The sequence below is a fragment of the Koromonas soli genome, from assembly GCF_059726265.1.
The window spans coordinates 3,620,998-3,678,668 of record NZ_AP040872.1; the positions used below are offsets into that span (position 1 = coordinate 3,620,998).

General features: G+C 58.9%; 46 protein-coding genes (1 of these 46 running past the window's edge). 24 read left to right on the top strand and 22 right to left on the bottom strand.

Annotation, left to right across the window (positions count from 1 at the left end; all coding sequences use genetic code 11):
• Positions 1 to 1,268: the 3' portion of a chromosomal replication initiator protein DnaA gene (dnaA, locus tag AC6IY8_RS15745; protein WP_497775472.1), read on the top strand. The gene continues 118 nt to the left of window position 1, outside the view; only the last 1,268 of its 1,386 coding nucleotides appear in the window; the start codon falls outside the window, past its left edge; its stop codon occupies positions 1,266 to 1,268.
• A gap of 540 nt (positions 1,269 to 1,808) precedes the next feature.
• Complete coding sequence (dnaN, locus tag AC6IY8_RS15750; RefSeq protein ID WP_497775473.1) at positions 1,809 to 2,954, top strand: DNA polymerase III subunit beta; 1,146 nt, start codon at positions 1,809 to 1,811, stop codon at positions 2,952 to 2,954.
• Positions 2,955 to 3,022: 68 nt separating this feature from the next.
• Here dnaN and AC6IY8_RS15755 read toward each other — a convergent pair whose 3' ends face one another.
• The gene (locus tag AC6IY8_RS15755) at positions 3,023 to 4,576 is read right to left on the bottom strand and encodes a phytoene desaturase family protein (RefSeq protein WP_497775474.1); all 1,554 of its coding nucleotides are present in this window, start codon (positions 4,574 to 4,576) and stop codon (positions 3,023 to 3,025) included.
• 474 nt (positions 4,577 to 5,050) lie between these two features.
• Between AC6IY8_RS15755 and gyrB the strand changes: the two genes are divergently transcribed.
• Positions 5,051 to 7,714, top strand: a complete 2,664-nt coding sequence (gene gyrB / locus AC6IY8_RS15760; RefSeq protein WP_497775475.1) for a DNA topoisomerase (ATP-hydrolyzing) subunit B — start codon at positions 5,051 to 5,053, stop codon at positions 7,712 to 7,714.
• A 282-nt stretch (positions 7,715 to 7,996) separates the two neighbouring features.
• Here the strand turns inward: gyrB and AC6IY8_RS15765 are convergent, their stop codons facing one another.
• Positions 7,997 to 8,860: a sugar phosphate isomerase/epimerase family protein gene (locus AC6IY8_RS15765; RefSeq protein ID WP_497775476.1), complete on the bottom strand. Its 864-nt coding sequence runs from the start codon at positions 8,858 to 8,860 to the stop codon at positions 7,997 to 7,999.
• Positions 8,861 to 9,074: 214 nt separating this feature from the next.
• On the opposite strand from AC6IY8_RS15765, the gene AC6IY8_RS15770 reads away from it, so the two are divergent.
• Entirely contained in the window at positions 9,075 to 10,577 is a 1,503-nt protein-coding gene (locus AC6IY8_RS15770) for a TolB family protein (protein ID WP_497775477.1), read from the top strand.
• Positions 10,578 to 10,580: 3 nt separating this feature from the next.
• Here the strand turns inward: AC6IY8_RS15770 and AC6IY8_RS15775 are convergent, their stop codons facing one another.
• The 3 genes from AC6IY8_RS15775 to AC6IY8_RS15785 form a co-directional block, all read right to left on the bottom strand.
• Entirely contained in the window at positions 10,581 to 13,121 is a 2,541-nt protein-coding gene (locus AC6IY8_RS15775; RefSeq protein ID WP_497775478.1) for a protein kinase domain-containing protein, read from the bottom strand.
• A 127-nt stretch (positions 13,122 to 13,248) separates the two neighbouring features.
• Positions 13,249 to 13,833, bottom strand: a complete 585-nt coding sequence (gene ruvA / locus AC6IY8_RS15780) for a Holliday junction branch migration protein RuvA (RefSeq protein WP_497775479.1) — start codon at positions 13,831 to 13,833, stop codon at positions 13,249 to 13,251.
• A 4-nt stretch (positions 13,834 to 13,837) separates the two neighbouring features.
• Positions 13,838 to 14,584, bottom strand: coding sequence for a hypothetical protein (locus AC6IY8_RS15785; RefSeq protein ID WP_497775480.1), 747 nt, complete (start codon positions 14,582 to 14,584; stop codon positions 13,838 to 13,840).
• A gap of 69 nt (positions 14,585 to 14,653) precedes the next feature.
• Here AC6IY8_RS15785 and AC6IY8_RS15790 point away from each other — a divergent pair, with 69 nt between their 5' ends.
• Positions 14,654 to 15,004 (top strand): hypothetical protein, encoded by a 351-nt coding sequence (locus AC6IY8_RS15790; RefSeq protein ID WP_497775481.1) that lies wholly within the window; start codon positions 14,654 to 14,656, stop codon positions 15,002 to 15,004.
• A gap of 74 nt (positions 15,005 to 15,078) precedes the next feature.
• Entirely contained in the window at positions 15,079 to 15,309 is a 231-nt protein-coding gene (gene rpmE, locus AC6IY8_RS15795) for a 50S ribosomal protein L31 (RefSeq protein ID WP_497775482.1), read from the top strand.
• 137 nt (positions 15,310 to 15,446) lie between these two features.
• On the opposite strand, the gene AC6IY8_RS15800 is transcribed toward rpmE, so the two are convergent.
• Positions 15,447 to 15,986 (bottom strand): hypothetical protein, encoded by a 540-nt coding sequence (locus AC6IY8_RS15800; protein WP_497775483.1) that lies wholly within the window; start codon positions 15,984 to 15,986, stop codon positions 15,447 to 15,449.
• A gap of 151 nt (positions 15,987 to 16,137) precedes the next feature.
• Between AC6IY8_RS15800 and dusB the strand changes: the two genes are divergently transcribed.
• Together dusB and AC6IY8_RS15810 are read left to right on the top strand one after the other, a co-directional pair.
• Entirely contained in the window at positions 16,138 to 17,229 is a 1,092-nt protein-coding gene (dusB, locus tag AC6IY8_RS15805) for a tRNA dihydrouridine synthase DusB (protein ID WP_497775485.1), read from the top strand.
• Positions 17,230 to 17,255: 26 nt separating this feature from the next.
• Positions 17,256 to 17,588 (top strand): PilZ domain-containing protein, encoded by a 333-nt coding sequence (locus AC6IY8_RS15810; RefSeq protein WP_497775487.1) that lies wholly within the window; start codon positions 17,256 to 17,258, stop codon positions 17,586 to 17,588.
• On the opposite strand, the gene AC6IY8_RS15815 is transcribed toward AC6IY8_RS15810, so the two are convergent.
• A complete protein-coding gene (locus tag AC6IY8_RS15815; RefSeq protein WP_497775488.1) occupies positions 17,552 to 18,439 on the bottom strand; it encodes an MBL fold metallo-hydrolase in 888 nt (295 codons plus the stop codon). The genes AC6IY8_RS15810 and AC6IY8_RS15815 overlap by 37 nt on opposite strands.
• A 145-nt stretch (positions 18,440 to 18,584) precedes the next feature.
• Here AC6IY8_RS15815 and AC6IY8_RS15820 point away from each other — a divergent pair, with 145 nt between their 5' ends.
• The gene (locus AC6IY8_RS15820) at positions 18,585 to 18,827 is read left to right on the top strand and encodes a hypothetical protein (protein WP_497775489.1); all 243 of its coding nucleotides are present in this window, start codon (positions 18,585 to 18,587) and stop codon (positions 18,825 to 18,827) included.
• A 324-nt stretch (positions 18,828 to 19,151) separates the two neighbouring features.
• On the opposite strand, the gene AC6IY8_RS15825 is transcribed toward AC6IY8_RS15820, so the two are convergent.
• From AC6IY8_RS15825 to AC6IY8_RS15850, 6 genes are all read right to left on the bottom strand, one after another.
• Complete coding sequence (locus tag AC6IY8_RS15825) at positions 19,152 to 20,060, bottom strand: ParB/RepB/Spo0J family partition protein (RefSeq protein WP_497775490.1); 909 nt, start codon at positions 20,058 to 20,060, stop codon at positions 19,152 to 19,154.
• Positions 20,057 to 20,878 carry a ParA family protein gene (locus AC6IY8_RS15830; RefSeq protein WP_497775491.1) on the bottom strand — a complete coding sequence of 274 codons (822 nt, stop codon included), beginning with the start codon at positions 20,876 to 20,878 and terminating at the stop codon, positions 20,057 to 20,059. The genes AC6IY8_RS15825 and AC6IY8_RS15830 overlap by 4 nt, the downstream gene beginning before the upstream one ends.
• A 376-nt stretch (positions 20,879 to 21,254) precedes the next feature.
• Complete coding sequence (gene rsmG, locus AC6IY8_RS15835) at positions 21,255 to 21,875, bottom strand: 16S rRNA (guanine(527)-N(7))-methyltransferase RsmG (RefSeq protein WP_497775493.1); 621 nt, start codon at positions 21,873 to 21,875, stop codon at positions 21,255 to 21,257.
• Positions 21,876 to 22,289: 414 nt separating this feature from the next.
• Positions 22,290 to 23,375: a 4Fe-4S binding protein gene (locus AC6IY8_RS15840; protein WP_497775494.1), complete on the bottom strand. Its 1,086-nt coding sequence runs from the start codon at positions 23,373 to 23,375 to the stop codon at positions 22,290 to 22,292.
• Between the two features lie 357 nt (positions 23,376 to 23,732).
• Positions 23,733 to 24,746 carry a zinc-binding alcohol dehydrogenase family protein gene (locus AC6IY8_RS15845; RefSeq protein WP_497775495.1) on the bottom strand — a complete coding sequence of 338 codons (1,014 nt, stop codon included), beginning with the start codon at positions 24,744 to 24,746 and terminating at the stop codon, positions 23,733 to 23,735.
• 334 nt (positions 24,747 to 25,080) lie between these two features.
• Positions 25,081 to 28,422 (bottom strand): TonB-dependent receptor, encoded by a 3,342-nt coding sequence (locus tag AC6IY8_RS15850; protein ID WP_497775497.1) that lies wholly within the window; start codon positions 28,420 to 28,422, stop codon positions 25,081 to 25,083.
• A gap of 380 nt (positions 28,423 to 28,802) precedes the next feature.
• Between AC6IY8_RS15850 and AC6IY8_RS15855 the strand changes: the two genes are divergently transcribed.
• Positions 28,803 to 29,918, top strand: a complete 1,116-nt coding sequence (locus AC6IY8_RS15855) for an enolase C-terminal domain-like protein (protein ID WP_497775499.1) — start codon at positions 28,803 to 28,805, stop codon at positions 29,916 to 29,918.
• Positions 29,919 to 29,935: 17 nt separating this feature from the next.
• On the opposite strand, the gene mnmG is transcribed toward AC6IY8_RS15855, so the two are convergent.
• The 5 genes from mnmG to AC6IY8_RS15880 all read right to left on the bottom strand — a co-directional run bounded on the left by mnmG (position 29,936) and on the right by AC6IY8_RS15880 (position 37,150).
• Positions 29,936 to 31,978 carry a tRNA uridine-5-carboxymethylaminomethyl(34) synthesis enzyme MnmG gene (gene mnmG / locus AC6IY8_RS15860; RefSeq protein WP_497775500.1) on the bottom strand — a complete coding sequence of 681 codons (2,043 nt, stop codon included), beginning with the start codon at positions 31,976 to 31,978 and terminating at the stop codon, positions 29,936 to 29,938.
• A gap of 304 nt (positions 31,979 to 32,282) precedes the next feature.
• Entirely contained in the window at positions 32,283 to 34,130 is a 1,848-nt protein-coding gene (locus AC6IY8_RS15865; protein WP_497775503.1) for a DUF1570 domain-containing protein, read from the bottom strand.
• A 339-nt stretch (positions 34,131 to 34,469) separates the two neighbouring features.
• Complete coding sequence (locus AC6IY8_RS15870) at positions 34,470 to 35,288, bottom strand: class I SAM-dependent methyltransferase (RefSeq protein ID WP_497775504.1); 819 nt, start codon at positions 35,286 to 35,288, stop codon at positions 34,470 to 34,472.
• Between the two features lie 54 nt (positions 35,289 to 35,342).
• Complete coding sequence (gene corA / locus AC6IY8_RS15875) at positions 35,343 to 36,218, bottom strand: magnesium/cobalt transporter CorA (protein WP_497775505.1); 876 nt, start codon at positions 36,216 to 36,218, stop codon at positions 35,343 to 35,345.
• A 68-nt stretch (positions 36,219 to 36,286) separates the two neighbouring features.
• Complete coding sequence (locus AC6IY8_RS15880) at positions 36,287 to 37,150, bottom strand: energy transducer TonB (protein ID WP_497775507.1); 864 nt, start codon at positions 37,148 to 37,150, stop codon at positions 36,287 to 36,289.
• A gap of 114 nt (positions 37,151 to 37,264) precedes the next feature.
• On the opposite strand from AC6IY8_RS15880, the gene AC6IY8_RS15885 reads away from it, so the two are divergent.
• The 8 genes from AC6IY8_RS15885 to AC6IY8_RS15920 all read left to right on the top strand — a co-directional run bounded on the left by AC6IY8_RS15885 (position 37,265) and on the right by AC6IY8_RS15920 (position 45,330).
• The gene (locus tag AC6IY8_RS15885; RefSeq protein WP_497775509.1) at positions 37,265 to 38,026 is read left to right on the top strand and encodes a gamma-glutamyl-gamma-aminobutyrate hydrolase family protein; all 762 of its coding nucleotides are present in this window, start codon (positions 37,265 to 37,267) and stop codon (positions 38,024 to 38,026) included.
• 220 nt (positions 38,027 to 38,246) lie between these two features.
• Positions 38,247 to 39,017 carry an SDR family NAD(P)-dependent oxidoreductase gene (locus AC6IY8_RS15890; protein ID WP_497775511.1) on the top strand — a complete coding sequence of 257 codons (771 nt, stop codon included), beginning with the start codon at positions 38,247 to 38,249 and terminating at the stop codon, positions 39,015 to 39,017.
• 36 nt (positions 39,018 to 39,053) lie between these two features.
• A complete protein-coding gene (locus tag AC6IY8_RS15895; protein WP_497775513.1) occupies positions 39,054 to 39,917 on the top strand; it encodes a hypothetical protein in 864 nt (287 codons plus the stop codon).
• A 126-nt stretch (positions 39,918 to 40,043) separates the two neighbouring features.
• Positions 40,044 to 40,928 (top strand): UDP-3-O-acyl-N-acetylglucosamine deacetylase, encoded by an 885-nt coding sequence (lpxC, locus tag AC6IY8_RS15900; protein WP_497775515.1) that lies wholly within the window; start codon positions 40,044 to 40,046, stop codon positions 40,926 to 40,928.
• 253 nt (positions 40,929 to 41,181) lie between these two features.
• A complete protein-coding gene (gene tldD, locus AC6IY8_RS15905; RefSeq protein ID WP_497775516.1) occupies positions 41,182 to 42,612 on the top strand; it encodes a metalloprotease TldD in 1,431 nt (476 codons plus the stop codon).
• Positions 42,612 to 43,985 carry a TldD/PmbA family protein gene (locus AC6IY8_RS15910; RefSeq protein WP_497775517.1) on the top strand — a complete coding sequence of 458 codons (1,374 nt, stop codon included), beginning with the start codon at positions 42,612 to 42,614 and terminating at the stop codon, positions 43,983 to 43,985. Before tldD ends, AC6IY8_RS15910 begins: the two co-directional genes overlap by 1 nt.
• 135 nt (positions 43,986 to 44,120) lie before the next feature.
• On the top strand, positions 44,121 to 44,531 hold the full coding sequence (locus tag AC6IY8_RS15915) for a cupin domain-containing protein (RefSeq protein ID WP_497775518.1): 411 nt from the start codon (positions 44,121 to 44,123) through the stop codon (positions 44,529 to 44,531).
• 250 nt (positions 44,532 to 44,781) lie between these two features.
• Positions 44,782 to 45,330: a hypothetical protein gene (locus AC6IY8_RS15920; protein WP_497775520.1), complete on the top strand. Its 549-nt coding sequence runs from the start codon at positions 44,782 to 44,784 to the stop codon at positions 45,328 to 45,330.
• A 30-nt stretch (positions 45,331 to 45,360) separates the two neighbouring features.
• Here AC6IY8_RS15920 and AC6IY8_RS15925 read toward each other — a convergent pair whose 3' ends face one another.
• Entirely contained in the window at positions 45,361 to 46,659 is a 1,299-nt protein-coding gene (locus tag AC6IY8_RS15925) for a hypothetical protein (protein ID WP_497775521.1), read from the bottom strand.
• 165 nt (positions 46,660 to 46,824) lie between these two features.
• On the opposite strand from AC6IY8_RS15925, the gene AC6IY8_RS15930 reads away from it, so the two are divergent.
• Positions 46,825 to 48,150 carry an Hsp70 family protein gene (locus AC6IY8_RS15930; RefSeq protein WP_497775523.1) on the top strand — a complete coding sequence of 442 codons (1,326 nt, stop codon included), beginning with the start codon at positions 46,825 to 46,827 and terminating at the stop codon, positions 48,148 to 48,150.
• Positions 48,151 to 48,298: 148 nt separating this feature from the next.
• Here AC6IY8_RS15930 and AC6IY8_RS15935 read toward each other — a convergent pair whose 3' ends face one another.
• The 3 genes from AC6IY8_RS15935 to AC6IY8_RS15945 all read right to left on the bottom strand — a co-directional run bounded on the left by AC6IY8_RS15935 (position 48,299) and on the right by AC6IY8_RS15945 (position 50,479).
• On the bottom strand, positions 48,299 to 48,847 hold the full coding sequence (locus AC6IY8_RS15935) for a hypothetical protein (RefSeq protein ID WP_497775524.1): 549 nt from the start codon (positions 48,845 to 48,847) through the stop codon (positions 48,299 to 48,301).
• Between the two features lie 289 nt (positions 48,848 to 49,136).
• Positions 49,137 to 49,487, bottom strand: a complete 351-nt coding sequence (locus AC6IY8_RS15940; protein ID WP_497775525.1) for a DUF6968 family protein — start codon at positions 49,485 to 49,487, stop codon at positions 49,137 to 49,139.
• 17 nt (positions 49,488 to 49,504) lie between these two features.
• A complete protein-coding gene (locus tag AC6IY8_RS15945) occupies positions 49,505 to 50,479 on the bottom strand; it encodes a quinone oxidoreductase family protein (protein ID WP_497775527.1) in 975 nt (324 codons plus the stop codon).
• A gap of 255 nt (positions 50,480 to 50,734) precedes the next feature.
• On the opposite strand from AC6IY8_RS15945, the gene AC6IY8_RS15950 reads away from it, so the two are divergent.
• The 5 genes from AC6IY8_RS15950 to ispF all read left to right on the top strand — a co-directional run bounded on the left by AC6IY8_RS15950 (position 50,735) and on the right by ispF (position 57,534).
• Positions 50,735 to 51,514: a carboxylesterase family protein gene (locus tag AC6IY8_RS15950; protein ID WP_497775528.1), complete on the top strand. Its 780-nt coding sequence runs from the start codon at positions 50,735 to 50,737 to the stop codon at positions 51,512 to 51,514.
• Positions 51,515 to 51,782: 268 nt separating this feature from the next.
• Positions 51,783 to 54,383, top strand: a complete 2,601-nt coding sequence (locus AC6IY8_RS15955) for a protein kinase domain-containing protein (RefSeq protein WP_497775530.1) — start codon at positions 51,783 to 51,785, stop codon at positions 54,381 to 54,383.
• A 591-nt stretch (positions 54,384 to 54,974) separates the two neighbouring features.
• On the top strand, positions 54,975 to 56,102 hold the full coding sequence (locus tag AC6IY8_RS15960) for a PIN/TRAM domain-containing protein (RefSeq protein WP_497775532.1): 1,128 nt from the start codon (positions 54,975 to 54,977) through the stop codon (positions 56,100 to 56,102).
• A gap of 125 nt (positions 56,103 to 56,227) precedes the next feature.
• Positions 56,228 to 56,968: a 2-C-methyl-D-erythritol 4-phosphate cytidylyltransferase gene (ispD, locus tag AC6IY8_RS15965; protein ID WP_497775534.1), complete on the top strand. Its 741-nt coding sequence runs from the start codon at positions 56,228 to 56,230 to the stop codon at positions 56,966 to 56,968.
• Positions 56,965 to 57,534 (top strand): 2-C-methyl-D-erythritol 2,4-cyclodiphosphate synthase, encoded by a 570-nt coding sequence (ispF, locus tag AC6IY8_RS15970; RefSeq protein WP_497775536.1) that lies wholly within the window; start codon positions 56,965 to 56,967, stop codon positions 57,532 to 57,534. Before ispD ends, ispF begins: the two co-directional genes overlap by 4 nt.
• Positions 57,535 to 57,671 lie beyond the last annotated feature (137 nt).

Here is a 57,671-nt window from a genome sequence, read left to right on the forward strand (position 1 = left end):
TCAGCCACGACGCGGATGGCAAGCTTTTCGTCGCCGTTCCCTCTCCCGAGTTCTGCACCATCGGCGAGCGCTATAACGACCTGATCCTGGAAGCAATTGAAAACCTTGGGCTCAACTACGAGGACGTCGAGTTTGTCACCGCTCCTCCCGAGCCTGAGCCGCCTCCCCCGCCGGTTGTTCGTCATAACGGCGGGCTGAATGGAAACGCGTCTCGCCCGGTGGCGCAGGCACGATTCGATTTCGACGGTGCGGCCCAACTGAACCCGCGCTACACCTTCAATGGCTTCGTCATCGGCAGCGGAAACCAGTTTGCTCACGCCGCGGCGCTTGCCGTGGCTACCGCTCCGGGCAAGGCCTACAATCCGCTGTTCCTTTACGGCGGCGTGGGTATGGGTAAGACCCACCTCATGCAGGCTATCGGCCACGAGGTCAAGGTTCGCCAGCCAGACAGCTCGATCGTGTATCTCTCGACCGAAAAGTTCACCAACGAGATGATCAACTCGATCAAACACGACAAGATGGTGAGCTTCCGCGACCGTTTCCGCGGCGTCGATGTACTGCTGATCGACGATATTCAGTTCCTGGCCGGCAAGGAGCGCACACAGGAAGAGTTCTTCCACACGTTCAACGCTCTCCACGACACCAATCGCCAGATCGTGATTGCCAGCGACCGTCCGCCGAAGGAATTGGCAGAGATTGAAGATCGGCTTCGTTCGCGTTTCGAATGGGGATTGATTGCCGACATTCAACCGCCAGATCTCGAAACCAAGATCGCCATTCTGCAAAAGAAGGCCGAGAGCGAACACGTCATGTTGCCCGATGACGTCTGCCAGTTCATCGCCTCAAACATCCGCAGCAACGTTCGCGAACTCGAAGGCGCGCTGATCCGTCTGGTAGCTTATGGTTCGTTGACCGGTGCGGACATCAATCTGTCCACGGCCCAGCAGGTGCTGAAGAACATCATCGACCAGCAGAGCCGCAAGGTGACGATTGAGGCCATTCAAAAGGCCGTCAGCGAGCAGTTCGGTTTGCGGTTGCCGGAGATCAAGGCTAAGAACAACTCGCGCCAGATCGTCTTCCCGCGCCAGATTGCTATGTATCTCTGCAAGAATCTGACCGAGGCCTCGCTGCCTGAAATCGGACGCCAGTTTGGCGGCAAGCACCACACCACCGTGCTGCACTCGATCGAGAAGATCAACGAGCAGCGCAAGGACGACAAAGACCTCAACCGCATGATCAACAAACTGACAGAGCAGTTGAGCAACTAGATTTTTCGCAATACATCCCAGCCCGGGCCGCGAGCCCGGGCTTTCTTACGCCCGCAAAACTGTGGAATTCCTGTGCAGCACTCCTGATGCGCGCTGCATGCGCTTGCACCGGGTGCGACGGCCACGCTCCTCCTGGGACACCGTAACTACATCGTCGGCGTGGGGCAAAAATTCTGAATCTCTCCTTCACATATGGTTTTCCGGGTTTTAGACAATACGATCCACAAGCACACTACGTTGTAAGTTGCTCTGTTGTAGTCAGTTGAGTGACGCTTGGAGCGATACGGTGCAAACGGGCGCGTGTGGAATGCTGTGAAATCTGTGCAGAACCGGGGCAAATCTGGAATCGGCCGAAAATCATGCACCGCTTGGTTTCCTGAAAAAGCACTTTTTCCAAGCTGGTTCTCGCTCTAAGTGTCGAAGAGTGATAGATTTTCCTAAGTTTTGCACTTTTCCGCACAGCCTACGATTACTGCTGGTATCTGTTAGGTTTAGTTTGATATAAGTGCAAGTCATAGTAGCGAAAGGTTTGGGGAATATATGGCAGAGACAGCGATCGCTCAAGGAACCGCAATGGAGATCACGGTCAGCAAATTCGACCTGTTAAAAGAACTCACCGCGACCCAGGGCGTGGTCGAACGCAAGACGACCATCCCCATCCTGTCCAATTTCCTTTTTGAGGCTGCCGACGGTGAGCTGACAATCACGGCTACCGATCTCGACCTGAGCCTGCGCACAAGCTGCGCAGCCACGGTGAAGAAGGAAGGCGCATGCACGATTCCCGCCCGCAAGCTCTATGACTATGTAAAGCTGCTGGGCGATGGCGATGTCAGCATCAAGCTGCTAGAGAATCACTGGGTCAACATCCGCGCCGGCCGCTCGAATACCAAGATGGTTGGCATGGCGCGCTCGAACTTCCCCAGCGTTCCTGTGTTCCCCATCAACAGCGCCATCAAGATCCCGGCCCAGGCATTCCGCACCTTGATCGCGAAGACCGTGTTTGCCATTTCCAATGAAGAGTCGCGCTATACGCTGAACGGCGCATTGCTGGTGCTGAAACCTGAGTCGATCACCATGGTGTCGACCGATGGCCATCGCCTGGCACACATCGTGAAGGATGGTCTCTCCTTCGACATTACGGGCGAGCTGAAGACGCTGATCCCACGCAAGGCAATGCTGGAGCTGTTCTCGCTTCTGAGTGCGCCGGAGATCGAGTTTGTAGAGTTTGCAAAGGACGAGTCCACGCTATTCTTCCGCCTTGGCTCGCGTCTGCTGACTTCGCGCCAGTTGACGGGACAGTTCCCCAACTACGAAGCCGTGCTTCCCAAGGAGCACAACAAGAGCGTCAGCGTGCGTACGGTCGATCTGCAGCAAGCCATCCAGCGCGTCGCACAGTTTGCCGATGAGCGCTCGGGCGCCATAAAGATGCGCTTCGAAAAGAACGAGCTTCGCATCTCGTCATCCTCGACCGAAACCGGCGAGTCGGAAGACTCGATTGAGACCGAGTACGACGGAGAAGCAATCTCAATCGGTTTCAACTCGCAATATCTTGTCGAGTTCCTGAAAGCTACGGACAGCGACACCGTGCGGATTGAGTTCAAGGATTCGCAGTCGGCCGGACAGCTTCGTCCAGAAGGCGTGGAGGACTACAAATACCGCTACGTCGTTATGCCGATGCGCATCTGATCGAAATTCATCGCAGAGTTCAGGCGGCGGACTGCATGGCAGTTCGCCGTTTCTCTTTGCACCGAGAACTATCGCCCGAGATCCTTCAGAACAGCCATCGCTGCGTTGCGTCCGTTGATGCCGATGACCGAACCGCCAGGATGTGTGCAGGCGCCGCAGAGATAAACTCCGGGCATCGTTGTGCGAGAGGAAAGTCTTCGCGACCACATGTAAGGTGGGAGACACTCGCCCTGGAAGATGTGTCCTCCGGTGAGCCCGACTTTCTGCTCGATGTCAGGCGGACCGAGCACCTGGGTATCGATTACAGCCGAATCGATGTTGCTGCAGAAGCGCGACAGGGAAGCGAGCGCAAGTAGGCGAACCTCGTCGCGGCGTTCGTCCCATGTGCCTTGGGAGAAGCGGTAAGGCACATATTGGGCAAACACCGACATCGTGTGCTGGCCCTCGGGAGCGATCGTCGTATCATGCGCGCTCTGGAAGTAGAGTTCGCACCAGAGATGATGGGGCAGCTCGCCTCGCTTGGCGCGGGCAAATCCCTCCTTCCATTCCTGCTTTGTCAAAGGCGTGTTGATCTGGCCCAAGTGATGCGGCTCGCACGTGCCGGGGCGGGCGGTGAAGTTGGGCAGCTCGCGAAGCAGTACGTTGAGCTTCACGGTGCAGCCCTCGATGGGAATCTGTTCCACGCGCTCGCGCCACTGCGAGTCGGCCTCGTCGCCGAGCATGGCCAGCGTGCGCCGCGGGTCGGCATTCGAGATGACCGTGCGTGCCTTGATGCGCTCTCCGCCTTCCAGCACGACGCCCTCGCCGGGCACGATCTGTGCAACCGGCACGCCCGAGGCGATGACCGCTCCAGCCTCGCGTGCGGCATCGCAGAAGTAGAACGACACCATACCCATCCTGCCGCGCACATAGCCCCACATCCCCGGCATTCCGCCCAGGCGTCCTGAAGCGTGGTGAAAGCGGATGGAGGCTGTGCCCGGGTCGAAGGGACTGGCGTTGGTGCCAATGACTCCCTGGCCGAGGTAAGCACAGATGAGCCGCTCATCGTTGAGATAGCGCTCGACAAACTCGGCCATGGACCACTCGAACAGCAAACATCGTGCAGCATTCTTCGATTCGGAATCGGATTGGAACTGAGACGCGAGCCGCTGATCCATCTGCTCTTCGGTGGGCGCATCGCCAATCCAGAGATCGGCCGCTCCTGCTGGACGCAGCGCATTGCGCACGCCAGCGAGCAAATGGTTCATCGCCCGCCAGCCCTCGACGTCCCTTGGAGCAAAACGCCGAATCTCTGCTTCACAGGCCTCATCGTCGTCCCAGAGCTGAACGCTTGAGCCGTCAAGAAACGGGATGAACATTCCATTGACCGCCGGAGTCCAATGGAAGCCGAGCTCCTGCAGCTTCAACTCCGACACAACCAGAGGATGCAGAAGGCCCGCCAGATAGGCGCAGGGCGACATCCTTACGCCGGGGAAGGGTTCCTCGATGGTGCAGGCTCCGCCGACGCGAGTGCGGCTCTCCAGCACCAGCACCTTCAACCCTGATTGCGCCAGGTACGCAGCACAGGCCAGACCGTTGTGTCCGGCGCCCACGACAACTGCGTCCCACTCTCGGGCCGCCAACTCGCGAACGGGTGCGGGTAATCCGATTTCTCCAAGAACGGCTGCGGTAGGTGAGCTCAGAAGGTTCTCCTGTGTTGCTCCCCTGTGTGAGTGAGGAGCCAGGGAATCGGATGCAACAAAACTCCACGGCGGAATACGTGGGCCACGAGGCGGGCTTTGATCATCTAATCTGTCATGCGATTCCACATGAAACGACCAGTTAGGCAAGGCATTGGCGATCGCTGTGGAAACCTCCAAGGAACGCAAATAACTCACGTCACATCAATGATTTAGAACGGTCTCAAAAGCCTTATCTGTGCTAAAATGAATACAGGTTGCAATATCTCCAAGGGGACGGGATTCGAACTGAAGCTCGAAGCGGAATCCGTGTAGTACCACTGTGTGTTCCGCTCTCGTGATTTCGTCCTCCTAACTGCTTCGGGTGAGCTTTGCGGCTGCCCGGGCCCAAACGATTTCTGGAAATAAGAAAACTACATGTCCTCAAAGCCAACCACCGCAGACGCCGAAAAGCAGACAGCTCTCCACGCAGAAGAATTACTGAACAAGAAAGCCTCCGAGAACGGTGAAGAATATACGGCGGACTCCATCAAGGTCCTTGGTGGAATGGAAGCTGTACGCAAGCGCCCCGCCATGTACATTGGCTCGACCGGCGAGATGGGCTTGCATCATCTCGTGTATGAGGTCGTCGACAACTCGGTAGACGAAGCGCTCGCAGGCTTTGCCTCGAAGATCGATGTCACGATTCACGTTGACAACTCCATTTCGGTGGTCGATGACGGCCGTGGTATTCCGGTCGACCCCATGGAGCACGATGGCGAGATGGTTCCTGCCGTGCAGGTTGTTCTCACGGTTCTGCACGCGGGCGGCAAGTTCGACAGCTCGACCTACAAGGTTTCCGGCGGATTGCACGGCGTGGGTGTGAGCTGCGTAAACGCGCTCAGTGACGAGTTCAATATCGAAATCTGGCGTCCTGACGCGAAGGGCGAGGGCCCGTTCGTGTGGCAGCAGGACTACTCGCGCGGAGTGCCGCAGAACACGCTGAAGAAGGCCGGCAACACGAAGAAGCGTGGGACTAAGGTTCACTTCCATCCCGATCCGGACATCTTCACGGTCACCGAATACAACTACGACACGCTGGCTAATCGCTTGCGCGAACTCGCGTTCCTCAACAAGGGCCTGGTCATCACGCTCACCGACGAGCGCACGACAGATCAGAAAACCGGCGAGGCCAAGCACACGGAGTTCAAGTTCAGCGGCGGCATTGCTGAGTTCATCAAGCACCTGAACAAAGGCAAGAACGTGCTGCACGATAAGCCGATCTATATGGAATCGCAGAAGCCTGAGCTGTCCTGCGAAATCGGCCTGCAGTACAACGACTCGTACAGCGAGACGCTATTCAGCTTTGCCAACAACATCAACACCATCGATGGCGGAACGCACCTCCAGGGATTCCGCTCGGCTCTGACGCGCACCATCAATGCTGCGGGACAGTCGCTGGGATTGTTCAAAGACCTGAAAGAAAATCTCTCGGGCGACGACGTTCGCGAAGGTCTGGTGGCGGTGGTCAGCGTAAAGTTGCCGCAACCGCAGTTCGAGGGTCAGACGAAGGGCAAGCTCAACTCGGATATCGCCGGCTCGGTGCAGGCGTTTGTGAATGAGAAGCTGGGCGCGTTCTTCGAGCAGAATCCGCAGGTCGCGAAGAAGATCATCAACAAGGCGATTGATGCGGCACGTGCGCGAGAAGCTGCGCGTAAGGCGCGCGACCTGACTCGCCGCAAAGGTGTACTCGATGGTGGCGGACTGCCGGGCAAGCTGGCAGACTGCTCCGAACGCGATCCTGAGCGCTGCGAAGTGTACCTGGTCGAGGGCGAGTCGGCAGGTGGCACGGCGAAGCAGGGACGCGATCGTCGATTCCAGGCGATCCTGCCGTTAAAGGGAAAGATTCTGAACGTCGAGAAGGCGCGCTACGACAAGATGCTGAGCCACGAAGAAATTCGTGCCATGATCACCGCCTTCGGATGCAGCATTGGCAAGGACGACTTTGACGCTTCAAAACTGCGCTACAGCAAGATCATCCTCATGACCGATGCTGACGTTGACGGTTCGCACATCCGTACGCTGCTGCTGACGTTCTTCTTCCGGCACATGCAGGAGTTGATCAAGCGCGGCAACGTGTACATTGCACAGCCACCGCTCTATCGCATCAAGAAGGGCCGCTTCGAACAGTACATCAAGAACGATGCGGAGTTTGTGCAGGTGATGATCAAGCGCGCATCCGAGGGCCTCGTGGTTCGCTACGGCGATGGTGCGGCACGGCTCGAAGGCAAGCAACTGGCGCAGTTCCTCACGCGGCTCAATGAATACCTCAGCTCTCTGGACAAGGTGGACAAGCGCATTCGCAACGAACGTGTGACGGAGATGCTGCCTGAGTTTGGATTAGCGAAGCGTGAAGACTTTACCGGTACAGCCGACGTTGTTCCTGAGCCGATCGCCAAAGTAGAAACAACGCTGAAGGGCATGGCGAAGGAAGAGCAGTTCATGTCGGTCAACACGCACTTCGACGAAGAGCAGGAACTGTGGGAAGTCGATTTCGTGAACTCGCAAGGCACGCCGCATGCCATCAGCTGGTCGCTCATCTCGAGTCCCGAGTACAAGCAGATGATGTCTCGCTATCGCCAGATCGCCGAGCACATGAAGCCGCCGTTTCATGTCGAATGGGTGAAGAGCGCCGAGCCTGCGAAAGAAGAGATTGACGACACGATTTCCGATGCCGAGAAGGCGGATGCCGAGAAGGTCGAGGGCAAAACGATCAAGGGCGGCGCGCCGGCGCGGGTGTCTCTCAAGGGAGGATCGCGCGAGCCAGTCGAGAAGAGGACAGTGCGCGATCTGTTCAACTTCGTCCTGGAACAGGGACGCAAAGAGTACCAGATCCAACGCTACAAAGGGCTGGGCGAAATGACGGCCGAGCAGCTCTGGCAAACGACGATGGACCCTGACCGCCGCACGTTGCTGTCAGTAAAACTCGAGGACCTGGCCGAGACGGAAGGTATCTTCACCACGCTGATGGGCGAAGACGTCGAGTCGCGCCGCAAGTTCATTGAAGAAAACGCGCTGGACGTCAAGAACCTCGATATCTAAGCCGACTTGTAGCAGCAGTAGTTAGTAGTAGCAGTTAAATGAGGAGCCCGCCGGAGATTTGCCGGTGGGCTCCTCATTTGTTGAACGCTCCTTGGTTGTGGTGCCACAACCTTGCGCTCGTGGTGGTACATCGCACCAACCGCGTGAGGGGTATTTGTTGCTGATTATTGCGAGATGTATGTCGCGGTGAGACGTGCTGAAGAATGGGGATAAGAATCAATCGAGTCAGCTTGCGGCGTCTTCTTCCACATCGCGTACTGCAGACGCGGTAGTGCATGTGTTTCAGATGCTCATCCTTTTCATATAACGCGCGCTGATCGCGATGGCCTCGAGTGGCGGCATGTCGAAATCCTCCTGCTCGATGAAGTAGTGTTTGATGTGCTGGGCGGCAGCGAAGACCGGCGTGTAATCGATGTTGCCTCGTCCCATCTCGGTGGGATGATGATCTTCGGCGGAGCGCAGCACTTCGTCTTTCACGTGCAGCAGAGAGTAGCGCGTGGGATAGCGCTTGAGGTAGTCGGCAGGCTCGTATCCGGCGACGCGGAACCAGCCGCAATCCATCTCCATAGTGACTAGCGCGGGATCGGTGAGGCGCAAAAGTTCGTCGTAGGCGAGCAAGCCATCAACCTTGCGAAGCTCTCCGACGTGGTTGTGATAACCGAACTGGATGCCCGCGGCTTTTGCCTTTTCGCCGATTCGGTTGAACTGCTCGGCGTTCCACTTCCAATCATCGAGCGTGAGTTCGCGATGCGAGAGATCGCGCTGCGCGGGCGACGCGCAGATCATGTACTGCACACTGAGTGCGTGATCGTAAGCGATAAGCTCATCCACTTTGGGCAAAAGCTGGGTTAGCGGATGGTGTGTGCTTGGGCATCGCAGTCCTGCGCCTTGAAGAGCGCGCTTGAACTCGCCAGCCGTGCGACCGTAATAACCTGCGGCCTCTACCTCTTTGTATCCCGCGCTGGCGACCTGGTGCAGAGTGCCGTCGAAGTCCTTTGCCAGAAGATCGCGCACGGTGTAGAGCTGAATTCCCAGTGGAAGGCGCGTGCGGGCCTCAAGAGTGCTGGGCACGAGTTTCATTGCGGCGCCTGCGAGGATGGCTCCAGTCGCGGTCTTCACAAAGCTTCTTCTCGAAATCTCTGACATGGTTCTCCTCTCGCCAGCGAGGCGATCGCAGATGAGTGCGCAAACTGTTTTGAAGGAACGAAGCCAGTATAGAACTGTGATCGTGAATTGTTGAATTGATTTTGAGCTGTTCTGGTATGGTTAACTCGTCAAAATTCTGCCGATAATCTGAGCGCAGCAGTGGCGTGTGTTACGCGTGCGTGCATTTATGGCATGGCCGTTCGAGAGGAGTGCGATGCGAGAAATTCTTCTATTGGGACTCATGTTTGTGTTTGGCGCAGGTTTGGTACTGGCACAATCGGCGCCGGTCGGAATCTTCGACGCGCACTCGGAAGTTGGTTCTGTGCTGCACTCGGGCGGTGTTGAGTATGACGGCGCGAAGCAAGTTTACAGCGTTGCAGGAAGTGGCGAGAACATCTGGGCATCTCCCGATGCCTTTTATTTTGTTTGGAAGAAAGTGAGCGGCGATTACGCGATTACCGCCGAGATTGCGATGCTACCGAGTGGCGGGAATCCTCATCGCAAGGCAGTGCTGATGGTGCGCCAGAGTCTTGACGCCGACTCTGTATATGCTGATGTTGCAATTCACGGTGAGGGCCTCACGTCTTTGCAGTTTCGCGATGAGAAGGGTGGCATGAGTCAGGAGGTTCAGGCCGCAGTGCGTGCTCCGAAGCAGGTGCGTCTGGTGAAGCGCGGCGACTATGTGTACATGCTGGCGGCCCGCGATGGTGAGAAGCTGCAGGTTGCTGCGGGCTCACCGCGCATTCGTTTCACAGGCGAATACTACATCGGCATCGGCGTGTGCTCACACGACAAGGATCGAGTAGAACGGGCTGCTTTCTCGCACGTGGAGCTTGAGGATCGCAATGGAAAGCGCGGCGAAGCGGTGCTGCACAGCGTGCTCGAAACAGTGATGCCCACGGGGCTCAATCGCCAGGTTGCGTACGTCACTCCGCAGCACATCGAGGCGCCAAACTGGACGCGGGACAATCAGTTCATCTTCAACGGCAATGGACGTATCTATCGACTGCCGGTTGGCGGCACCACGCCAACGCTCATCGACACTGGCTTTGCCAAGGATTGCAATAATGATCACGGCATCTCGCCCGATGGCAAGGCGCTGGTGGTCAGCGACAGTACGGAGGAGCACAAATCGGTGGTGTACACGCTGCCCATCACGGGCGGCACGCCGAAGCGCATCACAAAGAATGCGCCATCGTATTGGCACGGCTGGTCGCCTGATGGAAAGACACTGGCGTTTGTCGGCGAACGCGATGGCGAGTTCGACATCTACACGATTCCGGCAGGCGGAGGCGAGGAAACTCGCATGACCACTGCAAAAGGATTAGACGATGGGCCGGAGTACACGCCTGATGGAAGGTACATCTACATCAACTCCGAGCGCACCGGACACATGCAGATCTGGCGGATGAAAGCTGATGGCAGCGCGCAGGAGCAGGTGACGCACGGCGAACAAAACGACTGGTTCCCGCATTTCTCGCCCGATGGGCAGAAGATGGCATTCCTCTCTTTTGAGAAAGATGTTGCGGGGCATCCGCCGAACAAGGATGTGATGTTGCGAATGATGTCGATGGCCGACGGGAAGATCTCGGTTGTAGCGAAGCTGTTTGGCGGGCAGGGGACGATGAACGTTCCATCGTGGTCGCCGGATGGATTGCGTTTTGCATTTGTCAGCTACATCTTCGTGGATCCGGAAGACGCGCAGAAATATCGATGAGCGTCAATGTATGCCGCTGACTACGTAGAGGTCGGAGAGCTGTTGGTAGTAGTTGTAGGCGTAGTATCTGCCATCTGGTGAAATGCTGATGGGAGCGACGGCAACAACACCGGCGGGATCGGCGGGCATCAACTTTCTGTAGAGTTCACGCTTGCCGGTCTTCATGTTCAGGCGATAGACAGTGGCCGGCATTCGAGGTACATCCGCCACGTATGCCAACGTCTCAGAGGCGAGCCCCCAGATCCTTTCCTTCGGTTCGAGTCCGCGAATGGGCAGCGGTTCGCCGCCGTCAATGGGGTAGAGCGCTGCGCCATTGCGATCCTCGGCGATCCCTGCGACGTATTTGTCATCGGGCGTTGTGGCGAAACCGGTGACTCCCTCGGAACTGATGGGCTTCGGCGCGCTACCGTCGGTACTCTGCACATACAGGCGATTCTTGTGCCCTGGTTCCGCGGCGCAGTACACGACACGCTTGCCGTCGCGAAGGAAGCTGGCGCGCTGCCCAGTAACGATATAGTTCGACAGGATCTTGGGCTCTCCTGGTCCGGTCGGCACAAGGTATAACGGTTTGCTTGCAACAGGAGCGATCAGCGCCCACTTCGCATCGGCTGAGATTGCAATCGCGTTTCCCTCCCCAAGCCGCACGGCCGGAGAACCGTCGGCGCCGCGCATGAACACCGAGTAAGCGTCGCCGCCGAATGCGCCTTCTTCGTCGAACAACACGAAGCGGCCATCGGGAGTGATCGTGCCGGCCGAGGACCAGTCGCCGACGCTGAGATCGCGCTCGCTTTCCTGTCCAGCACCGCGAGCCATCAGGTGATTTCTCCAGGTGCCGAATGACAGCAGCGCATTTCCATGTCTGTCCACGTCCTGCAGGCTGGCCACGATGGGAAAGCGAACGAGAGTGCGAGGCTTTCCGGACATTGCGGCCGCCTGCAATCCTTCGTTGCTGCTTACCCACACTTCGCGGTCATCAGGCGACCAGGCTATTCCGGTCACTTGAGAATAGCGTCCGGTCAACTGCTGCTTTCGTCCTGACTTGTACACCACAGTGACAAAGCCGCCGTTATCACCGAGCGCATCGTGATCGACAAGCGCTACGCGAGTTCCGTCGCGCGACACTCGCACGTTGGAGATGTATCCATTGCTGACGTAGAGGGCGTGGCCGATCGGATACTCGAGCTGGTACTTGCCATCGACGCGGTGGGATGCAGCGATGCTTCCCTCCGGAGCCCAATCTGCATCCTGCACATCGTTCAGTATTGGTCGCGGTGTTCCACCACTGATCGGGACGCGGGCAAGCGTGCTGATGGTCGCGAATGCGAACACCGTGCTGGTATTCACCAATACCAGCAGTTCCGCCGAATTCGAAATCGATGTGATCGTGGCCTCGCGCAGCGTGAGCGGGACAGACCCGGCGGAGTCAATTCGGGTGGAATACAGTTGTACGCCGCCAGCGTTCCAGTTAGCCGCGTAAAGAACAGTGTGGCCGTCGGGTGTGAAACGCGCAGAGTCAACGGTTCCGTGTTCAAAGGTGATTTGGTGGAAGTTTGGGATCGGCGGCGATGGCGCGACGCGGCGAGCTGCAAAATATCCGGCGAGCAGTCCGGCAACGACGCTTAGGGCGATGACAAGCGGGAGAGCGATGCGTCTGGAATGCTTAGCAACGACGGCCACCGGCGATTCGCCAGTGGTGAGCGAGAGCGCCTCGAGCGCGAAGATCACGTCGCGTGCCGATTGAAAGCGCTCTTCCGGATTCTTTTCAAGGCAATGAGTGACAATGCGTTCAAGCGCGGGTGAGACGTGTGGGTTCGCCAACATCAGTGGCGGCGGATCTTCGCGCACAATCGCCGTCAGTGCCTCTGCAGCGCTCTCCGCGTGAAACGGACGGCGGCCCGAAAGCATTTCGTAGAGGATCGCGCCGAAACTGAATAGATCTGTTCGACTGTCTACCGGCTTTCCGCGCACCTGCTCGGGTGACATATAGCCCGCGGTTCCTATCACGGCGCCAGCGTCGGTTTTCAAATCGAACGCCATGGTTGGCGAGTCGGCAGAGACCTCGGGCTGCGTGAGTTTGGCGAGGCCGAAGTCGAGAATCTTCACACGCCCGGTGCGGGTGATGAATAGGTTTTCCGGCTTCAGGTCACGATGAATGATGTTCTTCTCGTGTGCAGCGCTGAGCCCGCGCAAGATCTGGATGGCAAAGTCAATTGCTTTTCGCACGGGCAGGGCGGCGTTTCGCAGAAGGCTGCGCAACGTTTCACCTTCCAGCAGTTCGGAGACGATGTACGGGGAGCCATCCTGTGTACCGATGTCATAGATTGCGAGGATGTGCGGATCGCTGAGGCTGGCTGCGGCGCGCGCTTCCTGCTCAAAGCGACGAAGACGCAGCGGATCGAGCGCAAACGACTCGGGCAGCATCTTGATGGCGACATCGCGCCCGAGCCGCGGATCGTGTGCGCGGTACACGACCCCCATTCCTCCGGCCCCGATGGTGGTGGCCAGTTCATAAGTGCCTAATCGGGAGCCTTTGGCCAGTGCCATGCCCACCTCGCGATCGCAACGGACCATTGTATCCACATTGAGAGTTGCGGAGGGCGCGGCAGAATGCGATCAGCACGAAGGCAACTGCGCTGCTGTTTTTGTGATTGGCTCGCGGCCACTCACCGGGTCAGTGCGAGAGCTGTGCGAGTGCGGCGCGGAAAAGCTGTTCGAAACTGCGTCCGTCGGAGGGGCCCAGCTTTTCCATGGCGCGCTCGGCGGCTGCAGCTTGATAGCCGAGATTAACCAACGCTGAGAGCACGTCGTCTTCGAGCGCGTGCTTGGGGCGCGGGGCGGCGGGAGTGATGCCGAACTCCGTTAGCTTGTCCTTGAGTTCGAGCACCATGCGCTCGGCTGTCTTCTTGCCAACGCCCGGCATGCGCGTGAGCCGCGTGGCATCTCCCCCACGGATGGTGGCCACCAGATCGCGCGTGTTCATGCCACCAAGGATGTTGACGGCGAGCTTGGGGCCGATTCCGCTGACGGAAAGAAGCTTCTCGAACAGCGCCTTCTCTTCAGGATGACGGAATCCAAAAAGTGCGATCTGGTCTTCGCGCACGTGAGTGTAGATGAACAGCGATACCTCGCTGCCTGCGTCGGGAAGTTCGGTGAAGGTGTTCATCGAGACCGTTACGTCGTAACCGACACCATGACAATCGACGATGGCGTGGCCGGGCGAGGTAGCAAGGAGAGTGCCGCGAAGATGCGCGATCATGGCTCTATCGCTGCTCGGGACGGCGCTTGTAGTAAATGTTGAAATCGAAGCCACGCGGCGCAGGGAACAACTCATTCACCTTGCGCAAGCGCTCGGCCAGTGCCGCAGGGGAGAGCAGAGGATAATCACGCTCGCGCAGTTCGTAGTAGTCCACATCGAGGTAGAGCGAGAGCAGGTAAATCGCGATGGCATCGGCGAACGTGGTTTCGAAGTATTCCTGCTTGGCTTTCTCTGCGTCGGGAGCGTTGGAGGTGACGATCTTGCGAAGTTCGTTGGCGTCAAGCGAAGTTTCGCCCTTCACCTTGTCCTGAATCTGCTTCCAGACCAGGTCAGCAAAGGCTTGGGAGAATCCGGTCTGGTCGGCAAAGGCGTGAGCGATATTGATATAGAACTCGAACGCAACAGAGAAGCGGTCGTCCATCAACCGCGTGGAGATGAACACACACTGCGCGTCGCCAAGCGTAAGATTGCGGTGGCAGACGGCGCGGTCGCTGAGCAGCACGTCATAGCGGTCAGCAATCAATGTCTGGTCGCCATCGGCAACCGTGAGCGGCACAAAGTAAAATGCCTTGCGCGTAAGCACGGAGGCGATGGCCTGCGGTACGGCATCGACCATGCGCTGCAATTCGCCGGAAGAGACATTGACTTCGCCACTCGAGGCGTAGCAGATTCCATTGCTTGACTGCTGCACGGGAGAGAGTCTTAGTACTTCAGCCGGGGAGTGTGTGGTTGCGTGTTGAGTGTGCGGCATAGGAAACTACAATTCTAGCGCAGGCAGCCGCCCCGGGATATCCGTTGCTGGCTGCGCGATGGAGGAAATGTGAAGGTCGGCGAAATGGAGGCACGCGGAAACAAGACGCTGGTGGGCGGCGAACCCGTGAGGCAGCCGAGTTGGCTGGTGTGGTGCCTGATGAAGGCCTATCGCATCGTGCTGCTGACCATTCTGTGGGCCGGGTTCGGAATGGGCTTTGGCCTGTTCTGCGGGATCATATTCCTGCTGGTGCGAAGCCTGCTGACGCACACTTCGCCCGACATGAGCCTGGCATATCGGCACATATCGATTCCGGTGGCGATCACCACCGGAGGGTGCGCCTTTCTGTGGAATCTGTGGCGCGCGGTACAGGCGGCAGTCGTACGCAGACGGGATCTGAAGCAGGCAAAGGCAGCTTAGCCATGAAAGTTGCCCGTCGCTAAGGTGGCAGGTTACACTAGAAGGGTCTGTTTCAACAGATGAATTGAGGATCCATGAAAGCAGCAACCCACCCGAAGTATGAAGAGGTCCAGGTGAAGTGCGCCTGCGGTGCAAGCTTTACAACCCGCAGCACTCATCATGGCGACATCCACGTTGAAATCTGTTCGAGCTGCCACCCGTATTTCACGGGTAAGCAGAAGGTGCTCGACACCGCCGGTCGTATCGAACGCTTCCGCCGCAAGTATGCGAAGTCGGACGCGGCCAAGGCTGCCGAACAGAAATAATCCCGCGGGTGGTCGGGGTCTCCGGCAAGCGATCCTTGCTGGGGTGAAGACGCCCTCGGCGCAAGTATCAAGAGCCCTCGCTGTTGCAAGCCGCAAAATGGCTCGCAAGGCGAGGGCTTTCTGTTTTGTGCAGGAAATCAGTAGTCCAGCCGCTCGGCTCCGGGAGCAGGCATGCTGTTGAGAGTCTTGATGATTACATCGTCCGAGGAGCGTGCGATGCGGTGGAGCTGGCTCGGGTAGGCATTAGGTACAAACCAAAGCTGCAGAACAGAGACTTCGTCGGAGGTGATTTGCCAATCGACTGCATCGAGGGAGCGAATGCCTGCGGCTTCAAGCACGGCTTGGTCGGCGTCGAGGGATGAGAGCGAGAACGTGTCGCCGCTGGGTGAGAGGAAGACGAGAGTCTCGGTGAAGCGTCCGAAGAATGTGGCATAAACGATGTGAGCGCGATGTCGGCCGTCGGGCGAAACGGGCGAAAGTTTCGCTTCGCGAAGCTCACAACGCTGGAGTGAGGTGCGCATTAACGGCCACAGAGGATTGTCCGAGGCGACATGCCAGGCAAGGCCAGCGAATATGGGCAGGGTAACGGCAAGAACCACAATCAGCAATGATCGCCGCGCAGGAGGAAGTGCTGCGGGTTTGATTGCCGTGCGAGCGGGTTGTGCCGAGGTCGCCATGATGGGCCGCTACTCACGCTGAGGGCACGCGACTGAAGACGTGAGCTGAATAGTTGGATGCGTAATTGGTGGGTGGAGGCTCTTTTCGGGCAATGCATTCGAGGTGAGCGGTCGAGGTGTATCGGCCTTCAGATGCCGATACAATAGAGGCGTGCATAAGTTTTATGAAAACCCGCAGGTTCACGAAGCGCCCGAAGATGTGAGGGTTCCCGCGAACTTGAAGATTGGCTCGGTCGAGATCGCGCCAGCTACAGTGCTCGCTCCGATGGCTGGAATTACAGACACAGTGTTCCGCAGGTTCATTCGCGAGATGACGGGCTGCGGTCTGTTGATGACCGAATTCACCTCTGCCGATGGAGTGATTCGGAAGAAGGACAAGAAGGCGCAGCGCTTTCTGCACTTCTACGAAGATGAGCACCCGATCAGCTCGCAACTGTTTGGCTCGAATCCGGAGTCGCTTGCGGAAGCAGCGCGCATGGTGGAGGGATTCGGTTTCGACTTGGTGGACCTGAACCTGGGCTGTCCCGCGAAGAAGGTTGTGAAATGCAATGGCGGCAGCGGACTGCTGCGTGAGCTGCCGACGATCCAGAAGATATTCGAAGCTGTGCGCGCGGCGGTGACGATTCCGTTCACGGTGAAGTTCCGCGCAGGCTGGAGTGAAAGCGAACTAGTCTTTCATGAGCTGGCGAAGATGGCGGAAGGATGCGGGCTGGACGCAGTCGCCATGCATGCGCGCACACGTCAGCAGGGATACAGCGGACAGGCGCAGTGGGAGTGGATCGCCGAGCTGAAATCGCTGGTGAAATTTCCGGTGATTGGCAATGGCGATATTCGCACGCCGGAAGATGCACGCGCGATGATTGCAGTGACAGGTTGCGATGGTGTGATGATTGGGCGCGCGGCTGCGTCGAATCCGTGGATTTTCAGGCAGATTGCGCAGTACACGGCCTCAGGCACATATGATGTGCCTTCGCGCGAGGACCGCTACGAAATGATCCGTCGCTATTTTGGCATGCTGATCATTGAGGGTCTTCCGGATGCGACGGGGAAGATGAAACAGTTTGCATCGTGGTTCACGCATGGCGTGGAAGGCGGAGCAAAACTGCGCAAGGCGATCTACGATTCGAAATCTCCAGAGGCGATCGTGGCGGCGGTGGATGAGTTTTTCTCGCGCAAGCCAGCGGAGAGTGATGCTGCATGCGACGTCGTTCCGGCGAACGATTTCGACGCGTGCTGCGGTTAATAGAATTGCGTTCAGAGGTGAGTAGTTTGGAAGCTCCAAAGCGGAAATGGAAGCGGTACAAAGTAGATATTCGCGTACGGATTCGACGCTGGGATGATGCGGATGACACGGCGACGGTGGTTCGCACGTACGAGCTGAGCGAAGGCGGCATGAGCGTGTACGCCTCGGAAACATTGGACATGGGCACACTGTTGCAAGTTGAGTTTGCACTGCCGGACTCGACACCGATTCGCGTAAAGGCCGTGGTGCGGAACCGTCGCGGGTTCCGCTGCGGACTGGAGTTCATGGATCCTGCGTTGAATGTGCGAGCCGAGCTTGGCCGCTATCTCAAGGCGTTAGCCGACGTAATTGAAATCTGATCATCCGCGGACTCGACGGCTTCAGCGATGTATCCACCTTTTGCATCGCGACTAATGTAGGCCCAGGGTGTATTGGGATCGTGAGTGAAAACCGTAAGCCAGCGTTCGGGAATCGCATCGTGATAGTAGCGATGACGATTGTCGATGGAGTCTATTGGTGAGAGATCGTATCCCATGACCCATGTGGGCTGGAGATGAGCTGTGCTGGGAATGAGGTCGCCTACGTAGGCGGCCTTTTTGTTGTGGCTCTCGATGATTACAGCCTGGTGATCGAAGGTGTGTCCGGGGAAAACTTCGACGCGAATGCCGGGCACGATCAATTGTTTGCCGCTGAGCAGTACGGCTCGTCCACTGCTGACAAGGGGATCGTAGTTGTCAGTCAAATAGCTGACGCGATCGCGTTCATGTTGTTGATGCGCGTGTGCGAGTTCGCCGCGTTGAAAGTAGTAACGGGCACGAGGGAACGCAGGAACGATGCTGCCATCGGCGCGGCGTACGGTGTTCCATCCACAATGATCAAAGTGCAAATGCGTGTTGATGACGATGTCGAAATCATCAGGAGCAAAGCCTGCGGCAGCGAGGTTGTCGAGCAGCACGGATTGCGTGTCGTAGATCTGGCGCATCTTGTTGGGGAGTTTGCTGCCGGCTCCGGTATCGACAAGAATGGTGTGCTCACCAGTGCGGATGACGAGAGAGTTCATCGCCATGTGCAGGCGGTTCTGCGCGTCCACAGCAATCTTTTTCTGCCACATGGATTTGGGGATGACGCCGAACATGGCGCCGCCATCGAGATAGTAAAGTCCGTCGTTGATGATGGTGAGTTCGAAATCGCCAAGCGTAGTGCGGTGCAAAGTGTGCTCCACGGTCTCAGAAGACAGAGGGTTAGATGAGCAAAGAGGGCAGGAAAGTCGCAAGTAGAAGACGAATGTCGCAGGATAGGCAATGAGGGTGAGTGCAGGATATAATCCCGGGACTAAGTTTCAGAAGGAGAGTGGGATGAAGGTTCGTTCAATGATTGCCGTGCTGCTGCTGAGCGCAGTGTCAATGTGGGCGCAGAATGCTCCGCAGAGTGGGGATGCCGATAAGCACTCGGAGCACGAGCACGCGATGTGCAAGCGCGACAAGAGCAAGATGGATTGCTGCAAGAAAGACAAAGACGGCAAGATGGCCAAAGAGATGGATTGCTGCAAAAAGGGCAAGTGCGACAGGGAAAAGAAGGGCGACGAGAAGAAGAGCTAGCGGGTATCAAGAGAGTAAACATAGGGTTGCAGGTTGGGCACTATGGTGTGCAGAGGGATAAGGATTGCCCTGCTTGATATCTGCGGGTTACGGGCGTTACCGAAGTGGTAAATAGGGCCGTGACCGGGGCTAGGAGGGCGGCGGAGGGTTGGCAGCGGGAAGGGATCCTTCGGCTGCGCTGACACCCTCCTCTCAGCGAAACCTTCGGAAGCGTAAGGCGCTTACAGGATTCGAACTGCGCTTGCGACGGGAAGGACGAAAGACAACCAGAATCTGCAATCAGGGCAGGAAAGAGAAGGGCGGCCAGCAGGCCGCCCTTTTGTGCTATTTGGAGGAGCTGAGCATTTCGAGGACGCGATCGAAGTCTTCGAGGGACTTGTATTCGAGCACGATCTTGCCTTTGCCCTTTTTGTCCTGGATCTGGACTCGGAGACCGAGGGAGCGCTGGAGCTGCTGCTCGGCTTCGCGGACGTTGGGATCGAGCTGACGCTCGGGCTTGGCGACGGCGGGCTCAGGATGGGCGAGATTATATGCGGCTCCCTCGACCTGGCGCACGGACATGGAGAGCTGGACGGCGCGCTGGGCGAGACGAAGCATTGCTTCGGGCGAGTCGAGAGTCATGAGAGCCTTTGCGTGCCCGAATGAGAGCTTGTTTCCCTCGACCATCTTGAGGACTTCGGAGGGGAGTTTGAGGAGGCGCAGGAAGTTGGAGACCGAAGAGCGGTCCTTTCCGGTGCGCTGGGCCATTTGCTCCTGGGTGAGTCCGAACTCGCGGCCGAGGCGCTCGTAGGCTCGGGCCTGCTCGACGGGGTTAAGGTCTTCGCGCTGGAGATTCTCGACAATGGTGATCTCCATGGCCTGCTCATTGGAGAGCTGGCGCACGATGGCTGGAACCGTTTTCTTGCTGGCGCGCTGAGAGGCCAGCCAACGGCGCTCTCCGGTGACGAGCTGGTAGCGGGCACCCTGCTGGCGGACGGTGATGGGCTGGACGACTCCGGAGACCTTGATGGATTCGGCGAGCTCGTTCAGAGCGGTTTCGTCGAAAACGGTTCGGGTCTGGTAGGGATTGCGGTCGATCTGCTCGACGGGGATCTCGCGTACAAGGTCTCCGGTGGGCTGCTGCTGAGGCTGGGCGGCCGGAGCGGAAGTGGAGGAATGCACGCCACGGGCGGCCGGAAGCAGGGCTCCGAGGCCGCGTCCGAGGGCTTTTTTCTTATCTTGAGTCGAGTTCACTGCTGTACCTCGCTGGTGGATGGCTGTGGGGTGGGGCGCTTCTTGATGCGGTTGAGTACTTCCTTAGCCAATTTGAGGTAGCTCTCGGAACCGCGAGACTTTGGATCATAGATAATTGCCGGTTTTCCATGGCTCGGCGCTTCAGCAACGCGCACATTGCGCGGGATGCTGGTTTCGTAGAGATAGTCGCCGAGATAGGACTTGAGCTCTCCGGTGACGCCCTGGGCGAGATTTGTGCGGTCGTCGTACATGGTGAGGACGATACCCTCGATCTCGAGGGACGGATTGAAGCTTTGGCGCACCAATTCCACTGTATTGAGCAGCTCGCTGATGCCTTCGAGGGCGAAATACTCGGCCTGCATCGGGATTAGAACCGAATCGGCAGCCACGAGGGCATTGATCGTGAGCAGGTCGAGCGCCGGCGGGCAGTCGAGGATGACGATCTTGTACTGGTCGCGCAAGCGTTGCAGGACGTGGCGCAGGCGGTATTCGCGGAACTCTCCGTTGACGAGTTCGACATTGATGCCCGACAAATGGCTGGAGGCGGGCAGCACCTTGAGGTTGTCGAGTTCGGTCTTCTGTAGGAGTTCGTTGGGGTCGGCCTCGTCGGAGAGCGCGTAGGTGGTGATGAGTTCATAGGTTCCGGGGCGGTCGGGGTCCTTGGCGAGGCCGAGGCCGGATGAGGAGTTGGCTTGTGAGTCGCAGTCGATGAGCAGCGTCGGCAAGCCGCTGGAGGCAAAGCTGGCGGCGAGATTAATGCTGGTGGTGGTTTTGCCGACTCCGCCTTTCTGGTTGGCGATAGCGATGACCCGAGACATATATAAAGCTCCAGGCAGCCGGTAGTGGAACGGCGTCGGTTGCCGATTGTGGGACAAGATTGAGGGTAAAGGACGGGGAGAGTGGGTCGCAATGGTTTCTGGGCTGTGGAGGGTTGTGAATATGGTGCATAAGTGAAGAAAGTTGTGCAGAACTGGGTGTTCCACGTGGAACGCGGGGTTGGTTGGGGGTGTCGGCAGCAGGATGCAAGGCTTGGGCGCGAGCGGCGTGTTCCACGTGGAACATGGGGCGGGTGTTCGGAGCAGGGGAGCGTCGCCTGCGGCTCAGGATCACAGTCGGTGTTGGAGTGGGATGGTTAGTGTTCCACGTGGAACGTCGTGAGAGTGAGCCTCTCTGTGTTCCACGTGGAACATACGCTCAGGACCGAGACCAGGTGAGAAGAAGGCGCTGGTCGGAGGATGGGAGCGGGATTGCGGTGGATTCGCCATCGGGTAGGAGAGAGAGGGCGCGTTCTTGCTGGGCGGCTCCGATGAGCACGGCCAGGCGGCCACCGGGCGCAACGAGGCGGTGGGCAGAGGTGAGGATCTCGTCGAACTTCTCGACGGCTCGCATTGTGACCAGTGACGCTTTCTGGGAGATGGTTTCGGCGCGCTGGTTGAGGATGGCGACGTCCGGGAGCTGGGTGGCGCGGCGCACTTCCTTGAGGAAGGTGGCCTTCTTGCCGTGAGCTTCGATGAGAGTGAGGGTGAGCATCGGCGCCCAGTACTTGAAGGGGAAGCCGGGGAATCCGGCGCCGCTGCCGAGGTCGAATACGTCGAGGGATGAGTCGCGGTGGAGAAGCTGGCGGGCGGCGAAGAGGGATTCGCCGAAGTGGCGGGTGACCATCTCTTCCGGGGTGCGCAGGGCGGTAAGGTTCATGCGCTGGTTCCATCGGGTAAGCAGGTCGAGGTGGGTGCGGATGGCCGCGAGGAGCTGCGGGTCAAGATCGGAAGAGGGGATGAATGGGGAAAGAAGGTCTTGAAGAGTGCGGTCGTCCATGAGGACAGGATAAATGGTGGAGCGCCTCAGGATGACACGTAGATCAAAGGCAAGAGCAAAGGCAAAAGCAACTGCGACACCAACTGCAACACGAACTGCAACACGAACTGCAAATACAACTACAAAACCTTTGGAGGGCGCTTCGCGCCTTCTTTAATAGATCCCATATACGCTTGCCAAAAGAGGCAAGCGTATATGGGGCACCCGCGGTGCTTAACGCTTCGCTCGCATACAGGGAGTTCTCGCCGCGATGCTTAGGGCGTCGCTAGGGTACAGGAACTCTCGTCTGCGGTGCTTTGTTCTTGGTGGGGGCTGCAGTATAGGAGTGAGTGGTGTACACATGTGGACAGGTGTGCATGTGTACATTCAATTGTGTGAAGTAAAGGCGCTCGGGGAGAGCGCCTTCTTATTGGGCTAGAAGCGGGGGTGGCTGAGAGAGTCGGCCTGGGGGAGAAGCTGGCGGTAGACGTCGTCGGGGAGATTGGTTTGCCAGTGGTTGGTGATTCGGGCAAGTCCAACGCCGGAGAAGAACAGGGCGGCGAGGACGATGACGACGGCGACGGGTTGCAGAGCTCGTCCATTCCAGCGCGTGGTGACGGGTGTGGCGGCGCGCGGCGGTAAGGAGAGCTGGAGCGCGTTCTGGGTGGAGCAGCTGGCGACGCACTCGAGGCAGGCAGTGCATTCGGCTGACCGGATCTGGATGAGGCGATCGACAGGAAGATTCTGTGGGCAGGCTTTGGCGCACTTGCCGCAGTCAACGCAGCTTTCTTCATCGCGACGAATCTTGACGGGGCTGGCGAGCGAGACGAGCGACATGAGAGCGCCGTAGGGGCAGGCGTAGCGGCACCAGAAATTCTTGATGAGTACGGAGAGCAGGCTCAGCACGAGGACGACGACGAGCGCGGTGGAGCCCATATGCTCGAAGAAATGAAGCATCTTGACGTCGGCGAGGAGGCCGTAGGGGCCGTTCATGAACTCTTCAAGGTAGGCGGCCGATTCGCCTCCGATGATGACGACGAAGAAGGCAAGCAGCAGATATTTGAGCCCGCGAAGCGGGATGTCGATCCAGCGCGGCAGAGTGAGGTTGTGTCCGAGGAAGCGACGGCCCGCTTTCCATAGGTATTCGGAGAGGGTTCCGATGGGGCAGAGCCAGGAGCAGAAGGCGCGCTTGAGCAGGAGGCTCATGGCGACAAAGATGAGGAACAGGACCATGGCCGCGGGGTGGATGGCGGGGATGTGTCCGGTGGCGATGAGATAGCGGGTGTTCATGAGGCCGGCGATGGGGAGCCAGCCATCGACTCCGGCGGGACGTGAGACGTGCGGGCCGGTGGCGCCGGATTCGAAATATTGGACGAAGAGGTAGAACTTGGCGCAGAGAAAGACGTTGAGCAGGATGAACGCGGTTTGCACGATGAGTCGTGTGCGCTGGGAACGATCGGGCGCAAGACGGCGCACGAATTTCTTCTTTGGAGTAGAGACGGGATCAGTAAGAGTCGGCATAAAGACCTTCTGTTTAAGCCTATGAGGGAGGGGGACGCAGGGCTATGACTTCCGTCACAAATGGGGTATTGGCGGTGGGGTGGTTGGTGACCGGGAGCAGCGGCGGAGACTGAAACGGCGCTGGGGGCCTTCGCCTGCGGCTCAGGATGACACCTTTTAGAAACAAAGGAACGAGCAAGAGCAGAGGCGAGAGCAACCCCGAGGTCCTTCGCTTCGCTCAGGATGACGCTTAAATAACAACAACAAATGCAAGAGCAAGGGCAGGAGCAACAACAAAGGCAGGAGCAACAGACCCACCTCTGCCAACTACGGGCAGAGGTGGGGCACCGTCGAGTGCATTGATGTCGAGCGGATCGATTAGAAACCTTCGAGGACGAGTTTGCCGATGGATTTGTTGGACTCGATGGATTGATGGGCTCGGCGCAGGTTCTCGGCGTTGATGGCGCCGGCGGTTTCGGCGAGGGTGGTGCGCACGAGGCCTTCATCGACAAGTCTCGATATTTGCTCGAGGATGCGATGTTGCTCGATCATGTCGGGCGTCTGGAAGACGGAGCGCGTGAACATGGATTCCCAGTGCAGCGAGGCGGCCTTGGGTTTGAACTTACGCGCATCGAGCGATGCGGGGTCGTCGATGAGAGCGAAAGCGCCTTGCGGAGCGATGATCTCGACGATCTCGTCGAAGTGCTGGTCGGTGTGGGTCAGCGAAATGATGTATTCGACGAATGGGAAGCCGAGCTTGCGGACTTGTTCGCTGATCTTCTGGGAGTGATCGACGGTTTGGTGCGCGCCGTTCTGGATGACCCACAATTGCGACTCGGGGCGGGAGGCGGAGCCGATGATGGCGAGTCCGGTGAGACGGCGGGCAAGTTGGACGAGGATGGAGCCGACTCCGCCGGAGGCTCCGACGACGAGAAGCGTGCCGGCCTGATGCGGCTTGCCGAGGGGGATGCGCAGGCGGTCGAAGAGCAGTTCCCAGGCGGTGATGGAGGTCAGCGGGAGAGCCGCCGCTTCAGCAAAGGAGAGTGAGCGCGGCTTGTGTCCGACGATGCGCTCGTCAACGAGGTGGAACTCGCTGTTGGTGCCGGGACGATTGAGGGTTCCCGCGTAGAAGACTTCGTCACCGGGCTTGAAGAGCGTGACTTCGGGGCCGACGGACTCGACGACTCCGGCACAGTCAAAGCCGAGAATCTTGGGTTGGGCCTCGGTGCCCTGGGCGCGCATGCGGACCTTGGTGTCGATGGGATTGACAGAGACGGCATGGACGGCAACGAGAAGATCGCGCGGGCCGGGCGTGGGCTTGGGAGTTTCGAAGTCGAACAGGGACTTGGGATCGGAGGGCGGTAAGGATTGAATGTAGCCGACAGCTTTCATGTGGGCTCCTTATTGGGGAAATGATATAGGAGCGATGGCGGTGGTGGAAATGCGAGGGGAGCGCACCGTGGCGGTTGGTGACCTATGGTGGCAGAGGTAGTGCGAGCATGGCTGGGGTCCTTGACGAAGAACAAAGGCAAAGGCAATGCAAAGGCAAAGGCAAAACACCCACCTCTGCTAAATGCGGGCAGAGGTGGGGCACCGGGTTCGTGGTGGGTGACCTCAGGCGGTGGCGGAGGTTGGAGGGATGGCTGGGATCCTTCGGCTTCGCCTCAGGATGACACTTCAAACAACGACGGGCTCAGGGGGAGCTCGTGAGTGATATCGGTGTCCCCTAGCGGCTTAGGCGAAGGGCGAGCTGGACGACGCGAGGGTCGGTGGTGGTGGAGGTGATGGTGCCGAAGGCGGTGGTGCCGAACGTGCCATTGGGTTGCGCGAAGGCGGGCGTGTTGGTGAGGTTGAAGATTTCGGCGCGGAATTCGAGGTTGGTGCGCTCGGAGAGTTTCGTGTTCTTGACCAAGGCGAGGTCGAGGTCGCGATAGGCAGGGCCGCGCACGGGGTTGCGTGAAGCGTTGCCGATGGCGAACTGCTTGGTTTCGGTGAAGGCGCTGGTGTTGAAGAACTGCGCGGGGCTGCGCTTATTGGATGGCAGCGCGGGGTTGCCGACGATGGTGGGGCGCTGGAGAACGAATCCGGCGAATGCGTTGTAGTTGGTGGCCTGAGTGACGGTGACGGGCATGCCGGATTGCAGTGAGGCAATGACGTTGAGTCTCCAGCCGCCCAGGAGTTTGTCGGCGATGCCGGCGGAGGCGAAGCGATGACCGCGTCCGGCGGGCAGGTCGTAGATGGCACCGATGGAGGTGACGTTGGGCATGTCGCCGCTGGAGGAATCGCGTTCGAGGCGCGGGTTGTAGGTGTCGGCAGCGATGAGGCTGCTGGAGTTGGGAGATGAAAGCACGGTCGAGGAGAAGACGGACGAGGCGTCATCGATGAGCTTGGAGTGGGTGTAGGAGAACAACAGATACATGCCATGGCTGAAGCGCTGCTCGACCTTAGCTTCGAGGGCGTGGTAGTTGGTTTCGCCAGTGTTGTTGCGGTAGATGGCAACGTTGAGGAAGCGGGGATAGGGCTTGAGCAACTGCGCCTGGGTAACGGTCTTGCCGCCGATGGAACTCCACGAAGGAAGCTGTCCGTAGTAGGGATTGGCGACCTTGGCGAGCAAGGCACTGCCCTGCGAGAGCTGATCGGCGGTGAGCTGGTTGAGATTGAATTCGGGAATGCCGACGTGGATAATGTGCGATCCGACGTAGGTGACTTCGAAGGACAGGTTATTGGTGAGCTGACGCTCGATGGCGAGATTCCACTGCTGCACGTAGCCGGAACCGGATTTGCGATTGACGGTGTACACGCTCTGTCCGAGGCCGGCATTGGCGGTGAGCGGAATGGATGAGACGTTGGGGCCGTTGGCTAGAGTGAAGGCCGAGTTGATGCTGTCCTGCGTTTTCTGCTGCACGTTCTGGATGAAGGGGAACTGCGGAACGGTGAACGGCGTGGTGATGCCGGACTGATCGATAAACACGATGCCGAAGCCGGAGCGCACGACGGTTTTCGGAGTGAGCAGGTAGGCGAGGCCGATGCGCGGGGCGAGGTTGGCGTAGTGCAGTTCGCGGGCGCTGGTGGGATATCCGTTCTGTCCGAGGTAGTCGAGCTGTTGGGTGGCGAGGTTGAAGATGGCTCCCTGATTGTTCAACTCGGTGGAGGGGGAGTGCAGCGTCCAGCGCGCGCCGAGGTTGAGGGTGAGGCGATTGGTGGCGCGCCAGTCATCCTGCAGGAAGTATTCCATGATGTGATCGCGGGGACGAAGCTTGCTCTGCTGAAGATCGATCTGGAAGGTATCGACCTGACCGAGCAGGAAGCTAGCGAGCGCGTTGCCGCCGGTTGTGCCGGTGGAGGTCTGAAGGTTGGTGCCGGTAGTGGTGAAGGCGAACGCCCCGGTGGGATTGGGCGGAGCAATGGTGTTCAGTTGGTACCAGCGGAAATCGAAGCCGCCCTTGAGGGAGTGGCGCCCGCGAGTATAGGAGAGGCCGTCGACCAGCTCCCATACTGCGGTCTGGTAACGCGAGGTGGTTCCGGCGGAAGCGCCGATCTGCTGGAATCCGGTGATGGTGAATAGCGGCAGAGCGTTGTTGAATGCGGCGTTGGTCGGGATGCCGGGAATGCCGAGCGCGTTGGAAGCAGTATCGGCGAGCGTGGGGCCGACGATGTTGTTGCTGCGTCGCGTGTAGCCGAGGCGCAGATCATTGAGCAGGTGATTGGTGAAGGTGTGCGTCTCGCTGAAGACGGCCTGCTGTCCGAGCACATGCGAGAGTCCGGCAACACCGCCGGTACCGACGACCGATCCGGTGATGGCACCACTGCCGTCGGGCAGCGGAGTGACGGGCTGCTCTACTTCGTTGAAATAGGAATAGCGGCCGAAGGTGCGGTCGTGCGCGGTAAGCGCGCCATCAACACGAATGTCGAATTGGTTCTGATGGTCGGCGTCGTTGTCGGTGCGTGAGTAGTTGTTGGCTCCGGTGGTGGAGGCGACGTTGGGCAGGGGATAGCGCGAGAGCAGGGCAAGGGCCTTCGGGTCCATGGCGGTGGTGATGACGTCATTGGCAAACTCCTGACGGACGTATCGGCCCCCGGTGTAGTTGGTGGTGGAAGGATCGTAAACGTGAGAGACGCCGGTGAAGATGCCCTGGCGCTCGTTAATGGTTGGGACGGTGGAGATGCGGGTCACGCCGATCAACTGCTTGACGCCCTGGTATCCGGCGAAAACAAATGCACGGTTGCGAACGATGGGCGCGCTGAGGGTTCCGCCGTAAAGATTGCGGCGGTACTCGGGCTTGCGCGACGAGTTGGAGAAATAATTGCGCGCGTTGAGATCTTCGTTGCGCAGGAACTCGTAGAGGCTGCCGTGAAGGGCGTTGGTGCCGGAGCGGGTGGCGACGTTGACGACGCCTCCGTTGAAGCGTCCGAACTCGGCGGCGACATTGTTGGACTGGACGGTGAATTCCTGAATGTCATCGATGATGGGAAAGAAGACAACCTGGCCGGGCTCGGGTTGGAGAGCGGAGATGCCGTCGTAGAGATATTCGTTGGTGCGCGGGCGTCCGCCATTGATGCGGGGAAGCACGGTGCCGGGAGGAAGTTCGACGCCGGGAGCAAGCGTGGTGAGCTGAACGAAATTGCGCGAGTTCAGCGGCATGGCAACGACGGTGGTGCCGGGAATCGTGGTCTGCACATCGCTGGTCTGAGACTGGAGAACGGGCGGCTCTTCATCGATGGTGATGGTTTGCCGATCGCTGCCGAGAGGCATTGAAAAATCAACGGCTGTGGTGTTGCCGACTTCGACAATTACACGTGGACGGCTGAGGTTTTGGAATCCGCGGGCGAAAACGTCTAGGCGGTAGGTGCCGGGATTGAGATCGCGAAAGACGTAGTCACCGGAAGTGGACGTTGTAGTACTGCGGCGCAGGTTGGTCGCGGATTCGGTGAGTTGGAGGCGGGCGTCCGGAACTGACGCGCCGGAAGGATCGGAGACGCGGCCCTGGAGTTCGCCACGAACCTGCGCGAGCGCGAGAGTGGAAAGCGAGACGATGAGGGCCACGAGAGCGAGGAAACGGAACCGCATTCCATACCTCCTGAAAATCATGTGCCGCAAGAAGGTTGATAGAGGCGGCGGGACTGCGGACAAGCATTCACTCACGCCGGAGATGAAAGTGTACAGGATGTGCGAGTTCAGCCTGAGAAAAAAGATCAGATCAGCTCGATCAATGGAATTTATGAGAGACAAAGGTGGCGGGGCTGAGGAGCTGAGCGTTCGTCGTGAGCACCTCAGGTCGAGAAGATTGAATCGGCGTGTCGCTGTGAGATGGCGCGAGGGCATCTCTGCGATGGTTGGGTGGCTTCCTAGAGTACGCCGTTGCACCATGCTGTACTCGCAAGCAGGAGCAACGCTCTCCATCCGCAGGGTCCTGGGCACAGCACACAACGACAGAGGGAGGATCGATCATGGTTACTCCGATAACCGCATCGTTTCCATCGTTGACGGTGAGAGAAGTGAACACGTTCGCCGTCGAAGTGCCGATGAACTTTCCGCTGGGAACCAGCGCGGCGGTGGTTTCGAAAGCACCGCTGTTGCTCATCGATCTAGTGACAGAGGAGGGAATCACCGGTCGTACATATCTGTTCTGCTATCGGCCGAGCGTGCCGCGTGCCATCGACGCGTTGCTGCGCGATGCAGTGTCGATTATCAAAGGGGAACGTGTGGCACCAGTGGACATTGCGCCGAAGCTGGCGCGGCGCTTTGCTCTGGTGGGAGTCGCGAGCGTGATGCGAATGGCGCTTTCGGCGCTGGACATGGCGTTGTGGGACGCACTGTCCGTAGCCGCGGGTGTGCCACTGGTCAGGCTACTGGGCGCAAATCCGAAGCCGGTTCAGGCATACAACTCGAGCGGCCTGGGTCTGATGTCTCCGGAGGCGGCGGCGGATGAGGCTGAAAAGCTGATGGCTGGCGGATTCCGGTCGATCAAGTTGAGATTGGGACATGCCACGCTTGAACAGGATCTGGCAGTGACGCGCGCGGTGCGTAAACGTCTGCCGGAGGGAATTGAGCTGCCGGTGGATTACAACCAGGCGCTGACGGTCACGGAGGCGATTCGACGAGGGAGGGCGCTGGAATCGGAGGAAATCGCGTGGCTCGAAGAACCGATTCGTCACGACGATTATCGCGGAAACGCAATGGTCGCGAGAGCGCTGAGGGTTCCGGTGCAGATTGGTGAGAACTTCAATGGGCCGGAGGCAATGGCCGAGGCGATTGCCTGCAATGCATGCGACCTGGTGATGCCGGACGTGGCTCGTATTGGCGGAGTGAGCGGATGGTTGCAGGCCTCGGGGCTTGCGGCTGCGCATGGGATCGCGATGTCATCGCATCTGCATCCGGAGATCAGCGCTCATTTGCTGGCAGCGACTCCGACGTGTCATTACCTGGAATATGTCGATTGGGGCGACGCCATTCTTGAAGAGCCGCTGAAGATTGAGAACGGGTTTGCGCAGATTCCTGAGCGCCCGGGGATTGGATTGGTTTGGAAGCGGGAATTGGTGAAAAAGCTGTCGTTGGCGGCGTAGCCGGGGCAAAACGGGAACTATTCGGCGAGGGAGCTGGCTTGCTTGCGCTGGCGGGACTGGATCTCGATGTACACGTTGAGCAGGGAGACGGCGGCGGGAGTGACGCCGGGAAGACGCGAAGCCTGGCCGATGGTTTGCGGGCGGAGGCGGGTGAGCTTTTCCTTCATCTCGCGGGAGAGGCCGCTGACGCTGGAGTAGTCGAACCACTCGGGGATGGTTTTGGTCTCGGCTTTCTTGAGGCGCTCGATGGCCTTTTCCTGCTGCTGGAGATAACCGGCGTATTTCACTTCGGTTTCGACAGACTTTAGTTCAACCCAGACGGAGCGCGGGAGAGGTTCGTTTGCACTCGTGGCGTCGAGGCCATCGTGGGAGAAGAATTCGGGAGCGAGCTGGCGGCAGATGGGCGTGAGGTCATCGATGGTGATCTCGGGGCGGCGAAGAAGTTGCGCCCAGGTTTGTCCGGCGACGGAGGCGGGGCCGAGTTTTTCGCGGAGGGTAAGCAGGTGGTTCGAGGGCAGTGGATTCCCACATTCGCCAACAGAGGGCGGATGTGGGCCACCTGTGAGTTCAGGAGCACTCAAGCTGGGGATGCGCTGGGTTTCGAACTGGTGGCGCAGGTGGGACATGCGCGATTGCTTCGCTTCGTAGGCGGCCCAGGCTTCGTCAGAGATGAGGCCGATGCGACGTCCGTGAGGGGTGAGTCGGCGGTCGGCGTTGTCGATGCGCAAGTGCAGGCGAAACTCGGCGCGCGAGGTGAACATGCGGTAAGGCTCGTTGGTTCCCTTGCTGATGAGGTCATCGATGAGGATGGCCGTGTAGCCTTCGCTGCGATTGAGGGTGAAGGGAGGCTCGCCTTTAACGGCGAGCGCTGCGTTAATTCCGGCCATGAGACCCTGGCAGGCGGCTTCTTCGTAGCCGCTGGTGCCATTGATTTGTCCGCCGAGGTAGAGGCCGCGAATTTTGCGGGTTTCAAGCGTGCGCTCAAGTTCGGTGGGGTCGATGGAATCGTATTCGATGGCGTAGCCGGGGCGCAGCATCTCGGCTTTTTCGAGCCCGGGGATGGAGGCGAGGATGGCGAGCTGCACCTCGACAGGCAGAGAGGTGCTCATGCCGTTGATGTAGATCTCGTGTGTGTCGAGGCCCTCGGGCTCGAGGTAGAGCTGGTGAGTTTCCTTGTCGGGAAACTTGACGATCTTGTCTTCGATGGACGGGCAGTAGCGCGGGCCGGTGGAGTGAATCTGGCCGCTGTACATGGGCGAGCGATGCACGTTCTCGCGGATGATGCGATGCGTCTCAGCCGTGGTGTTGGCGATGTAGCAGGAGATCTGCGGCTGCGTAATCTTCTTAGTACGGAAGCTGAAGGGCGTGGGCTCGGGGTCGCCGGGCTGCGGCTGAAAACGCGAGAAGTCGATGGTGCGTCCGTCGAGACGCGGGGGCGTTCCGGTCTTGAGGCGGCAATGGCGCAGACCGAGTGCTTTGAGGCTCTCACCGAGATGGATGGAAGCGGGCTCGCCGCTGCGTCCGGCGGGATAGGTCTGCTCGCCGCAGTGAATGAGGCCGTTGAGGAAGGTTCCGGTGGTGACGACGACGGCTTTGGCGGCGATGATGCGCCCGTCGCGCAGGCGGAGTCCGGTGACACGGCGGCGGTCGGAGGATTGGGCGTCGTCCTCGACGATGAGTTCGGCGACTTCGGCTTGTTTGATCTGGAGGTTAGGTTGCGACTCCAGAACCTGCTTCATTTTGACGCGGTAAGCCTGCTTATCGCATTGGGCGCGGGGTGACCAGACGGCAGGTCCGCGAGATGTGTTGAGCAGTCGGAACTGAATGCCGACGGCGTCGGTGACCTCTCCCATGATGCCGCCGAGGGCGTCGATTTCGCGGACGATGTGGCCCTTGGCGATGCCTCCGACGGCGGGATTGCAGGACATTTGCGCGATGAGGTCGGCGTTGAGGGTGAAGAGTCCGGTGCGCAGTCCGAGGCGCGCGGCTGCCATGGCGGCTTCGCATCCGGCGTGTCCGGCGCCAACAACGGCAATGTCGAAGTGTTCGGAGAAGGTCATGGACGGCTTAGGAGTATTTTAGCAAGGTGGATTGGCCCTGAGAGTTGGCTGAAGAGCAAGAGCAAGACAGGAGCAGGAGCAAAGGCGAAAGGCAACGGAAGAACCTTTGGAGGGCGCTGCGCGCCTTCTTTATTAGAACCCACATGCGCTTGCCAAAGGAGGCAAGCGTATATGGGGCACCCGCGGTGCTTGGCGCTTCGCTAACACACACGGAGTTCTCGCCCGCAGTGCTTGGGGTTGGCGCCGATTCGAAGGTTGTTTTCTGACCCAATTAATAGTGTGTGAGCAAGAAGCAGGTTGTTGGCTACTTCGTCATTTCGATGGCGATGAGCTGGCCTTCGGTGGTGGTGGCGCCTTCGAAGTAAGTCACTTTGGCTTTCATGCCGTCGAGGTCGTGGCAGGGGTTGAGTTCGCCCGTGGGGGTGAAGCCAAGAGCGGTGAACTCGATTTTGTAGTAGTTGCGGGTGCGCAGTTCGATGGGCTTGGCGCCTCCGGTGAGGGTCAGGTGCATGGTGGCCGGTGAGCCGCATTGGATGTTCTTCAGCGTGCCCCGGGCGGTTCGGCGCGGGCCATGATGTTCGAGCTCGGGAGTGGAGTCGGTGTCGGCAACCTCGACCGTGACGGCAGTGGTGTCGGTCGATTGCTCGCGGGATTCGCTCGTCTGGCGTTCCCAGCGTTCGCGTTCGGATCTGTAGTGCTGGATGGACTGGATTTGCGAATCGAGGGCGACGAGTTGTTCGGGAGAGGTGGCGAGTTTGCTGGCGGCGTCGAGCACGCGCAGAGCGTCGTCGGGACGCTGGGCAATCATGAGGAGATTGGCGGCGTTCTGACGGAATCCGAGGTTGGCGGGTTCGAGTTCGATGGCGCGCAGATTGAGAGTGCGGGCTTCATCGAGATTCTTGCGCTGCATGGCATAGAAGCGGGCAAGTTCATCGAAGGCCGGAGCGAAGTCGCGATTGAGCTTGATGGCCTGGCGGAGGCTGGACTCGATTTGTGAGAGGCGTTCGGCGGGAAGTCCTTCGCGCATGGTGATGGCGGCGAAGTAGTAGTGCGCAAGGTAGCTTTGTGAATCGAGTTTGATTGCTTGCTCGTACCAGTCCTGCGCTTCCTTGAGTTTGCCTTCACGGAAGGCGATGTAGCCAAGGGTTTCGCGAGCGGAGACGTTATTGGGCTCCTGCTGCAGGACATGGGTAAGCAGCGTGCGCGAGGCGTTGACACGATTGTTGAGGGCCATGATGTCGGCGCGGATGGCGTCGGTGTCATTGATGGTCATGGGCACGACCTTATATGCCGAGCTGTCGATTTCAGTGGCACCGGGCACGCGCAGGTAGATGAAAGAGCCCTGCTCGATGTAGCGCTGGAGATTCTTTTCGAGCACTTTGAGGTCGCCGAAAGCCTGCGTGGCAGCTGTGACCGAATCCACCTTATTCATGACAAGCCGCCCGTACTCGCTGATCTGGTGGGTGTGATTCTGCAGGTCCTTGATTTCGAGATAGTGAGTAAGAGCCCAGGACTCGGCGTAGAAGATGGATCCCTTGTTCTCTTCGTGGTAGTAGGGAGAGTTCTGGTCGGCGGCGAGCAGGGTGGCAAGCGGCAGAAGGCGATTCTGGCGCAGGAGCAGGATGTTCTCGACGCTGGGACGACCGAGGCCAACTTCCTTCTCCTGAATCTCGGTGGTCGAGTAGAACTCGGCGAGTCCTTCGCTGAGCCAGAGCGGCATCCACTCCTGCGCGCGCGACGTGATGAAGTGGGTGTACTCGTGGTACACGGTGGCGTACGGATGGTCGCCTTCGACATCGAGTCGGAGCAGGATGTAATTGCGGTCTTCGGTGCGCATGAAGTATCCGGCGAGGCTGAGTTGACCCTTGGCGAGATAGGCTTCGGGTTCGAGAGCCTCGAAGTCCCGCTTGTCGCGCAGAGCGAGGACAACCATGGGAGACGCGGAATCGACGTGCGCGGTGGGGAATCGCTTGTGGAAGACGGCGCGCATGCGCTCGAACTGATCGGCAACGCGGCGGCCCTGTTTTTCTCCGGCATTGGTGAGGACCGTGAAGTGCGGAGTGCGAACCTCGATCCAGTTTTCGGTGCGGGCGGAGGCAAGGGGAGCGATGGTGGCGAGGAGAGCGAGAAAGAAAAGGGCGCGTCGGATCATGGGGTGGCTTCTCAGGACTGTTTAGGAATGATGATGGTGGAGGGGTGGGACGTCAATGGGGGATTAGACCGGGGGAGGAAGGGTGAAGGCAAGAGCAAAGGCGAAAGCAAGAACAAAGGCAAGAGCAAGAACAAAGGCGAAAGGCAAAGGAAGAAACTTTGGAGGGCGCTTCGCGCCTTCTTCGCTAGATCCCACATGCGCTTGCCAAAAGAGGCAAGCGTATATGGGGCACCCGCGGTGCTTAGCGCTTCGCTAGGATGCACGGAGTTCTCGCCCGCAGTGCTTGGGACGTCGCTACGGCACAGGGCATCGTTCTCGCCTGCGGTGCTTGGGTTTTGGTTACTTCGTGGCTGAGGCGAGGACCATTTGTGCTTGGAGGCGGACGAACTCGCCATCGTAGGTTTGCCGAATGGCGGCAAGTACTTCCCGGTCCACCTCGGCGTCGCCATCCACCTTTTCTAATAGTGGGCGGAAAGGAACGGTGACTCCGCGGAAGTAATCCCAGAGCTCCTCGGGGGTGCCGTGCCAGTCCCATTTGACGGGCTGGATGCGATCTTCGGCGTGCTGGAATCCTGCCGCGTGCAGGGCGGTCGAGAGCGCGCCGGGTTGGCCGAACTTGAACATCGAACTGGCGCCTGGAGGGATTTCCAGGCCGGGACGGATGCGGCGCACGGTGCCGATGGTGATGTCGAAATAAGGCTGCTCCATGGGACCCCAGGCGAGCAGAGACACGCGTCCGCCGGGACGCAACACGCGGCGCATTTCACGAAGCGCCTGGGGGAGATCACTGAAGAACATGACGCCGAGGCGGCTGGTAACGCGATCAAAGGACTCGTCGCCGAATGGCAGGGCGTGGACATCACCCTGGAGGAACTCGACATTGCGAAGGCCGCGCTTGTGAGCGCGCTCGCGAGCGACCTCGAGAGGCATGGCGGCCATGTCGAGGCCGACCACAGTTCCCTGCTCTCCGACGGCGGAGGCGATGGAAATGGCGGGCTCGCCCGCTCCGCAGGCGACATCGAGAACGCGCAGTCCGGGCGCGAGCTGCGCCTCGCGCACAACCGCCGAGGTGGTGTCGGCACCCATTTCCGCGGACTGCTTTTTGAAACGCTCTCCGGCATTCAATCGCGCAAAACTATCCCAAACCTGCTCTGGCATGAACCTCTCCGATCAAAACCCGATATCTTATGCTGCGCGAGTGGTTCGCGGCTACTAGAACCAGTGTTTTCGCTTGAAATACAGCAGCACGGCTGCAGTGGAGAGAATCATGAGCGCTCCGGCGTAGGCGGTGCCGTGCGGATTGTCGGTCCATGGCAGGTGCAGGTTCATACCGAAAAAGCCAGTGATGATGACCAACGGAAGCGCGACGGTTCCCCAGATGGTGAGAACCTTCATGACTTCGTTGGTGCGATTGGCAACGGCCGAGAGGTAGATGTCGAGCGAGCCGGAGAGCAGGTCGCGGTAGGTCTCGATGAAATCGACGGTACGGACAATGTGGTCGTACACATCGCGGAAATATACGTCGAGATCGTCACCGAGCAGGCCCTTTTCGCGGCGCATCAGGGCGTTCACGACTTCGCGCATGCCGCTGGCGACGCGGCGGAACTCGATGAGCTTGCGCTTCAGGGAAAAGATGCGGGCGAGAACATCGGGATCGGGGCTGGACAACACCACGTCCTCAATGTCGGAAATATCATCGGCGATTTTGTCCAGCACAGGCTGGTACTCGTCCACGATCTGATCGACGATCATGTAAAAGAGACGGTCGAGGCGATCGACGTGTTCCTGCTCGGCACGGGTGCGCACCTTTTCGAAGACGGCGGAGTCGGCGCTGCGCACGGTGATGAGGTAGTCGGGGCCAAGGAAGACATCGAAGTCGTCGAACTCGAGTTCACCGTTGTTGTGCATGTGCTTGAGCACGGTGAAGATGTAGGCGTCGTGTTCTTCCGTCTTGGGACGCTGCGGACGATGACGGCAATCCTCGATCTGCAATTCGTGAAGATTGAAGCGGCGGGCGAGTTCGTCGAGTTCAGGCGAGTTCGGATCGGCTACGTCGAACCAGGCGAGTTGAGAGAGGACTGTTTCCATCGAGTTCACATTGTAGAGATGCGACGAAGCAGACGCGCGGGCTTATATCTCGCGTCCATCAAAACGGCTCAATAGAGCCGAAAGTTAACTTCCATATGCACGGTGACGGCCACGGGCTTTCCTCTGCGTTGGGCGGGCGAAAAACGCCAGCCTTCGAGGATTGCGATTGCGGCATCGTCGAGGCCGGCGCCGAGTGGACGAACGATTCCCGTCAGATGCGGAACGCCGAATTCATCGATCATGACCGATAAGACGGTGCTGCCCTGAATTCGATATTTTCGCGCCACGTCCGTGAATTCAGGATCTCGATGAGACACGATCTTGGGCGGCAAGATATCTCCGCCTACTCTGAAAGGCTCCCCGAGCTTAGGGGCGAGTTGTGAGTCCTTGAGCGAGCATCGCCAGCCGTGTTCCTTATCTCCGGTGATGGTTCCATTGGTCCAGCATCGCCAGTAGGACGGCAGAACTTCCGTGAGGCCCGCGTTCCAGTCGGTGGCGAATGCCTTTTCGAGAACCGGTTGAGCGGCAGCTGCATCCTGCAAAGACGGGTCGAGTGAGAGGCGAATATCGACGGAGGTCTTGGTTCTTATATTTAGGAATCGGCCAGTATCCTGATCGAATTTGCTGATGACGCGCTTGCCTTTTACCGCGAGGACGCCGTGCTTGTCGACTGAGATCTTAGAGATTTCGAAGAGTCCATCACTCGCCCAGTACCCCTTCTCGGCTTTGCCGAGCAAATTGCCGTTCGCGTCATAATGGAGCGTTGAACCCTTATAAAAGCCGCGAATGAGAACGATCTTGTTCTGAAGCAGGGCTCCGAGCTCCTTTTCAAGACGGCTCTGCTCGGCAAGCGCGGGCGAAACAAACATCAGCAGCAACAGTAACGAGAGAAGACCGGCGCGCAGACTCGTATACTTTGTCGTCGTGATCATTGATTCTGCATCGTATGTCACTCGATTTTCTCTGTCCAGAATTACTCACCATGTAACTCCGAGAACGCTGAACGCATTTTGTCTCGTGCGGTTGTCGCGGTACCATCTACTGCCATGAAACCGCGCATTGCTATTCCTGTGCCGAATTCTGATCCTGAATACTCGTCGCGAGCCCTGCCCGAGTATGTACGTTCTATCGAGGGCGCTGGCGGGGAGCCGGTGGTGATCGACCTGAAGCTTTCGAATGTGGAAGCCGCGCAGCTAGCTAAGTCGTGTGATGGAGTGCTGCTGCCGGGGTCGCCCGCGGATGTCGATCCGCAGAAATATGGCGAGGAGCGGCATGCAAAGACGGCTCCGGCGGACGCGTCGCGCGACAACATTGACGAGCTGTTGCTGCAGGACGCGCACAACATGAGGAAGCCAATACTCACCATCTGCTATGGCACACAGTCTCTGAATGTGTGGCGGAATGGCACGCTGGTGCAGCACATTGAATCGCCGGTGCAGCATTCGCGCACGCCGGGAGCTCCGCGGACAGAGGTGATTGAGCACACGGCACAGGTCGAGCCGGATTCGAAGCTGGCGTCGATCACGGGGCAGGAGGCGATCACGGTGAACTCGAGTCATCACCAGTCGATTGCGAGTCCGGGGGATGCGCTGCGGGTGGTGGCGCGTTCGCCGCAGGATGGAATCATCGAAGCCGTCGAGGGCACGTCGAGCGAGCAGTGGGTCCTGGGGGTGCAATGGCATCCGGAGAGAACATTCGAGAAAAACGAAGTGTCGCGGCGAATATTCGAAAAGCTCATCAACGAGGCGCGGTCGTGGCATGAGAGGTTGGCGGTGCGGTCTCCAGATTTTGAGAACGCGAGGGATTAGGGGGCGCGGTTGGGAGGTTGGTGACCGGGGGCGGCGGTGATGGTGCTGACGGCGGCTGGAATCCTTCGGCTGCGCCTCAGGATGACACCCCTTTCATTCCGAAGTTGAGCGAGTCTGTGTCGTTTGCGGCTCCCCAATGGGGTGGAGTGCGTTCTAAGATGGTGGGTTCGAGGAACACTCGATATTCTGTTCAGTTTCTGAGCGAAATGGAGAAGCCCTTATGAGTGTCCCAATGGATCTCACAGGCAAGGTTGCGCTGATTACGGGTGGGTCGCGGGGAATTGGCGCGGCGTGCGTAAGGATGTTTGCCCAGGCGGGCGCAAGCGTGCTGTTCAACTACCAGAAGAATTCCGAGGCGGCGCAGCGGGTGGTAATTGCGGCGGGCGCGGATCGTGCTGTCGCCGTGCAGAGCGATCTGATTGGCGAAGGTGCGGAAGAAATGCTGGTGGAGGAGACGGTCGAGCGCTGGGGACATTTGGACATCCTGGTGGTGAACCATGGCGTGTGGCCTCCGCATGACCAGCCGATTGACGAGATGAGCGATGAGCAGTGGCGCTCGACGATGGCGACGAACCTGGACAGCGCATTTTTGCTGGTGAAATCGGCTGTGCGGGTGATGAAGCGGACGAAGCGCGAAGGGCACATCGTGCTCGTCAGCTCGACGGCGGGGCAGCGCGGCGAAGCGTTTCATTGCGACTACGCGGCGACGAAAGGGGCGATCATCAGCATGGTCAAGGGGCTTTCGACCGAGCTGGCGCGAGATCGCATCTATGTAAATTGCGTAGCGCCTGGTTGGGTTGCGACCGATATGTCGGCACCGGCGATGGCCGATCCTGAATTGCAGAAGAAGTACACGAGCCTGATTCCGCTGGGCCGAATTGCGAAGCCGGAAGAGATCGCCGGGCCGATTCTATTCTTATGTACGCCGCACGCGGGCTTTATCACAGGTGAAGTTTTTAATGTCAACGGCGGCGCGGTGCTGGTGGGCTGATCGCAAGGTGTGGCAAGGTGCAAGAGGACGAACGGAATGATGAAGAAATGGCTTTTGCTGCTGCTCGGTGCGTGTGTGGTTCCGGCGATGTTGATTCAGAACGCAGTGGCGCAGGATGCTACGTCGGTGGACGCGCCGCCGGCATCGAGTGCGGCTCCGGCAAAGACCGCGACGGGCGATGTATCGAGCCAGAAAGCGCGGCAGTTGCTGGACCAGATGGTGAAAGCCTTTGGCGGCGACGCGTGGCTTACGTACAAGACCTGCGAGTGGGAGGGACGGAGCTATTCGTTTTATCACGGCAATCCGAACTCGGCGGGAACGCTGTTCTGGCGCTTTTTTGAGTATCCCGACAAGGAGCGGCGCGAACTGACGAAACAGCGCGATGTGGTCTATATCTACAACGGCGACAAGGGGTATGAAAGAACCTTCAAGGGCACGTCGGCCGAAGACGACAAGACGATGGAGGAAATTGTGCGCCGTCGCAGGCACTCGCTGGAAGTGGTGATGCGCGAGTGGATGAAGGATCCGAAGACCGTGGTGCTGTACGAAGGCCAGTCAGTGGCCGATCAGCAGATGATTGATGTAGTCAGCATTCTGAGCGCAAAGAATGACGAGGTCACGATCGGACTGGACATCCATAGCCATCTTCCGATCAATCGGCGGTACACGTGGCGCGATCAGGACAAGTACAAGGTGGAAGACGAGACGGTTTACGGCAACTATCGCACCGTGCAGGGAATCGCCACGCCGTACACGATCACGAGCCGACGCGATGGCGAAATCACGGGTCAGAACTTCCTGACGCACGTGGAATATAACGTTGCGTTGCAGCCAGATCTGTTCGACGCCAAGGTGACTTACGATCCGAAGACGTACAATCCACGGGCAAAGAAGAAGTAGGCATATCGCTGGCTGCGAAGTGCTGGTGGTGGATCGGCGGAGCCACGGAGTGTGGCGAAAATCCCACAGCGAATTGCGCCAGATTGGCTGTAACCTGAATACTGGTAAGCAGGTTACAGCGACCGTTTGATTTCAGAACAAACAATTCGGGCGGCGGTTGAGTGTTCGGGCGTGGGGCTTCACAGCGGCGTCCCGGTACGCATGCGCATTGTGCCGGCGTCTCCGGGATCGGGCGTTATTTTTCGCCGGACGGACCTGGACGATTTCCAGGTGGAAGCCACAGGACGCAACGTGGCAAAGGTCAGCTATGCCACGAGCTTGATGAAGAAAGGCGTGCTGATCTCGACGACCGAGCACGTGCTTTCGGCGTTTGTCGGCATGGGCGTGGATAACGCCATTGTGGAGCTGGACAACCTGGAACTGCCGATTCTGGATGGCAGCGCACTGCCGATTGTCGAAATGGTGCAGCGGGTCGGCCTGCGCAAGCAGCGGCGGGCGAGGCAGTATCTGCGCGTGATGAAGCCGGTCGAGGTGCGCGATGGAGAGAAGTTCCTCGGGCTGTATCCGGCAGAGAATTTCTCGGTCACCTACACGATCAACTTTGAGCATCCACTGATCGGCAAGCAGTCGATCACGGTCGATCTGTCGCGTGGCGACTACGCGCGCGATATCGCCCCGGCGCGGACCTTCGGCTTTCTGCATGAAGTGGAGGCGCTGCGCAATATGGGCCTGATTCGCGGCGCAACGGAAGAGAACGCGATTGTGCTTACGCGCGAGGGGATTATGAACGGCGAGCTGCGCTTCCCCAATGAATTTGTGCGCCACAAAGTGCTGGACCTGATCGGCGATCTGTCGCTGATTGGGCATCAGGTGCTGGGAAGGGTTGAGGCCGATCGCGCTGGGCACGCGATGCACACGGCGCTGGTGAGCCGGTTGCTGCGTGACCCGTCTTCGTGGGAGCTGACGTCGCTGGAAGAGTCGGAGTTGGATCCAGCAGCGGTGGCAGATTAGGGCTAGAACGTCGTAGGACTAAGCATTGGAGCAGATGCAAGCGGACCCATAGTTGGAAAAACGCCAACTCTGGGCCACCCTCCATCCAAAAACTAACTTTGGGACACTTTCACCCCATGAAGCCAGCTCTGGCCGCGCGCCGCGCAGAGGTCAACTCTGGGGTGGCCTTCCTTCTCTTCTATAATCGGTACTCCAAGGCCCGTGTCTGCTACTTCGCGCAGGGTAGGGCATCCAATCTGTTGTGAGCAAAAATATGGACAAGCGGTTTTTCTTTGAGAAGTATGGGCTGAATGAGCGCGACCTTGAAAAGTATCTGGGCGCGGCGCTTTCGGCCGGTGGCGATTACGCCGATCTGTATTTCGAATATCTGACCTCGACGTCGTTGTCGGTCGATGAGTCGATGGTGAAGTCGGCGTCGCAGGGCATCAGCGCAGGATGCGGTGTTCGCGTGGTGACGGGGGAGCGCACGGGGTATGCCTATACCGATGATCTTGCGCCGGAGAAGATTCTGCATGCGGCGCGCACGGCGGCATTGATTGCGAGCGGCCCGGCAAAGACTCCGGTAGTGAGCCTGAAGGAGAATGCGCGTCCAAGTTTGTATCCCGTAACGGATGCGGCTGCGGATGTGGAGCTGGCGAAGAAAGTGGAGCTTGTGTTCCGGGCAGATAAGGCGGCGCGCGCGTTTGATCCGCGGATCAAGGAAGTGCGCGCAGGGTATGCCGATGAGTTAAGGCGCATCCTGGTGATTGGGTCGGATGGAACGTTTGCCGAAGACGTGCAGCCACTGTCGCGCATGAGCGTGTTTGTGATCGCACGCGACGGTCAGCAGAGTGCGAAGGGAAACTCGGGCGGCGGCGGACGGCACAAGTTCGACATGTTCCTGACGGAGAAGACGCCGGAGCACTTTGCGCAGGAAGCGGCGCGGCAGGCGATTCTGCAGTTGAGCGCCGTGGCGTGTCCGGCGGGCGAGATGCAGGTGGTGCTAGGTCCGGGGTGGCCGGGAGTGCTGTTGCATGAGGCGATCGGTCACGGGCTGGAAGCGGATTTCAATCGCAAGAAGACGTCGGCGTTCTCGGGGCTGCTGGGCAAGCGGGTGGCGAGCGACAAGTGTACGGTGGTCGATAACGGAACGCTGAATGAGCGCCGTGGCTCGATCAACGTGGACGATGAAGGCAACGCGACGAACAACACGATGCTGATCGAGAACGGCATTCTCAAGGGCTACATGGCCGACAAGCTCTCGGCTCGATTGATGGGGCTGCCGAACACCGGCAACGGACGACGCGAGAGCTATGAGCATATTCCGATGCCGCGCATGACGAACACGTACATGCTGGCCGGCGAGGACGCTCCGGAAGAAATTATCAAGAGCGTGAAATATGGGCTCTATGCGGTGAACTTCGGCGGCGGGCAGGTGGACATCACGAATGGCAAGTTTGTGTTTGCCGCAAGTGAGGCGTACCTGATCGAGGACGGCAAGATCACAGCTCCGGTGAAGGATGCAACGCTGATTGGCAACGGTCCTGACGTGCTGACGCGAGTGAGCATGGTGGGCAACGATCTGCAACTGGATGAAGGCATAGGGACCTGCGGCAAGGATGGGCAGAGCGTGCCGGTGGGAGTGGGAATTCCGACATTGAAGATTGACCGCATGACGGTGGGCGGCACGGGGAGCGCAGCATAATGGCGACGACAGTCACTCCGGTGGAAGTGAATCTGCGCGAACTGGCTACGGGCGTGGTGCAGAAAGCGGTGACGCTGGGCGCTTCGGCGGCGGAGGCCGTGGTGGCCGAAGGCTCGGAGTTCTCGACCGTGGTGCGGCTCGGCGAGGTCGAGACCTTGAAGGAATCAGGCTCGCGAGCGCTGGGCGTGCGGGTGTTTGTAGGCAGGCACGCGGCCAATACTTCGACGAGCGATCTTTCGCCGGAAGGCGTGGAGCAGTTGGTGCGCGGCGCGATTGCGCTGGCGAAGATCACGTCGGAAGATCCGATGGGCGGGATTCCCGCGCCGGAGCAGTTGGGACAGATCGAAGGCGATCTCGGGCTGTACTACGACGACGTGTATTCGCTATCGAATGCGGAGCGCATCGAGATGGCGCGGCGCGCGGAGAGGGCGGCGCTGGCAGTCGATTCGCGGCTGACGAACAGCGATGGCGGCACGTTTGACGCAAGCATTGGACGCAAGGTTCTAGCGAACTCGCATGGATTTGTGGGCGAGTATCGGTCGTCGTACTGTTCGATTTCGGCGGTGCCGATTGCGAGCGATTCTGAGGGAAATATGCAGCGCGACTACTGGTATTCGGTGGCGCGCACGCTGAAGAAGCTGGACTCGCCGGAAGAGGTGGGACGCGTGGCCGCCGAGCGCACGTTGCGGCGATTGGGCGCGAGGAAGGTGAAGACGCAGAAGGTGCCGATTGTGTTCGATCGGCAGACGGCGGGCGCGCTGCTTGACCACATCTTCGACGCAGCGAATGGAGATGCGATCTATCGCCATGCTTCGTTCCTGGCGGGCAAGCTGGGCGAAAAGACATTTGGCAGCAACGTGACGGTAATCGATGACGGCACGATTGTCGGCGGATATGGAACGCGTCCGTTTGACAGCGAAGGCGTGCCGACGCGGCGCACGACGGTGATCGAGAATGGCGAGCTGAAGAGCTATCTGCTGAACACCTACACGGCACGCAAGCTGGGGCTGGCGACAACGGGCAACGCCGCGCGCGGGCTGGCGGGAACACCGGGGATCGGCAACGGCAACTTCTATCTGCTGCCGGGAGAAAAGTCGCAGGAGGAAATCATCAAGGGCGTGAAGCAGGGGCTGCTGGTGACGGAGTTCCTCGGCTTTGGAGTGAACCTGGTGACCGGAGATTTCTCGCGCGGCGCGAGCGGCATGTGGATTGAGAATGGCGAGCTGGCGTATCCGGTGGAAGAAATTACTGTGGCCGGAAATCTGCGCGAGATGTTCAGCAACATAGCGGAGATCGGCAGTGACCTTGTCTGGCGCGGCTCGATTGCGTGTCCGACACTGCGGATTGAGGGAATGACGGTGGCGGGAGAGTAGCGCTGGCAATCGCATCGGAGCACTACAGTTTGAGAATCAGATGAAACTCGCGGCCATGCTGGTCGCGAGTTTTTTTTGCGAGCATCCTAAGCTGGGCTTTCCTCGTCCATCCTCAGGCAGGTTGGAGGAGTCGGAATGAAGCATTCGAGATGGACTTTGCTCGTCGTGGTGTTTGCTATATCCCTCGCAACACTCTCAATGTTTGCGCAACAGAATGCAGCGGGGCCTTCGCGCACGGTATTGGGCAAGAACGATCTAAGCGTGCCGGGGCGGGAAGGCGTGCTGGTGATTACACAACTGCCTCCCGGCAGCCGCGAGCCGAACCATGTTCATGCGGGCGACCTCTTTGCGTATGTGCAGGAGGGGACGGTGATGTTTCACGTCGATGGCCAGGCGGATAAGACGTTGAACGTGGGTGATTACATCTTTATTCCGGCAGAGAAGGTGCACTATGCCTCGAACGAGAAAGGCACAGCGCCGGTGAAGATGCTGGTGACGTTCTTTGCGGAGAAGGGAAAGCCGCTGACAACGCCAGTGGGGAAATAGATCAAAGGCAACAGCAAATTCAACCCCGAGGTCCTTAGCTACGCTCAAAATGACACCGAAATCAAAGGCGAAGGCAAGAACAACGCCAAGAGCAAAAGCAAGAGAAAAGCAAAGTAAGAGCGGGAGCAACTAGCCCCACCCAAAACTCGATGAAGCCGAGTTTAAGGGTGGGGCACCTGTCGAGTTGGGCGGTTTGAATCCTGAGTTGCTCTCGCGCATAAGTGTGGGTGTGGGCTAGAATGAGCCTGCCATGACCGAACCGAAAGACATCACTCCGAAAACCACGCCTGCCGAGCCTGTTCTGTTTGGTGCGCCGCACGTTGAAAAAGAGCCGCGCAACTGGACTCCGCTAATTGTGGGATTCGTGATGGTGCTGGTGGTGGTGGGCATCATTGCCGTGCTGGGGCGCTCGAAAAAGGAAGTCGCGAAGACCGCCGATCCTTATGCGACCAACCTTACAGTCGAAAAGGTGAAGCTGAGTCAGGCAGACAACTTTGTTGGTGCGACGGTGACATACATCGACATTGTGGTGAAGAACAACGGCCCGAAGACGGTTGTGGGCGGCACGATTCAGGCGGCATTCAAAGACACGCTGGGGCAGACGGTGCAGAGCGAGCCGGTGCCGATGCGCGTGCTAGTTCCTCATTCGTTGGGTGGCGACGAGGAAGCAACCGATCTGGCGAAAGCTCCGCTGGGGCCGGGGCAGACGCGAACCATGAGGCTTACGCTGGAACACATCTCGGCGGAGTGGAACCAGGCTCAACCGGATATTGAGTTCCGCGGATTACGTTTCAAATAACATCGACACAAACAATCCATAAAAGTCGCATTACTGCATGGAATTCGGGCGGCGCTCGTGCGAGGGCGAGACTTCGAGAATGATCTCGGTATCGCTATCGAAACGCGTTTCCTTGCCATGGGCAAGCCAGTGTGTGTAGATGTTACGTCCGGTGCCGACGGCACCGATGCCTCCGCCTACATATCGTGAGCCGATGCCGATCGCGGCGAGGTGGCCGATGAGCGCGAAGCCGTTGCTGGAAACTGCGGCTTTGGTAAGGCCCCCGTCTTCATCGCCAAGCGCCGAGGCCGAGAGCAGTCCCATGACGAGCGGGGCGGCGATGGAGCGGCTGGTCTGGCGCGCGACGCCGCCTTCGTCATCGACCTGCAGTTTTGCATCTGAGCTGCCCTCGACCGCTCTGGGTGTGGCCTCGACACTTTGCTTGTAACCGGAGGGCCAGCTTACTTCGGTGAAGGTGAAGCGCAGGATACCGTTGTGTCCCCAGCGTCCGGAGGGAACGGCGCGGAGAACGCGCCCGTGTAATACGCTTCCCTGCGGGATGAGCATCTGGTTCTGCGAATCCACGACGGGTTCGGTGACGACGGCTTCAACCGGATCTCCGGCGTGAGCCTTGCCGGAGTCAAGCACGGTTCGCAGACGCGAACGCACGGAGACGATCTGCGAGAGTGGGCGCTGGGTCAGGTTGGCGGGCGTGACGTGCGCGACCAGGGGAAGGCGCAGGTCGCTTGTGAGCGACAGTTCGTACTGCGTGCCTTCATCGATGTACTGCGGATGGTAGGGCATCTGCGACCAGAAATAACGTTGCAGACGCTCCCATCTGCGATGGGATGTCACGCTGCTGACGGCTTCGTTCTTGCGCTCGACAAGGCCGCTCCATGCACGGCGGATAAGCGAGATGTGAGGGGGGCGGGCGTTGTGAAAGAAGAGCGTGGTTCCGGAGGCTCCAGTGCTCCGGGCGGATAAGGAGTACTCGGTGCCGTCGTTGCGGGCGAGCAGCGACCACTCGATTACGGGTCGATTGAGCTGAGTGAAGTCACCGCGGAACTTTGCATCGAGCCGCTTGCTGTGGTCGGCGGGTTGAAGGTCGGCGATGCGGCCCTCGACCATGGCTCCGCGCGGAATGACCAGGTTGTTCTCGGCGTAGATAGGGTCGAGCAGGCGTCCCCGGATGGGAGTGTCCTTGCGCATACGGGTGCGGCGCATTACTTCAACTCGAAACTTGCTGCCGCTGGAAACAGTGGCTTGCTTGAGGGTCTCAGAGGCTCCAAAGCAGAAACCTGCATTGAGCACCGCGATGCAGAGAAGCAAGCTGGCTGATAGTGCGCGCATTGTCTCACCCGTGAGTTGAGAATTGCTCCTGTTGACGGCTTGGATGCGCGTGCTCAGAAAAACGAGAGTGGGTGAGAGCTTAGTTACATGTCATTTCCTGCGTTTTTTGCACAGATGCTTCAGGTCGCCTGAGCATTGCCCGCGGCAGATGCGGAATAATGGGGTGTGAAGTCCTCTGTAAGAACGCACTCTGCTATCGGCATCGATTTCGGAACAACCAACAGCTCACTTGCGCTCGCGTCGGGCAACTCGCTGGGGCTCGTGCGGTTTGTGTCTGATTCTGGAACGACGGAATCCTTCCGCTCGGTTCTTTATCTTGAACAACATCGAAAATCCGGAACCCGCCAGGTGCAATCGTGGACGGGGCCGTGGGCTATTGAGCAGTATCTCGAGGCCGAGCACAAAGGGCGGCTCATACAATCGCTGAAATCGTATCTGGCGAGCCGGTTGCTGACCGGGACGGAAGTGCTCGGGCGCAACTACACGCTGGAAGACCTGATCTCACGCATGCTGGCCGATTTGCGAATGCATGCGGAGCGGCAGTTTGGCGTGCCGGTGCGCGATGTGACGGTGGGGCGTCCGGTGCAGTTTGTCGGGGGCGAGAAGCCGGAGGATGAGGCGTATGCGCTGGCGCGGCTGCGTCATGCATTCAAACTGGCGGGCTATGAGCATGTCGAGTTTGAGATGGAGCCGGTGGCGGCGGCCTACGCGTATGAGTCGGGGCTCGACCATGACGAACTGATCATGATTGGCGACTTCGGTGGCGGCACGAGCGACTTTTCGCTGCTGCATGTGGGGCCGGGCGTACATAAACGCGGGCGCACGGACCGCGACCTGCTGGGGAATAGCGGTGTGGGGCTGGCGGGAGATGCGTTTGACGCGCGCATTGTGCGCAAGCTGGTTTCTCCGGCGCTGGGGTCGGAGAGCATGGCGCGCTCGGGGCAGAAAGTGCTGCCGGCGGTGCCGGCGTGGGTCTATTCGAACCTGGAACGCTGGCACTATCTGTCGTTTCTGCGCACGCGACAGGTGATGGAGCTGTTGAGGGGCGCGCACAGGCGCTCGCTCGAGCCAGAGAAGATCGAATCGCTGATCATGCTGGTGGATGAAGACCTTGGGTATCAACTGCATCAGGCGGTGCAGCGGCTGAAGTTCCAACTGTCGTATGAGGAGCGAGCGGAGTTCCGGTTCCGCGAAGGCGGATTGGAGCTGAGGATTCCGGTGACGCGGGCGGAATTTGAGAGCTGGATCGCGGAGGACTTGGGTAGGATCGAGCAATGCGTGGATGATTTGCTGACTGCGAGTGGAGTGGATGCGCGCGCGGTGGATCGCGTGTTCCTGACGGGCGGCACCTCGCTGGTTCCGGCGGTGAGAAGGATCTTTGAGACGCGGTTCGGGAGCGATCGGGTGAGGACGGGGAATGAGTTTACGTCCGTGGCGAGAGGGTTGGCGCTACGGGCGGCGGAGAGGCAACATCTCGGGACAAAACGATAACTTTGTTGCGAAGGGCGCGGACTGGCGCAATGGCATTCCCAGGTTAGCCGCGCAGAACGCGCGACGAACCTGGGGCACCCGAGATGCAGGGATGGTAGAGATAACCCGCACACGAGTGGGAATGTTGATTGAGTGAACGAGTGTCTAGCTATGTGCCTGGCGTGGCGGGCGGGATGGCGCGCAGGTATTCGTAGATGGCACGCAGGTCGCGATCAGACATGGATTGGTATGTGGGCCATGGCATGACCTGAAGAAGCTGTCCGGGATGGTCGAAGTCGGTCCCCTTGCGCATGATCTGAACGAACTCTTCGTAGGTGTGCCCGGCGGGGAGGCCATTCTCGGGCGTCAGGTTGCGGGAGACGAATGGGCCGAAAGTTTGTCCTCCGGCGAGGTAGTGGGCTAGGTTCACCTTCTTGGGCTGTCCGAGGAACGGGTTTCCACCGGGCGCGTAGCTGGGTTGGGTGTGACAGTCGTTGCATCCGCCGATGGCGTTGACGAGATAGCTGCCCAGTCCAACCTGGGCATAGTTCTTTCCGGCGAGGTCGAGAGGCACAGGAGCGATCTGGTAACCGATCTTGATGCGCTGGCCTTCTCCGCCGGCATTATCGTTCTGAGCGTGGCTGGCGACTCTCATGCCAGAGACTGCGGCAAGGACACAAACGCATAAGGCTCCAAACAGTAGTGATCGTTTGAACATTCTGTTCTCCAGTTACGGCGCTGGCGAAGGCGCAGCGCGGCTGCATGTACGGTGAATGGGTGAAGGCAGACGAGCCGGGGCTGGATCGCCCGAAGCAACGCCTCCGTTGGTGAGCCCTGATTGCGGAGTGAGATGCTGCGGAAAATGCATGTGCCGCGCCAGCTCTGAAAAATTTCGGTGGAAAATGAAGCTGGAGAGAGTGAATCGGCGAGCAGGCTCGCAACCCAGGTTAGCGCCAAAGGACGGCGCGAACCTGGGGCGGCTGGTTTAGAAGGGAACGGGACGAAGCTTACCTCGGGCTGTGGGGGATCCGCCATCCCTCGAAGCTCGGAAATCCTAGATCGCCGTCGTCAGCGCACTCCCAGCGGAGTTGCCCGTCGTGCTCTTGGTTCAGAGCGGCAAGCTCGGCAGCGATGAGTTTCATTGCTAGCTCCATGGACTGGAATGCATCTACGCCGCCGGCATAGCGCACCTGTTCGCTGCCAGCGCCCGCAATCTGAATCGGGCAGAAGTGGTCGTTACCAATTGCGTCGGGAAATGGGCGCGGTTTTCCCATTTTTACGATGATTTTGTGATCAGGGTCGTTGGCCAGAAACAATTCACGGGTTGCGATGACGTCTCCGATGCTGTCGAGTTTCATAGCGTCCCTCGTAGCTATTAGAAGGTAAGGATGACTTTGCCGAAATTCTTGCGCTCAAGCAGCAATCGGTGGGCGTCGGCGGCGGCGCTGACAGGGAACTTAGCTCCGACGGTGGGGCGAATCTGACCGTTGGCGATGTAGGGCATCATGGAGTCGAGTGCCTGGCGGATGAGGCCGTGATTGGCGGAAAGCTTCGTGAGCCAGAGGCCGTGAGCGCTGAGGCCCTTGTTGTACATGGCCGATGTGTTGAATTTTGCGGGCTGTCCGGTGGCATTGCCGAAGAGGATGACGCGTCCGAACTCGGCGCAGCAGGCAAGGCTCTTGCTGGTGTGTTCGCCGGCGAGGCTGTCGAAGACGGCATCGACTCCTTCACCATCGGTGAGTTTGCGGATGCGCGATACGTAGTCGTCGCTGTTGTAGTCGATGGGGTGGGTGAGGCCGAGCTGGGTGAGTTTTTCAAGCTTCTCGGGGTTGGAAGCGGTGCCGAAGGTTTCGAATCCGAGGATGCTGCCCAGTTGAACGGCGGCGGTACCGACGCCTCCGGCTGCGGCGTGGATGAGGACGCGCGGGCGCTGTTTGTCGCGCGCGGGCGAGGGCTCTACGGACTCCTTGAGCAATCCGGCTTTCCAGTAGAGCAGCCATGCGGTGAAGTAGTTTACGGGGAAAGCGGCACTCTGCGAGGAGGACCATCCCTCGGGCTGAGGCCAGTAGAAGCCTTCGGAGACGGCGATGAACTCGGCACAGGCGGAGTGCTGCGCGTAGCCCATGACGCGGCGTCCGTCTTCGGTGATGCCGGCGAATTCGCGTCCCATGATGTAGGGCGGGTTGGGGGTGGAAGGGTAGCGGCCCAGGGCTCCGAGAACATCGGCGAAATTGATGCCGACGGTCTCGACCTGGACGAGCGTTTCGTGAGCGGCGGGGGTGGGGACGGGAACATCGCGGAGTTCGAGTGCGGCAGGCCCCTCGAACGATGTGACGACGATGGCTTTCATGCGGAAGATTGTACGGTGAAGGCGAAGGGATGGCTAGAAGAGCGAGGGCGAGGCGGGATGTGGGTCCGGAAGTGGACGCGGGTAGTGCGCGTGTCTTGAAAACTTGATTCGTCGGAGAACTGACGACTACCTCGAAAGCCGATAGTGGAACGTTCGCTATCGCCAGCTTACTCTAAACGCAAATTGCTGGCGATATCAGGGCTTTCGTCCAACTATCCCGAATGGGGAAGATGGGATTGCGGTAGCATCTCTGCTATGAAATTTCGAGCACTGGTTGGCATCGCAGTTTTCCTGTTCGTGGCGGGGTTTGCGGCGCAGGCTGAGACGGGGTTTGTTCAGCGTACGGTGTCGGTGGATGGGCGGTCTTATCGATACGAGGTGTATGTTCCGGCGGAGTGGACGGCGCAAAAGAAGTGGCCGGTGATCCTCGCTCTGCATGGCTCGATTGAACGCGGGGATGATGGCGTGAGCCAGAGCTATGTCGGGCTGGGCAGCTCGGTTCGGAAATACCCGGATCGGTACCGAGCGGTGATCGTGATGCCGCAATGCCGGAAAGACGATTCGTGGGGATCTCCGCAGATGGAGGCGCAGGCGGTGGCGGCGCTGGAGGCTGCGACGAAGGAATTCAATGGCGACAGGCAGCGCACGTATCTGACGGGATTCTCCATGGGAGGATACGGGACGTGGACCATCGCAGCCCACCATCCGAATCGGTTTGCAGCACTGGTGGTGATTTGCGGCGGGATTCTATGGCCAGCACCCGAGCGCGAGCCAGACACGAACGACAATCCCTACGTGCAAACCGCGAAGATGGTCGCGAGCGTGCCGGTCTGGGTTTTCCATGGCGAGGCGGACAGGAATGTCTTGGTGACGGAGTCTCGCAGGATGATGGCGGCGCTGAAGGCGCTGCACGGCGATGTTCGATACACGGAATACAAGGGGGCTGGGCACTTCATCTGGGATCGGGTGTATGAAGAAAGCCAGTTACCTGTGTGGCTCTTTGGACAGCAGCTCAAGGCTGCATCGGGGGCGTGATCAGACGTCTGCGACGAACTAGCTCCGAAGTAATTCTTCGATCAGCGATCACATTCGACAGGCCCACTCAAGCCAAATGAAGACTTGAATGGGCCACCCGCTCGACGATACTCGCCACCAGATTGGAAGGAAATTTGAACGTATCGTTTGATCGAAAGCGATAACTTCCTATTCCGATGATCGCTGATTCCCGGGCACGAAGATCTCTCACCCGCATCTAAGCAGCAAACAGATGTAAGTCGCTGGCCTGTGGGAGGTGTCACGGCGCATGGCGTTATCTCCGGGAACAAGGCTGGGCTCCTACGAGATTGGTGGCATGATCGGCGCCGGTGGCATGGGCGAGGTCTATCGCGCGCGCGACACCAGGATCGGGCGGGCGGTTGCCATCAAGATATTGCCGCATTCGTTTGCATCCGATGGCGATCGGTTGCTGCGGTTCGAGCAGGAGGCGCGCACGGTTTCATCGCTCAGCCATCCGAACCTGCTGGCATTGTTCGATGTTGGCGAGTACGAAGGGGTTCCGTACCTTGTGTCGGAGCTTCTGGAGGGTGACACGCTGCGAGGCCGACTGCGCGATGGAGCTTTACCTCAGCGCAAGGCGGTCGATTTCGCGTGCCAGATTGCGGAGGGTCTTGCGGCGGCGCACGAAAAAGGAATCGTTCATCGCGACCTGAAGCCGGAAAACATTTTTGTCGTGCGGGATGGCCGCGTGAAGATTCTTGACTTCGGGTTGGCGAAGCTGGCGCAGGTGCGTTCGAGCGTTAATCCGGGAGAGGATGGCACGGCCACCGTCACGGCCCAGACATCGCCAGGTATCGTGCTGGGCACTACACCTTACATGGCGCCAGAGCAGGTCATGGCACAGGAGCTGGACGCGCGCTCCGATCTGTTCAGCTTCGGTACGATCTTGTACGAGATGTTGGCAGGTGAGCAGCCATTCAACCGTAAGAATACGGCGGAAACGATGAGCGCGATCCTGAAAGAGGACCCTCCAGACTTCAAACCAGAGCTTCACCTTTCGCCGGGGCTTGAAAAGATCGTACATCGCTGTCTGGAGAAAGATCCCGGACACCGCTTTCAATCGGCAAAAGATCTGGCATTCGCTCTGGAGGCGTTGACCGGATCGACCATGACCATGTTGCAGGCTCCCAGCAAACGGAGCCGTTCTCGACTGGTAATGGTGGCTGCTCTCGCTATCGCAGCAGTGGCGGCGGGAGCAGCGTGGAAGCTGATTGCGAAGAAGACGCCGGCTGCGGCGAAGTATCAACAACTCACGTTTCGGCGCGGTTCGCTGCAAGCGGCGCGCTTTGCACCCGATGGTGTGGGAGTGATCTATAGCGCGCAGTGGGAGGGCGCGCCGGCGGAGGTGCAAACGATGCGCCTGGGTGACAGCGAATTTCGTTCGCTGGGATTGCCCTCTGCTACGGTTGCCGCGATTTCATCGCAGGGGGACATGGCCATCCTGCTTGGCTGTGAGCCCTTCTTCGTCGCCGATTGCGGCGGCACGCTGGCGAAAGTGTCGGCGGGAGGTGGAGCCCCACGCCAGCTACTCGACAACGTGCACTATGCCGATTGGTCGCCAGATGGATCGGAGATGGCCATCGTGACGCAAGACCCGAATGGGCACAATCGTCTGGAATACCCGGTGGGCCATGTCGTGTATGAAACATCAGGGTGGATCAGTGCTCCGCGAATCTCTCCGGACGGCAAGTGGGTCGCATTTTGCAATCATCCGGTGCTGAATGACGACCGTGGCGGTGTCGCGGTAGTCGGTCGCGATGGACATGTTCGTACTCTGGCAGCGAACTTCGCAAGCGTTGAGGGCGTTGCGTGGGAGCCCTCCGGCAGGGAAGTGTGGTTTGCAGCCAGTGACGAGAAAAACGCCTGGGCTGGAACTCTTTTTGCAACGGACTTAAACGGCCGACGGCGCGCACTGGTGCATATGCCCGGCATGATCCGCCTGCATGATATTTCACGGGATGGACGTGTGCTGATCTCGCACGAAGTGTGGCGGCACCAAATCATAGGCTTCTTCCCGGGCGATCATGTTGAACACTCGTATTCGTGGATGGATTGGACCATCGTTTCGGGGTCTGGTATTTCGAGCGACGGAAAGCAAGTGTTGTTCACCGAAGCCGGAGCAGCAGCCTGGGACGGGTATAAGCCATACTTGCGCCCGTCGGATGGTTCGCCGGCGATTCGGTTGGGCACCGGGGGTGCTGTCGCACTCTCGCCGGATGGAAAATGGGCAGCAATTGACGATTTGACGGCAGATAACCTCGCGCTCGTGCCGACGGGGGTGGGCAAATCGCGCACTTTGGAGAAAGGTCCGCTGCAGCAGTACGACTTCCCTGGTTGGTGGTCGAGCGACGGTAAGACTCTCACATTCGCGGCTCAGGAAGCGGGCCATGGATTCTGCATTTACGCACAGGCCGTGGAGGGCGGGCCGCCACACCGGGTCACTCCAGAACTGCAGTATGTGGGAATGTTGAGGCCGCACTTCGCCGTATCGAGCAATGTGAAACTTACGGCCGTGGTTCCGGCGGGGGCTGCAAAGATTCACCTGTTTGATGACAGTGGGCGTGATCTTGGAGAGTTACGGGGAGCAAAAGAGGGAGAGGCACCTGCGGCTTTTGCGAACGATGGCCGATTGATCGTTGGGCCGATACAAGCAGGATGGCCGCTGCAACTTTACCTGGTTGATCCGAAGAGCGGTGGGCGCGAGCCATGGAAGCAACTTGCGCCACCCGACCGCACGGGCGTGAGAGCAGATTGGGATCTGGCGGTAACTCCGGACCTGAAGTACTACGCTTACGACCTAACACAAGCGACCTCAGAACTGTACATGGTTGAGTTCGCCCGGGAATGATTCCTAACGCAGGATTCGGTGCTAAACACGAGTACGTGCTTCGTAAAGAAAAACCGGCACGTACTCTCCCCCGAGAATACAGTGCCGGTTCACAGTCTCCGCAGGTGAGGCCTGGGAGACTTAGCCGCTCATCTTTCCCTTTCGGGACGGCTAAATTTGTATCGATTTGACGTTCCCCCTGATCTAAGAAGAATGCCGAAGGGGTTACATAGCTCTAAGGTGCCCTGTACGGATGGCTTTTACAATCGCAAACTGGATGCGGGGAATTACCACTGAGGTACTGTTGCAGAGCTTTGTTCTCGCAAGTTGCATTGGGCAACAAAGCCTGATAAACATTTACCCCTGACTCTACAGAATCTTGAGTCAACAGACGTAATAAGTTGCGGTGGTATATACTTCCATCTTTCTCTACGGTGCGCAGGCACCGCAGGTGCGGGTTGGGGAAATCCTCATCCCGGCTCTTTGATACGACAGGGACTGAAACCAGCACGTTTGCTGCTGGACTTAACCGGGAGCACATGCACCATGAATTAAGGATGGTCATTCTAAGCTCCCGTTTGTAATTGATACAGGGCCAGCAGGGAGGTCCTCTTGGATCTGGTCATAATCAGGGTTCTATTCATATTCGTTGTGGGTCTGGCTTGTTATCTTCTTGAGCCATTTGGCCTGTCGAGGTTGATCGATACGGGCTTGGGCTGCCTGATGGGCGCAGCCGTGATTCTGTTTGAAGTGAGACTGCGATCGATCAGTTTGAAGCGATTGATCGGAGCGGCACTCGGCAGCGTGCTCGGTATTGTGGGCGCCTATCTTTTCAGCGTGGTGATTCGCAATGCGATTCCCATGGGCCACTTGCAGAGCTTCATGCAGATTATGGTGATGCTGGTGATGGCCTATGTGGGCCTGATCGTCGGCGCTGCCAAGGGCGATCTGCTGAACCTGGCGGCACTGGGCGGAATTTTCGGCGGCGAAAAACAATCGCGCAAGAGCCACAAGATTCTGGACACGTCGGTGATCATCGATGGGCGTATTGCCGACATCGCGGAAACCGGCTTCATGGACGGAGTGCTTACGATTCCGGCCTTCGTGCTACGCGAACTGCAACTGGTGGCCGACTCGGCGGATTCGCTAAAGCGAAATCGCGGACGCCGCGGGTTGGACATTCTGCAGCGCATTCAGAAGCTCACCAATATTCAGGTCACAATCGTGGAAGACGATTTCCCGGCAGTAAGGGAAGTCGATATGAAGCTGATCGAACTTGCCAAGCTGTATGAAGGCAAGATCGTGACCAACGATTTCAATCTGAATAAAGTGGCGCAACTGCATGGCGTGGCTGTGCTGAACATCAATGAACTGACCAACGCGTTGAAGCCCATTGTGCTTCCGGGCGAGATCATGAAGGTCTTCATCCTGAAGGAAGGCAAGGAATACAACCAGGGTGTCGCGTATCTCGACGACGGAACGATGGTGGTGGTGGACAACGCGCGCAAGATGATCGGCAAGACCGTGGAGATTTCGGTCACGAGCGTTTTGCAGACAACCGCAGGCAAGATGATCTTCGGCAAGTTCGATGAACGCGGCGTGACCGGAATGGCTAAGCCGGAAACGCGTCCGCCGGACCTGCGCAAGAGTAATCCTCAACCGGCTTCGCCGGAACCGCAGGCGGCCCCGGCCAGCACCAGCACGACGACCACGACGGCACACGAAGAGGGTGCTCGCTAAGCAGCGCGCACGTTACCTAATATCAGAAAGCGCGAGCCACGGTTCGCGCTTTCGTTTCGCGCGGCGATTGGAACGTCGGGCAATTTGCTGGATGGACCGACCGCTCGCTATACTTACAAACCCTTATGAAAGTTTACGTCATCATTCCCGCAGCAGGTCTGGGAACACGCATGGGAGCCGCTCACGCGGGGCAGTCTCCCCTGCGCTCGAAGCAGTTTCTCGAACTCGACGGTGTTCCGATCCTGATTCATACATTGCGCAAATTTGCCGCGGCGCCGCAGGTTGACTCAATCTGGATTGCGATGCGCAAGTCGGAAATCGAAAGCTTCCAGCCGACGCTCGACAAGGCAAAGCTGGGAAAGCCCGTGCATCTGGTGGAAGGCGGAGAGCATCGACAGGAGTCGGTGGGCAATGTGCTGGACGCGCTGCCGGCGCTGCCGGAAGATCTGGTGCTGATCCACGATGCGGTGCGGCCGTTTGTTTCGCAGGAGACGATCGCGGAAGTGATCGAGCAGGCGAAAAAGCATGGCGCAGCCATCGCGGGGGTTCCGGCGATTGACACAATCAAGCGCGTGGAGAGGCGTCCTGAGGGTGCGGTGATCGAGGCGACGATTCCTCGTGAGCATATCGTGCAGGCGCAGACGCCGCAGGGTTTCCGCTATGGGCTGCTGAGTCCGATCTTCAATGAAGCGAGGATCGAGGGCTTCAAGGGGACGGACGAGGCGAGCCTGCTGGAGCGTGCTGGTCATCCGGTGTATGTCGTGATGGGGTCGCCGCGAAACCTCAAGATCACAACTCCGGCGGATCTTGAGTTGGCTGAGTTCTTCCTGGCGCAGGAGGCGCGGCTCGAAGGCGTGAGCCGATGAGCATGCGGATCGGCTACGGATATGACTCGCACGAATTTCGCGAGGGCGTGCCGCTGGTAATCGGCGGCGTAAGACTGGAACACACGCACGGGCTTGCGGGCCACTCCGATGGCGACGTGCTGCTGCACGCGATCACGGATGCGCTGCTGGGCGCGGTGGGCGTGGGCGATATTGGGAGCTTTTTTCCGCCGAGCGATCCGCAGTGGAAAGGCGCGAACTCGGTGCTGTTTCTGGAAGAAGCAATGCGCCAGATCACGATGGCAGGCTTTCGCGTGGTGAACATCGATACCACGATGATCATGGCGGCTCCGAAAATTGTGCCGCATGCGGAGAAGTTGCGCGAGCGCGTGGCAGAGCTGCTGAAGACGGTTCCGGCGCGAGTGGGAATCAAGGCAAAGACTCCTGAAGGTACGGGAACCGACAATGCAGCGATTGCACATGCAGTCGTGTTGCTTGAGTCGATTCCTCTGGAACCGCTGTTGGAGGAAGCCGAAGCAGTGGTCGCAGTGAAGGAGCCCGACGCTGTTTCAGACTTGATCGACGGCAATGGCAACGGCGCACACTGACATTTGTGTTAGCGCGGGTGGTTTGAAGAAGTGAACGATTGCTGACTGCGGACAGGTGTGGAGTACGAGAGTGAGTGCGCCAAGGCGTGACGGCGTGATCGGCTGCTCAGTTCAGGGTGAAATCAATGAGGGGCCAC

Bases quoted from the DNA above. Each gene is read 5' to 3' on its own strand.
- dnaN (WP_497775473.1), top strand. From the start codon at position 1,809: ATGGCAGAGACAGCGATCGCTCAAGGAACCGCAATGGAGATCACGGTC.
- gyrB (WP_497775475.1), top strand. From the start codon at position 5,051: ATGTCCTCAAAGCCAACCACCGCAGACGCCGAAAAGCAGACAGCTCTC.
- AC6IY8_RS15765 (WP_497775476.1), bottom strand. From the start codon at position 8,860: ATGTCAGAGATTTCGAGAAGAAGCTTTGTGAAGACCGCGACTGGAGCC.
- AC6IY8_RS15770 (WP_497775477.1), top strand. From the start codon at position 9,075: ATGCGAGAAATTCTTCTATTGGGACTCATGTTTGTGTTTGGCGCAGGT.
- AC6IY8_RS15775 (WP_497775478.1), bottom strand. From the start codon at position 13,121: ATGGCACTGGCCAAAGGCTCCCGATTAGGCACTTATGAACTGGCCACC.
- ruvA (WP_497775479.1), bottom strand. From the start codon at position 13,833: ATGATCGCGCATCTTCGCGGCACTCTCCTTGCTACCTCGCCCGGCCAC.
- AC6IY8_RS15785 (WP_497775480.1), bottom strand. From the start codon at position 14,584: ATGCCGCACACTCAACACGCAACCACACACTCCCCGGCTGAAGTACTA.
- rpmE (WP_497775482.1), top strand. From the start codon at position 15,079: ATGAAAGCAGCAACCCACCCGAAGTATGAAGAGGTCCAGGTGAAGTGC.
- AC6IY8_RS15800 (WP_497775483.1), bottom strand. From the start codon at position 15,986: ATGGCGACCTCGGCACAACCCGCTCGCACGGCAATCAAACCCGCAGCA.
- AC6IY8_RS15820 (WP_497775489.1), top strand. From the start codon at position 18,585: ATGAAGGTTCGTTCAATGATTGCCGTGCTGCTGCTGAGCGCAGTGTCA.
- AC6IY8_RS15830 (WP_497775491.1), bottom strand. From the start codon at position 20,878: ATGTCTCGGGTCATCGCTATCGCCAACCAGAAAGGCGGAGTCGGCAAA.
- rsmG (WP_497775493.1), bottom strand. From the start codon at position 21,875: ATGGACGACCGCACTCTTCAAGACCTTCTTTCCCCATTCATCCCCTCT.
- AC6IY8_RS15840 (WP_497775494.1), bottom strand. From the start codon at position 23,375: ATGCCGACTCTTACTGATCCCGTCTCTACTCCAAAGAAGAAATTCGTG.
- AC6IY8_RS15845 (WP_497775495.1), bottom strand. From the start codon at position 24,746: ATGAAAGCTGTCGGCTACATTCAATCCTTACCGCCCTCCGATCCCAAG.
- AC6IY8_RS15850 (WP_497775497.1), bottom strand. From the start codon at position 28,422: ATGCGGTTCCGTTTCCTCGCTCTCGTGGCCCTCATCGTCTCGCTTTCC.
- AC6IY8_RS15855 (WP_497775499.1), top strand. From the start codon at position 28,803: ATGGTTACTCCGATAACCGCATCGTTTCCATCGTTGACGGTGAGAGAA.
- mnmG (WP_497775500.1), bottom strand. From the start codon at position 31,978: ATGACCTTCTCCGAACACTTCGACATTGCCGTTGTTGGCGCCGGACAC.
- AC6IY8_RS15865 (WP_497775503.1), bottom strand. From the start codon at position 34,130: ATGATCCGACGCGCCCTTTTCTTTCTCGCTCTCCTCGCCACCATCGCT.
- AC6IY8_RS15870 (WP_497775504.1), bottom strand. From the start codon at position 35,288: ATGCCAGAGCAGGTTTGGGATAGTTTTGCGCGATTGAATGCCGGAGAG.
- corA (WP_497775505.1), bottom strand. From the start codon at position 36,218: ATGGAAACAGTCCTCTCTCAACTCGCCTGGTTCGACGTAGCCGATCCG.
- AC6IY8_RS15880 (WP_497775507.1), bottom strand. From the start codon at position 37,150: ATGATCACGACGACAAAGTATACGAGTCTGCGCGCCGGTCTTCTCTCG.
- AC6IY8_RS15885 (WP_497775509.1), top strand. From the start codon at position 37,265: ATGAAACCGCGCATTGCTATTCCTGTGCCGAATTCTGATCCTGAATAC.
- AC6IY8_RS15890 (WP_497775511.1), top strand. From the start codon at position 38,247: ATGAGTGTCCCAATGGATCTCACAGGCAAGGTTGCGCTGATTACGGGT.
- AC6IY8_RS15895 (WP_497775513.1), top strand. From the start codon at position 39,054: ATGATGAAGAAATGGCTTTTGCTGCTGCTCGGTGCGTGTGTGGTTCCG.
- tldD (WP_497775516.1), top strand. From the start codon at position 41,182: ATGGACAAGCGGTTTTTCTTTGAGAAGTATGGGCTGAATGAGCGCGAC.
- AC6IY8_RS15910 (WP_497775517.1), top strand. From the start codon at position 42,612: ATGGCGACGACAGTCACTCCGGTGGAAGTGAATCTGCGCGAACTGGCT.
- AC6IY8_RS15915 (WP_497775518.1), top strand. From the start codon at position 44,121: ATGAAGCATTCGAGATGGACTTTGCTCGTCGTGGTGTTTGCTATATCC.
- AC6IY8_RS15920 (WP_497775520.1), top strand. From the start codon at position 44,782: ATGACCGAACCGAAAGACATCACTCCGAAAACCACGCCTGCCGAGCCT.
- AC6IY8_RS15925 (WP_497775521.1), bottom strand. From the start codon at position 46,659: ATGCGCGCACTATCAGCCAGCTTGCTTCTCTGCATCGCGGTGCTCAAT.
- AC6IY8_RS15935 (WP_497775524.1), bottom strand. From the start codon at position 48,847: ATGTTCAAACGATCACTACTGTTTGGAGCCTTATGCGTTTGTGTCCTT.
- AC6IY8_RS15940 (WP_497775525.1), bottom strand. From the start codon at position 49,487: ATGAAACTCGACAGCATCGGAGACGTCATCGCAACCCGTGAATTGTTT.
- AC6IY8_RS15945 (WP_497775527.1), bottom strand. From the start codon at position 50,479: ATGAAAGCCATCGTCGTCACATCGTTCGAGGGGCCTGCCGCACTCGAA.
- AC6IY8_RS15950 (WP_497775528.1), top strand. From the start codon at position 50,735: ATGAAATTTCGAGCACTGGTTGGCATCGCAGTTTTCCTGTTCGTGGCG.
- AC6IY8_RS15955 (WP_497775530.1), top strand. From the start codon at position 51,783: ATGGCGTTATCTCCGGGAACAAGGCTGGGCTCCTACGAGATTGGTGGC.
- ispD (WP_497775534.1), top strand. From the start codon at position 56,228: ATGAAAGTTTACGTCATCATTCCCGCAGCAGGTCTGGGAACACGCATG.
- ispF (WP_497775536.1), top strand. From the start codon at position 56,965: ATGAGCATGCGGATCGGCTACGGATATGACTCGCACGAATTTCGCGAG.